The 55,434-nt window shown below is 67.3% G+C and carries 53 protein-coding genes, 3 tRNA genes and 1 pseudogene (1 of these 57 only partly in view); 30 read left to right on the top strand and 27 right to left on the bottom strand.

What is annotated here, in order from left to right:
• Both G3T14_RS15710 and G3T14_RS15705 read right to left on the bottom strand, forming a co-directional pair.
• On the bottom strand, nt 1-368 hold the 5' portion of the coding sequence (locus G3T14_RS15710; RefSeq protein ID WP_163643478.1) for a hypothetical protein. Its footprint begins 61 nt before the window's first position; only the first 368 of its 429 coding nucleotides appear in the window; its start codon is at nt 366-368; the stop codon falls past the left edge of the window.
• Nucleotides 369-528: 160 nt separating this feature from the next.
• Complete coding sequence (locus tag G3T14_RS15705; protein ID WP_163643477.1) at nt 529-753, bottom strand: hypothetical protein; 225 nt, start codon at nt 751-753, stop codon at nt 529-531.
• On the opposite strand from G3T14_RS15705, the gene G3T14_RS15700 reads away from it, so the two are divergent.
• Both G3T14_RS15700 and G3T14_RS15695 read left to right on the top strand, forming a co-directional pair.
• The gene (locus tag G3T14_RS15700) at nt 752-988 is read left to right on the top strand and encodes a hypothetical protein (protein WP_163643431.1); all 237 of its coding nucleotides are present in this window, start codon (nt 752-754) and stop codon (nt 986-988) included. The two genes, G3T14_RS15705 and G3T14_RS15700, sit on opposite strands and share 2 nt — an antisense overlap.
• Nucleotides 989-1,042: 54 nt before the next feature.
• Complete coding sequence (locus G3T14_RS15695; RefSeq protein ID WP_163643476.1) at nt 1,043-1,297, top strand: hypothetical protein; 255 nt, start codon at nt 1,043-1,045, stop codon at nt 1,295-1,297.
• 428 nt (nt 1,298-1,725) lie between these two features.
• Here the strand turns inward: G3T14_RS15695 and G3T14_RS15685 are convergent, their stop codons facing one another.
• Nucleotides 1,726-1,965: a YdaS family helix-turn-helix protein gene (locus tag G3T14_RS15685; protein ID WP_163643474.1), complete on the bottom strand. Its 240-nt coding sequence runs from the start codon at nt 1,963-1,965 to the stop codon at nt 1,726-1,728.
• A gap of 85 nt (nt 1,966-2,050) precedes the next feature.
• Between G3T14_RS15685 and G3T14_RS15680 the strand changes: the two genes are divergently transcribed.
• From G3T14_RS15680 to G3T14_RS15645, 8 genes are all read left to right on the top strand, one after another.
• Nucleotides 2,051-2,803: a helix-turn-helix transcriptional regulator gene (locus tag G3T14_RS15680; RefSeq protein WP_163643473.1), complete on the top strand. Its 753-nt coding sequence runs from the start codon at nt 2,051-2,053 to the stop codon at nt 2,801-2,803.
• Nucleotides 2,804-2,973: 170 nt separating this feature from the next.
• Nucleotides 2,974-3,330 carry a hypothetical protein gene (locus G3T14_RS15675; protein ID WP_163643472.1) on the top strand — a complete coding sequence of 119 codons (357 nt, stop codon included), beginning with the start codon at nt 2,974-2,976 and terminating at the stop codon, nt 3,328-3,330.
• Between the two features lie 99 nt (nt 3,331-3,429).
• A complete protein-coding gene (locus tag G3T14_RS15670) occupies nt 3,430-5,787 on the top strand; it encodes a hypothetical protein (RefSeq protein ID WP_163643471.1) in 2,358 nt (785 codons plus the stop codon).
• A gap of 3 nt (nt 5,788-5,790) precedes the next feature.
• Nucleotides 5,791-6,264, top strand: coding sequence for a hypothetical protein (locus G3T14_RS15665; protein WP_163643470.1), 474 nt, complete (start codon nt 5,791-5,793; stop codon nt 6,262-6,264).
• Nucleotides 6,261-6,791 (top strand): hypothetical protein, encoded by a 531-nt coding sequence (locus tag G3T14_RS15660; RefSeq protein ID WP_163643469.1) that lies wholly within the window; start codon nt 6,261-6,263, stop codon nt 6,789-6,791. The genes G3T14_RS15665 and G3T14_RS15660 overlap by 4 nt, the downstream gene beginning before the upstream one ends.
• Complete coding sequence (locus G3T14_RS15655) at nt 6,788-7,078, top strand: hypothetical protein (protein WP_163643468.1); 291 nt, start codon at nt 6,788-6,790, stop codon at nt 7,076-7,078. Before G3T14_RS15660 ends, G3T14_RS15655 begins: the two co-directional genes overlap by 4 nt.
• A 67-nt stretch (nt 7,079-7,145) precedes the next feature.
• On the top strand, nt 7,146-7,538 hold the full coding sequence (locus tag G3T14_RS15650) for a helix-turn-helix transcriptional regulator (protein ID WP_163643467.1): 393 nt from the start codon (nt 7,146-7,148) through the stop codon (nt 7,536-7,538).
• A 231-nt stretch (nt 7,539-7,769) separates the two neighbouring features.
• Nucleotides 7,770-8,834 (top strand): tyrosine-type recombinase/integrase, encoded by a 1,065-nt coding sequence (locus G3T14_RS15645; RefSeq protein ID WP_246733368.1) that lies wholly within the window; start codon nt 7,770-7,772, stop codon nt 8,832-8,834.
• 22 nt (nt 8,835-8,856) lie between these two features.
• Here the strand turns inward: G3T14_RS15645 and G3T14_RS15640 are convergent.
• From G3T14_RS15640 to G3T14_RS15630, 3 genes are all read right to left on the bottom strand, one after another.
• Nucleotides 8,857-8,932 (bottom strand) — tRNA-Phe (locus G3T14_RS15640).
• Nucleotides 8,933-9,035: 103 nt separating this feature from the next.
• The gene (gene yacG, locus G3T14_RS15635) at nt 9,036-9,266 is read right to left on the bottom strand and encodes a DNA gyrase inhibitor YacG (RefSeq protein ID WP_163643466.1); all 231 of its coding nucleotides are present in this window, start codon (nt 9,264-9,266) and stop codon (nt 9,036-9,038) included.
• Complete coding sequence (locus G3T14_RS15630; protein WP_163643465.1) at nt 9,263-9,970, bottom strand: Maf-like protein; 708 nt, start codon at nt 9,968-9,970, stop codon at nt 9,263-9,265. The genes yacG and G3T14_RS15630 overlap by 4 nt, the downstream gene beginning before the upstream one ends.
• 174 nt (nt 9,971-10,144) lie before the next feature.
• Here G3T14_RS15630 and G3T14_RS15625 point away from each other — a divergent pair.
• From G3T14_RS15625 to G3T14_RS15610, 4 genes are all read left to right on the top strand, one after another.
• Nucleotides 10,145-10,218 (top strand) — tRNA-Gly (locus G3T14_RS15625).
• 340 nt (nt 10,219-10,558) lie between these two features.
• Entirely contained in the window at nt 10,559-11,638 is a 1,080-nt protein-coding gene (locus G3T14_RS15620; protein WP_163643464.1) for a hypothetical protein, read from the top strand.
• A gap of 224 nt (nt 11,639-11,862) precedes the next feature.
• Nucleotides 11,863-13,191, top strand: coding sequence for an MFS transporter (locus G3T14_RS15615; RefSeq protein ID WP_163643463.1), 1,329 nt, complete (start codon nt 11,863-11,865; stop codon nt 13,189-13,191).
• 65 nt (nt 13,192-13,256) lie between these two features.
• Complete coding sequence (locus G3T14_RS15610) at nt 13,257-13,412, top strand: hypothetical protein (RefSeq protein ID WP_163643462.1); 156 nt, start codon at nt 13,257-13,259, stop codon at nt 13,410-13,412.
• Between the two features lie 107 nt (nt 13,413-13,519).
• Here G3T14_RS15610 and G3T14_RS15605 read toward each other — a convergent pair whose 3' ends face one another.
• Nucleotides 13,520-13,777, bottom strand: a complete 258-nt coding sequence (locus G3T14_RS15605) for a hypothetical protein (RefSeq protein WP_348645281.1) — start codon at nt 13,775-13,777, stop codon at nt 13,520-13,522.
• Between the two features lie 207 nt (nt 13,778-13,984).
• On the opposite strand from G3T14_RS15605, the gene htpG reads away from it, so the two are divergent.
• From htpG to G3T14_RS15590, 3 genes are all read left to right on the top strand, one after another.
• Complete coding sequence (gene htpG, locus G3T14_RS15600; RefSeq protein ID WP_163643460.1) at nt 13,985-15,820, top strand: molecular chaperone HtpG; 1,836 nt, start codon at nt 13,985-13,987, stop codon at nt 15,818-15,820.
• Nucleotides 15,821-16,003: 183 nt separating this feature from the next.
• Nucleotides 16,004-16,315 (top strand): hypothetical protein, encoded by a 312-nt coding sequence (locus G3T14_RS15595; protein WP_163643459.1) that lies wholly within the window; start codon nt 16,004-16,006, stop codon nt 16,313-16,315.
• Nucleotides 16,316-16,445: 130 nt separating this feature from the next.
• The gene (locus G3T14_RS15590) at nt 16,446-18,083 is read left to right on the top strand and encodes a DEAD/DEAH box helicase (RefSeq protein WP_163643458.1); all 1,638 of its coding nucleotides are present in this window, start codon (nt 16,446-16,448) and stop codon (nt 18,081-18,083) included.
• Nucleotides 18,084-18,119: 36 nt separating this feature from the next.
• Here G3T14_RS15590 and putA read toward each other — a convergent pair whose 3' ends face one another.
• The 3 genes from putA to G3T14_RS15575 all read right to left on the bottom strand — a co-directional run bounded on the left by putA (nt 18,120) and on the right by G3T14_RS15575 (nt 26,507).
• Nucleotides 18,120-21,785 carry a bifunctional proline dehydrogenase/L-glutamate gamma-semialdehyde dehydrogenase PutA gene (putA, locus tag G3T14_RS15585; RefSeq protein WP_348645280.1) on the bottom strand — a complete coding sequence of 1,222 codons (3,666 nt, stop codon included), beginning with the start codon at nt 21,783-21,785 and terminating at the stop codon, nt 18,120-18,122.
• Between the two features lie 335 nt (nt 21,786-22,120).
• Nucleotides 22,121-25,579, bottom strand: coding sequence for an SbcC/MukB-like Walker B domain-containing protein (locus G3T14_RS15580; RefSeq protein WP_163643491.1), 3,459 nt, complete (start codon nt 25,577-25,579; stop codon nt 22,121-22,123).
• A 133-nt stretch (nt 25,580-25,712) separates the two neighbouring features.
• Nucleotides 25,713-26,507: an SDR family oxidoreductase gene (locus G3T14_RS15575; RefSeq protein ID WP_163643456.1), complete on the bottom strand. Its 795-nt coding sequence runs from the start codon at nt 26,505-26,507 to the stop codon at nt 25,713-25,715.
• 137 nt (nt 26,508-26,644) lie between these two features.
• Here G3T14_RS15575 and G3T14_RS15570 point away from each other — a divergent pair, with 137 nt between their 5' ends.
• Nucleotides 26,645-27,541, top strand: coding sequence for a LysR family transcriptional regulator (locus tag G3T14_RS15570; RefSeq protein ID WP_163643455.1), 897 nt, complete (start codon nt 26,645-26,647; stop codon nt 27,539-27,541).
• Between the two features lie 33 nt (nt 27,542-27,574).
• On the opposite strand, the gene G3T14_RS15565 is transcribed toward G3T14_RS15570, so the two are convergent.
• The 3 genes from G3T14_RS15565 to G3T14_RS15555 form a co-directional block, all read right to left on the bottom strand.
• Nucleotides 27,575-28,237, bottom strand: a complete 663-nt coding sequence (locus G3T14_RS15565; protein WP_163643454.1) for a DUF4194 domain-containing protein — start codon at nt 28,235-28,237, stop codon at nt 27,575-27,577.
• A 99-nt stretch (nt 28,238-28,336) separates the two neighbouring features.
• Nucleotides 28,337-28,603 carry a hypothetical protein gene (locus G3T14_RS15560; RefSeq protein ID WP_163643453.1) on the bottom strand — a complete coding sequence of 89 codons (267 nt, stop codon included), beginning with the start codon at nt 28,601-28,603 and terminating at the stop codon, nt 28,337-28,339.
• Nucleotides 28,604-28,710: 107 nt separating this feature from the next.
• A complete protein-coding gene (locus tag G3T14_RS15555) occupies nt 28,711-30,102 on the bottom strand; it encodes a Wadjet anti-phage system protein JetA family protein (protein ID WP_163643452.1) in 1,392 nt (463 codons plus the stop codon).
• A 273-nt stretch (nt 30,103-30,375) separates the two neighbouring features.
• On the opposite strand from G3T14_RS15555, the gene G3T14_RS15550 reads away from it, so the two are divergent.
• Complete coding sequence (locus G3T14_RS15550; RefSeq protein WP_163643451.1) at nt 30,376-31,419, top strand: low specificity L-threonine aldolase; 1,044 nt, start codon at nt 30,376-30,378, stop codon at nt 31,417-31,419.
• On the opposite strand, the gene G3T14_RS15545 is transcribed toward G3T14_RS15550, so the two are convergent.
• From G3T14_RS15545 to rnhA, 4 genes are all read right to left on the bottom strand, one after another.
• Nucleotides 31,420-32,898: a PAS domain-containing methyl-accepting chemotaxis protein gene (locus G3T14_RS15545; RefSeq protein ID WP_163643450.1), complete on the bottom strand. Its 1,479-nt coding sequence runs from the start codon at nt 32,896-32,898 to the stop codon at nt 31,420-31,422.
• A gap of 196 nt (nt 32,899-33,094) precedes the next feature.
• The gene (locus G3T14_RS15540) at nt 33,095-35,119 is read right to left on the bottom strand and encodes an EAL domain-containing protein (RefSeq protein WP_163643449.1); all 2,025 of its coding nucleotides are present in this window, start codon (nt 35,117-35,119) and stop codon (nt 33,095-33,097) included.
• Between the two features lie 285 nt (nt 35,120-35,404).
• Complete coding sequence (locus G3T14_RS15535) at nt 35,405-35,971, bottom strand: DNA-3-methyladenine glycosylase (protein WP_163643448.1); 567 nt, start codon at nt 35,969-35,971, stop codon at nt 35,405-35,407.
• Nucleotides 35,968-36,684: a ribonuclease HI gene (gene rnhA, locus G3T14_RS15530; protein ID WP_163643447.1), complete on the bottom strand. Its 717-nt coding sequence runs from the start codon at nt 36,682-36,684 to the stop codon at nt 35,968-35,970. The genes G3T14_RS15535 and rnhA overlap by 4 nt, the downstream gene beginning before the upstream one ends.
• Before the next feature lie 279 nt (nt 36,685-36,963).
• On the opposite strand from rnhA, the gene G3T14_RS15525 reads away from it, so the two are divergent.
• Nucleotides 36,964-37,683, top strand: a complete 720-nt coding sequence (locus tag G3T14_RS15525) for a DUF4142 domain-containing protein (RefSeq protein WP_163643446.1) — start codon at nt 36,964-36,966, stop codon at nt 37,681-37,683.
• 113 nt (nt 37,684-37,796) lie between these two features.
• Here G3T14_RS15525 and G3T14_RS15520 read toward each other — a convergent pair whose 3' ends face one another.
• From G3T14_RS15520 to G3T14_RS15505, 4 genes are all read right to left on the bottom strand, one after another.
• Nucleotides 37,797-38,564, bottom strand: a complete 768-nt coding sequence (locus tag G3T14_RS15520) for a TetR/AcrR family transcriptional regulator (protein ID WP_204262883.1) — start codon at nt 38,562-38,564, stop codon at nt 37,797-37,799.
• 67 nt (nt 38,565-38,631) lie between these two features.
• Nucleotides 38,632-39,474, bottom strand: a complete 843-nt coding sequence (gene proC, locus G3T14_RS15515; protein ID WP_348645279.1) for a pyrroline-5-carboxylate reductase — start codon at nt 39,472-39,474, stop codon at nt 38,632-38,634.
• Nucleotides 39,471-39,974, bottom strand: coding sequence for a YbjN domain-containing protein (locus tag G3T14_RS15510; RefSeq protein ID WP_163643445.1), 504 nt, complete (start codon nt 39,972-39,974; stop codon nt 39,471-39,473). The genes proC and G3T14_RS15510 overlap by 4 nt, the downstream gene beginning before the upstream one ends.
• A gap of 292 nt (nt 39,975-40,266) precedes the next feature.
• The gene (locus G3T14_RS15505; RefSeq protein ID WP_163643488.1) at nt 40,267-40,545 is read right to left on the bottom strand and encodes an accessory factor UbiK family protein; all 279 of its coding nucleotides are present in this window, start codon (nt 40,543-40,545) and stop codon (nt 40,267-40,269) included.
• Between the two features lie 266 nt (nt 40,546-40,811).
• On the opposite strand from G3T14_RS15505, the gene G3T14_RS15500 reads away from it, so the two are divergent.
• From G3T14_RS15500 to G3T14_RS15490, 3 genes are all read left to right on the top strand, one after another.
• The gene (locus G3T14_RS15500) at nt 40,812-41,531 is read left to right on the top strand and encodes a response regulator (RefSeq protein WP_163643444.1); all 720 of its coding nucleotides are present in this window, start codon (nt 40,812-40,814) and stop codon (nt 41,529-41,531) included.
• Between the two features lie 31 nt (nt 41,532-41,562).
• The gene (locus G3T14_RS15495) at nt 41,563-42,978 is read left to right on the top strand and encodes an ATP-binding protein (RefSeq protein ID WP_163643443.1); all 1,416 of its coding nucleotides are present in this window, start codon (nt 41,563-41,565) and stop codon (nt 42,976-42,978) included.
• 213 nt (nt 42,979-43,191) lie between these two features.
• Nucleotides 43,192-43,821 (top strand): hypothetical protein, encoded by a 630-nt coding sequence (locus G3T14_RS15490; protein WP_163643442.1) that lies wholly within the window; start codon nt 43,192-43,194, stop codon nt 43,819-43,821.
• 18 nt (nt 43,822-43,839) lie between these two features.
• Here the strand turns inward: G3T14_RS15490 and G3T14_RS15485 are convergent, their stop codons facing one another.
• A complete protein-coding gene (locus tag G3T14_RS15485) occupies nt 43,840-44,496 on the bottom strand; it encodes a glutathione S-transferase family protein (RefSeq protein ID WP_163643441.1) in 657 nt (218 codons plus the stop codon).
• 378 nt (nt 44,497-44,874) lie between these two features.
• Here G3T14_RS15485 and phaZ point away from each other — a divergent pair, with 378 nt between their 5' ends.
• Together phaZ and rpsU are read left to right on the top strand one after the other, a co-directional pair.
• Complete coding sequence (gene phaZ / locus G3T14_RS15480; protein WP_163643440.1) at nt 44,875-46,089, top strand: polyhydroxyalkanoate depolymerase; 1,215 nt, start codon at nt 44,875-44,877, stop codon at nt 46,087-46,089.
• A 236-nt stretch (nt 46,090-46,325) separates the two neighbouring features.
• Entirely contained in the window at nt 46,326-46,643 is a 318-nt protein-coding gene (gene rpsU / locus G3T14_RS15475; RefSeq protein WP_163643439.1) for a 30S ribosomal protein S21, read from the top strand.
• 107 nt (nt 46,644-46,750) lie between these two features.
• Here rpsU and G3T14_RS15470 read toward each other — a convergent pair whose 3' ends face one another.
• The gene (locus G3T14_RS15470; RefSeq protein ID WP_163643438.1) at nt 46,751-47,143 is read right to left on the bottom strand and encodes a response regulator; all 393 of its coding nucleotides are present in this window, start codon (nt 47,141-47,143) and stop codon (nt 46,751-46,753) included.
• 385 nt (nt 47,144-47,528) lie between these two features.
• On the opposite strand from G3T14_RS15470, the gene G3T14_RS15465 reads away from it, so the two are divergent.
• Together G3T14_RS15465 and G3T14_RS15460 are read left to right on the top strand one after the other, a co-directional pair.
• The gene (locus G3T14_RS15465; protein ID WP_163643437.1) at nt 47,529-48,320 is read left to right on the top strand and encodes a class II glutamine amidotransferase; all 792 of its coding nucleotides are present in this window, start codon (nt 47,529-47,531) and stop codon (nt 48,318-48,320) included.
• A 108-nt stretch (nt 48,321-48,428) separates the two neighbouring features.
• Nucleotides 48,429-49,871: an NAD-dependent succinate-semialdehyde dehydrogenase gene (locus tag G3T14_RS15460; RefSeq protein WP_163643436.1), complete on the top strand. Its 1,443-nt coding sequence runs from the start codon at nt 48,429-48,431 to the stop codon at nt 49,869-49,871.
• 7 nt (nt 49,872-49,878) lie between these two features.
• Here the strand turns inward: G3T14_RS15460 and G3T14_RS15455 are convergent, their stop codons facing one another.
• The 4 genes from G3T14_RS15455 to G3T14_RS15440 are packed head-to-tail and all read right to left on the bottom strand — an operon-like array spanning nt 49,879 to nt 52,702.
• The gene (locus G3T14_RS15455; protein ID WP_163643435.1) at nt 49,879-50,097 is read right to left on the bottom strand and encodes a SlyX family protein; all 219 of its coding nucleotides are present in this window, start codon (nt 50,095-50,097) and stop codon (nt 49,879-49,881) included.
• Nucleotides 50,094-50,858 (bottom strand): rhodanese-like domain-containing protein, encoded by a 765-nt coding sequence (locus G3T14_RS15450; RefSeq protein WP_163643434.1) that lies wholly within the window; start codon nt 50,856-50,858, stop codon nt 50,094-50,096. The genes G3T14_RS15455 and G3T14_RS15450 overlap by 4 nt, the downstream gene beginning before the upstream one ends.
• A 42-nt stretch (nt 50,859-50,900) precedes the next feature.
• Nucleotides 50,901-51,722 carry an AprI/Inh family metalloprotease inhibitor gene (locus G3T14_RS15445; RefSeq protein WP_163643433.1) on the bottom strand — a complete coding sequence of 274 codons (822 nt, stop codon included), beginning with the start codon at nt 51,720-51,722 and terminating at the stop codon, nt 50,901-50,903.
• Nucleotides 51,723-51,736: 14 nt separating this feature from the next.
• Nucleotides 51,737-52,702: a 2-hydroxyacid dehydrogenase gene (locus G3T14_RS15440; RefSeq protein ID WP_163643487.1), complete on the bottom strand. Its 966-nt coding sequence runs from the start codon at nt 52,700-52,702 to the stop codon at nt 51,737-51,739.
• Nucleotides 52,703-52,968: 266 nt separating this feature from the next.
• Between G3T14_RS15440 and leuC the strand changes: the two genes are divergently transcribed.
• The 3 genes and pseudogenes from leuC to G3T14_RS15425 all read left to right on the top strand — a co-directional run.
• The gene (gene leuC, locus G3T14_RS15435) at nt 52,969-54,381 is read left to right on the top strand and encodes a 3-isopropylmalate dehydratase large subunit (RefSeq protein WP_163643432.1); all 1,413 of its coding nucleotides are present in this window, start codon (nt 52,969-52,971) and stop codon (nt 54,379-54,381) included.
• Between the two features lie 93 nt (nt 54,382-54,474).
• Nucleotides 54,475-54,559, top strand: a tRNA-Leu gene (locus G3T14_RS15430).
• Between the two features lie 210 nt (nt 54,560-54,769).
• Nucleotides 54,770-55,434 (top strand): annotated as a pseudogene (locus tag G3T14_RS15425) (hypothetical protein); the annotation flags it as partial.

Genomic DNA, 55,434 nt, shown 5'->3' with positions numbered 1-55,434 from the left:
ACCGAGCGATCCAGGTCCGGGCCCTGAAGGCCCAGGGCCGCGTCGCAGGCGGTGAGTTGCGAGATGACGGCCCTGAACTCATCGCGTGCTTGCTCCGTGGCGCGAGCGTCGCGCGCTGCTCTTCTGAGGCGATCCATCTCGTCCGAGCGGATCGACCGGGCTTCGCTGTGCCAGATGCCCCGCACGCGGCGATCGTTGAGGCCGGTCGCCCGCGCGACACGCGAGAGCGCCCCCTTCACGTTCTCACCGAGCCGCAACGGGCCGGCGATCGTTTCGACGAGGGTGCGCGCTTCGGCTCTTGCGGTCATCACGACGGCCTCACGGCCCTTGGGTGATTTACCCACGGGCTCGGGTGACTTGCCCAACATCTCGGGTGCCTCCTGTGGTCGATTGCAATCGCCACCAGAGAGGAGACCGACAGGTGCGGGTTACAGGCAGGAACAGCGACATCGATCGGACCGGCCGCAACGTCTTGGCGGGCGAGAGCGAACGGACGGTCGATGGCGCTGGGGAAAGTATGGGCGGAGGTCACAGGCAGGCCTCCGCGGAGGAAGCGCGGGCCTTCGCCGGCTCCATGTCGGAGGCGCGGACCATCCCGCCGGAGATCTCTTCGATACGAGCCGCGACCCGGATGGATGGGCCGCGCGCACGAAACCGTAGCTTGCGGACGCCGAACACGGAGATGTCGCCGATGCGCTCGGCCATCTCGGAATCGGTGAGCGCTTCACGGCGCATCCAGTCCTTGAGCAGCATGGCGGGGCTACCTCCGTCCGGGGGCGGTGGCGAGCGGGGCGCCGTGCCCACCCTGGGCGATGCCCTGGCAGTGCTGTGCGTCGACCTGATCGCGGTGCTGCCGGCGGTGGATCGACCCGCCGTGCGGGAGAGGCTGGCGAACCGCCTCGACGATCAGGCCCGCACGCCGGGCGCCGGGCCGGCGGCGGCGCTGCTGGGCGCTATCGCCATCGCGCTGATGCGGATGGAGCACTGAGACGGGCCGGCCATGCCCATCCGACGAATCCACCCCACATGCGAGGAGATCGCCATGACCACCGAGGAAGATCTGTTCGACGTCGAACTGGACGGCATCGAGCGCACGCTTGGGCCCGCCCTCGGCGACACCGCCTACGACGTCATGTTCGACTGCATGAGAGCGAGCACCATCGTGCACATCACCGTCAGCCTGAATGCCGAGGCGGTGACGACCACGGAGATCGTGCCGCTCGCCATGAGCGAACTGCATCGGGCGTTCGCCGCCCTTGCGGATCAGACGAAGGCGTGGCGGATCGATCCGGGATAGACCGGGCGCGCCGCTGGACAGTGCCGGCCTCGTCGCCCCACCATCAAGGGTACGAACCGAACCAAGGAAGCCGGGAATGGACGAAGCGAGGTTTCGAGCGCTGGAAGCGCGCATCGAGGCTTTGGAGAGCGAGATCAAAAGCGCGCGGAACGATATCCACTGGGCGATCGGCTTGATGTTCGTCGTCCCGGTTGGGCTGTTGATCGTGCTTCGGGTTTGGTCCTGATGGACGATCGTTTTGGTGCTGGGAGCGATCTTGGGTGAACACTCCCCGGTGTAGATCTGGCTGTCAGCGCCCGGCGCGGCGTGCTTCAGGGGTTGACCAATCGGCTCGACGACCAGGCCCGCACACCGGGCGGCGGTCAGGCCGTTGCGATGCTGGGCGCGATCGGTGGGTCGCTGATGCGAATGGGAATGTGAGGCGCGCATTAAAGGCGCGCCTCCACAAGCGTTTCGGATGGTGTTGATTGAGCAGGTGTTGCGCTATCGAAGATATCGGGCCGCAGGATGTGACGAGAAATTCCGCTCGCGGCCTCGACTTTCAAGACGCGTTCAGCGGGTATCCTTCGCCATTGTTCTATTGCTTGGCGAGTGACGCCAATAGCGGCAGCAAGCGCCCTGCGGCCACCGGCTCTCTCGCAAGCCAACTGAAGCGGATCGTCAATCATGCAAGTTTTTCTAGCGCGTCTTGCGCGGTAATGCAAGCTACTCTTGCGTAGCGACACATCCCCATCCGATGGCACTTTGCATCCCATGGAAAGCTCACGTGGAGATGCGCTCAGAAGCGCACGCAAGGCCTTGCGGCTCACCCAGCAGCAAGTAGCCGAAAAAATTGGGGTCACTCGGGCTGCGGTCGGTCTATGGGAGAACGACGAACCAATTTCATTCACTAATTTGAAAGCCGTGTGTACTGCGTTAGGAATTGATCTTCTAGCTGCGACAGAAGGCAAGCTTGTAACTCTTTCTTTTGTCAGTGAAGAAAAGCCACAGAAAATGGAGCAGTTTGGCTCAAAAGCCGACATAGTATCAGGCGGTGAGCCAAACTTATATAGTAAGGATTATTTTATAAAAAAAGGTATTATACCAGTTTATATGATGGTAGAAAAAACTGAATTTCAAAAAGAAGGTAACGTGCAGATTTCTGAAGTTCCTTTGCTTAATGCGGAGAGAACTGATCGTACGCCTAATGATAATAGTTTGTATTTAGTCGCTCAAATAACAAAAGTAATGGAACCTGTATTTTCCAGTGGCACGGCATTCTCGGTAAGTTCCGAGGGTGTTGCGTCTGTTGGTGATTATGTAGTTATAAATACACTATTTAACAGAGCGTATGAACCTGGGAAGCGTCCATCCGGTGCCCTTCTGCTGCCGTGTTATTTTGGTATACTGGAGTCGTACTCAGGTTCTTCGGTGGTCTTAAGGCAGCTTAACCCTGAAGAACGTTTTGCTATCCCACTCAATACGGTTGCATCTATTCATAAGGCATGGCCTGCCGACCCGAGATAAATTCCGCAAGGAACGCTTGCGTTATGACGCAAGCATATCTAGCATTGCCTCATCGCCTCTAGCGATGGAGCCCGCCCGTGTTGCTCAACGCCTTGCCCTTCCTCCCGCTCATCACCCTTGCTGGCATCTGGCTCGTCGGCCATCTCGCTCTCCGTGTGGAGGGCTGAGCAATGCCGCCGTACGGAACCGTCTCGCTGAGCCACGCCGACATCGGCCAGCCCGATTGGCGCAGCGCCCTCCTGGCTGAAGCGATCCGGCACACGGCGCATGTCGCCGGGCCTATCTGTCCCTTCGCCCTCTTCCGTCATCTTCAGGGTTGGCTCGACCTGCCCGAGGAGGCTTGCGGGGCTGAGATCAACACCACCCTGTTCCTGATGGTCCGCAGCGGCCTCTACACGTCGAATACCCACGACGTGGAGACCGGGACTATCACCCTGGCAGCGGAAACGCGCCTGACCGCCTCGCGGACCATGACGGTCTGCCTTCACGGCGAACCCTGCGGCGATCCCGAAGACGACGACATCTGAGAGGTTTCGGGTGCGCGCGGAGCGCCACCCGACACAAGCGGCCCCCGCCGGTGCTGAAACAGCAGCGAGGGCCTTTCCCGAACCGAAGGAACTGAAACCATGGAGCAGGGCACCCGCCTTGATAGCGCCCCCGTGTCTGCAGCGCAGAACGTGCGTGACGATGATGCCGAGGGCCGTAAGCTGGATGCGGCCGTCACCAGTCTCCTCACCCGGCCGGCTCCCGAAGCGCCCGAGCGACACGCGCTGATCGCCTATGCGTCCTGGCTCTACATGGAGCGCCAGTTCGTCTGCAAGGAGCTGTACCCGCACCTCGGTTGGAGGGCGGCGACCTTCATTGCCGGCGACAATTCCGGGTTCGACTACCATCGTAAGGACGCACCTGCCGCTTCATCGCGTGCGGTGGCCGTCCTTGAACTTATTGGTTGCGACTGGTCGAAGGATCGCGACCTCGGCGTAGGTGATGGCGGCGAATCCTTTCCGGAAGCCAAAGCCTTTCCGCATCCCGACGGGCGTCTCATCGACCTGGAGCAGGAATATCTGGCCGCACACGCGACGTACGTGAGCGCCTACGCCAGAGAAACCGCGGCGAGGGCCGAGTTCGCCCGACGTGAAGCGCCCTATGACGAGGCCGAACAGCATCTCCTGCTGCGTCCGGCGCCGAATGGGATCTACTGGCATGGGACCTATCTCCGGAGCGTTCTCTCAAATCGTTTTGCGGCCGTTTCGGCGTCCGACGCTGCCGTGATCGACAACCTGCGGCAGGATCAACTCGAGGCACTTATGAAGCCTGTCGAGGCCCGCGATGCGAGGCGTGAGGCCCTCGCCGAGGAACTCGCCCTGGATGATCTGGAGGCTGCAAGCGAGGTCGCATTAGATGCGCGCGAAGTTCTCGCCAAGAAGGTCTACCGGGCGTCGGCCAGCACGCTGGATGGGATCGCCCTCAAAGTTCGCGTCCTCAAGATCAACGAACCCGATCTATGGAAGCGTCCGACGTGGCGGGGTGGTATTTCCCCTGAAAGCCACGAAATCGCGCTCACAGAGATCGCCGACAGCGTCGAGTTTCTCATTTCATCGAAGGGGCTAAGCGCGGCCGAAGCCATTCCTTTCGAGATGGAGAGTGCTGCGACGACGAAAGCGATCACAGAGGAGATCGATTGGAACGCTGCTCCTGACGGCTTCATGGCCTATCCGGCGATCAATCCGACCGGCTTCATCAACATTCGAGAAGGCCTGCGATTGGAAGCCGAGCGATTGCACGGAATCGCGTTGGGTGAGGTCGCCCGCAGGGCGTCGATGAGCGGGGTGCCCGAGCATGCCCCGGCCGGCTGGTTGGACCAACTGCGGCGCTGGCATCGGGTCGCTGAGTTGGAGCGCGCTGCGAACCCTGAAATTGCGATTCCGACCGAAACACTCATGAAGGACGGCACGGTCTATTACGAGGACGCAGCCGGCAAGGCTCATCGGGCCCCAGTGGCCCACTGGATTGCGTCCATGGCGCAGCGCATGAACAGCATAGCACGCGGGGAAGTCGCGCGGCTGTTCAACGCCGGTGCCGTTGCAGATCAGGACGCAAACGGCGCGTTGTACGACGAGTTGCGCCGAGCCCATCGAATCGATGCCCTCCACGACTTGGCATTTCGCCCCGATCGGGTGTTCGAAGCTGCGAGGGACAATACCGTTGGTAGTGGGCCCGTTTCGCCGCGTGTGGCTGGCGATACGCTGCCGGATCCGATCCTGGCCCTAATCGAAAGGCATCGCCAAGCCCATGCCGAATGGCTTCCGTACATGGAGGTCGCAAGCGAAGCGCGAGGTGGCACGCCCGAGTACGCTCGCGCGCAGGCTGATGAGAGGGGCCCGCTAGAGCGCGATCAAGATGCGTATGGCTCGCTCTTTGCGGCTCGCCCAACGACCCTTGCCGGGCTCATTGCCTGGGCTGGGTACATGCCCCGGGCCGTGATCGACAATGCCGTCGATGATGAAACCGCCGAGGGCGTCCGAGCCCTCGGCGCGATATGCGACGCCGTCCTGTCCCTCATGCCAATCGTGCCACCAGCGCAGTCCGCGGATCATATCGAGTTACTGGCAGCGGAAGCGACGTCTGATCGAGGGCTACTTGTCGGTCTTGATCTGACAGCCATGCCAATTCGGACGCTGGATGCGCTTTGCAATAGCTTCGAGATACTGACAAGCGTTTGCTACGGATTTGCGGCTCAGCCTCGTTCGCAACAACCGGACGGTGACGCCAGCGAATCTGGAGCCGTCCTAATCCGTCTTGCAGAGGGGCCGCTGGCAGACGTCATCGGCGCCTGCCAGCGCGAAGCAAGGCAGCGAGTTGATACGATGGGCGATGACCGCGAGGTGCGCGCTCAGATGCTCGCGCGAGCGATCGTTGAGAACGACGACCCCGACGAGATGAGAGCGTTCGCCCGCGAGCTCGTTGCTATGGCGGAGGCTTGAGTCATGAGCCTCACCCCTATTGTTCATTTGCGTGACGCCTTCACCATCAACGTGATCCGGTTCCGGGACGGAACCGAGATCTCGATCGACGATATCAAAACGGCCGAGCAGGGCCGACAGATCCTGGCCGGCGTCGACGCCTCCATCCTCGCCATCGAGGACCAGATCGACCACGCCGACCTCTCGACCGAACATGGCCGGGAATGGAAGAAGCGGGCCGAGCGCGCCCTGAAGGTGAAGCGTCGATCTAGGCCGAACCTGCAGGCACGGATTGGCGAGCTTGCGCGGGCCGAGAGAGGGACTGCGGGCCGTCTTGCGCACGAAGCTGCGCTTCGCGAGGCCGACGGCAAGCGTCGGTCTTTCGTCCACGCCGCCTACCAGATGCTCGGCCATGAGACCTGTACCGAGATATGGGCGCGCGCGGCCGAGTTGCAGCCGGCTGCGTTCCCCGACGGCAGCCAAGGTGGGCGGCCATGATCCCGTGTGCAATCCTTCCAAAGCTGGCCAAGCTGTTGCCGCTGCTCGCCAGCGACAACGACGGGGAGGTGGTCGCGACCGCCCGCGCGATCCAGCGGACGCTTTCCGCCGCCGGGAGCGACTTCCACGCCCTCGCCAAAGCCTTGACCGAGGACACACCGACCGTCGTGGCCCACCGCAACTTCGGGGAAGACTTCAACTTCGCCGACGCGTTCCGGAAGTCGGGGCCGACCTCGCGCGATCCCGACAATCCGGATGCCCGCACGCGCAAGCTCGGTCTACCGATCTGGGGCGTTCAGAAGCTCGAGTCCTGGGCGAGCGTCTCGACCTTCTGCCTCTCGCAGAACTGGGACACGCCTAAGCGGTTCGGCGGCAAGTTCTTGACCAGGCCCGAGATCAACCGGCTCCGAGAGATCGAAAGGGGCCGAGGCTGGCCGACCAACGCGGAGGCGGCCTGGATCGAGACGGTGATCGCTCGCCTCCACCAGGCTCGCGATGCCATGCGCACGGAAGGACGGCGGTCATGAAAGTGCCCGGTCCCGTCGAACTCAGCGCCGCCTGGAGCCATCTGCCGGTCCCGTTGCGTGACTCCATCGGCTTCATCGCACTGGACATGGTGTTCCAGGGCTTCTTGCACGGCGATGCATACGCCCCGGACGATCGCGTTCTGCAGTCCGACGAGGCCAGAGGGGAGGCTGGCGTCCGGTCAGACAACCTCCTGAGCGAGCTGTTCCGCACCATCGAGAATGCGCTGCCGGACCTGTTCGGCCCCGAGGGAGAGAACCCGGCGTGGTCTCGACAGCAAGACTCATGAGGTCCCGGGGCTCGACGCTGACCCGCCGAGCCCCGTTCTCCACGCCATCCCTTCGAGGATCCTGCTCATGACCCAGAAATCCACCACCGATACCGATCGGGACGTCGGCGTGCGCATCATGGCGCTCCGCAAAGCCAAAGGCCTGTCGCAGTCCGCGCTCGGCGAAGCCCTCGGCGTGACATTCCAGCAGATCCAAAAGTACGAGAAGGGCATCAACCGCGTTGGCGCAAGCCGATTGCAGGAGATCGCGCGGCTCCTCGATGTGCCGGTGTCCACGCTATTCGGAGATCAGAGCGAAGAGGGACAGGGCGAGGTGCTCGGCCTCCTCGCCGAGAACGGAGCTGTCGATCTCCTTCGCGCCTACATCGCGATCGAAGATCCGGAGATGCGCCGGAATATCCTCAGCATCGCTCGAACGGCCGTGCGGCTCGCTGCCGGGCCTGTCGCAGGGAGAGCGTAGTGCCCGACGCCTCTAAGCTCGCAGGGACGGATTGATGCCACGCCGGGCCGCCACGGTCACACAGGCTGACATTGCGCGCGCGATTCGCGCGATCCAAGCGGCTGGGCTGCCCGTCATGCGCGTGATCGTTCGGTCCGACGGGGTCTCGGTAGAGACGATCCCTTCGGATGACCGGACAAACGAGGCAGAGAAAGCCTCCGTGGTTGCCATCGAGGATCGAGTGCCGTTCCTATGACCCTCGATATGCCTCGCCCCCGCCCGCCTCACCTCGTCCGAGAGAAGACCCGCCACGGCCGCGTGGTCTGGTACGTCCGTCAGGGCCAGGGCAAGCGCGTGCGCATGAACGAGCCGTACGGCACGGAAGCATTCTGGCGAGACTATCGCTGGGCGCTCGAGGGAACGCCCGTTGAGCCCAAGGGACCGGTGACGGGCTCCCTGTCCTGGCTCATCGCGAGATACGTGGTCAGCGCGGAATGGTCGGATCTCGGAGCGGCCACGCGCAAGCAGCGCCACACCATCTATCGCGCCATTGAGGAAACAGCCGGCACCGAATCCCTGACGATCTTCGATCGCCGCGCCATCCTGGCCGGTCGAGACAGGCGCCGGGAGAAGCCGCACGCGGCCAACGATTTCCTGAAGGCCATGCGCGGCCTGTTCGGATGGGCCACTGACCGAGAATACGTGAAGACCAATCCGACCATAGGCGTGAAGCTTCTCACCGGCGAGAACGACGCCATCGGCTTCCATAGCTGGACCGAGGAGGAGCTCGAGCGCTTCGAGGCACAGTGGCCTCTCGGCACCCGCCAGCGCCTCGCATTCGATCTCCTGCTCTACACCGGCCTTCGCCGAGGCGACGCCGTGAAACTCGGGCGGCAGCACGTTCGAAATGGCGAGCTATCGATTCGTACCGAAAAGACCGGCGCAGTCGTGACGCGGCCGATCCTTCCACCGCTGGCCGAGTCGATAGCTGCAACGCCAACGGGGGATCTCGCCTTCATCGTCAGCGAGCACGGGCGGCCCTTCACCAAAGAATCGTTCGGAAATTGGTTCGGAAAGATGTGTCGGGATGCCGGCGTGCCCGGATCCGCACATGGATTGCGCAAGGCCGGCGCTCGCCGAGCGGCCGAAGCGGGAGCTACAGAGGCCCAGCTAAACGCGCTGTACGGATGGACGCCGGGAAGCCGAGAAAGCGCGGTCTATACGCGGACCGTCAACAACGCCCATCTCGCTCGCCAAGCGCCAATTTATCCCGCACCGGTCGCCCAGGTGCGGGACGTATTTCAGAAAATCAAATGATCTCTGGAGCTTAAGAAATGGATGGTGCCCAGGGACGGAGTCGAACCGCCGACACTGCGATTTTCAGTCGCATGCTCTACCAACTGAGCTACCTGGGCAGCAGCCGGTTCGCGTGAGCGGCACCGGCTGGAGCGGGGGTATAGTGACGGACAAACGACCTGTCCAGCCTCGATCTGCAGACATTTTTTCGGGGCGCCGTTCTCAACCGTCCCGATCGGCCGAAACCGCCGGAGGGGCCTCGGCATCCTCGTCCTCGTCGGCTGCGGTGGGGATGGCGTAGCGGTCGGTGAGCCAGCGTCCGAGGTCGATGTCGGCGCAGCGGGCCGAGCAGAACGGCTGGAAGGCGGCCTCGGCTGGCTTGCGGCAGATCGGGCAGGGCTCGGGTTTCGGCGGCCGCTTGGCCGCTGTACGGGGCGGGAGCGACTCGGTCATGCCACGGCACCCCAACTCTGACGGACCGGGAAACCCTCGCCTTCGAGGAGGCTGAGGGTCTCGTACAGCGGCAGGCCGACCACGGCGCTGTACGAGCCGACGAGCTTGACCACGAAGGCGCCCGCCAGGCCCTGGATGGCGTAGCCGCCGGCCTTGCCGCGCCATTCGTCGGAGGCGAGATAACTTTCGATCTCGCGCGACGACAGGCGTTTGAAGCGCACGCGGGTTTCCACCACGCGTTCGCGGCGCGTGCCCTTCGGCGAGAGGATGCAGACCGCGGTGTAGACCCGGTGCTGGCGCCCGGAGAGCAGGCGCAGGCAATCGGCGGCCTCGTCGGGCAGTTCGGCCTTGGGCAGGACGCGGCGGCCCACAGCCACCACCGTGTCGGCGGAAATGACGAACGCCTCGCGCATGTCGTCCCGTCGCCGCGCCGCGTCCCCCGCCACTGCCAGCTTGTCGCGCGCGAGCCGGCGCGCCAGCTCGCGGGGCGTCTCCGACTTATGCGGAGTCTCATCGATATCCGCCGGCAGAAGGGCATCGGGCTCGATGCCCGCCTGCTGCAGCAGGGCGAGGCGCCTGGGCGAGGCGGACGCGAGGACGAGGCGGGCGCCCCGGTCCGTTGCGCCGGAAGGGTAAGTTTCGGGCGTCGTCACGTACGTGCTGTCATGCGCGGGATGGTACTCGGTGGAGGGTTCGGGGAGCATGCGCCGCTTGGCACGACATCCGTGCCGGCCGCGACCGGCGCGCGACCGGAAACTATCCGAATCCCCGGCCGATGGAAACGTCGCCGTGAAGGGCCGTGGACAATGCCGGCCGCTCTGGTATGGTCTCCTCCAACGGCCTCGCTTGGCCGTTCTGTCGATGCTTGGAATCGACGCGCGGGCGTAGTTCAGTGGTAGAACGTCAGCTTCCCAAGCTGAATATGCGGGTTCGATTCCCGCCGCCCGCTCCACGCTTTTTCAATGACTTTGTCGGTTGTCTGTAGGGTTCTGCCGGTCATGACCCGGCCGAGGACGCGCTTGCGGTCGTCCTTCACGAATGGCGTGAACCGCTGCGGATGAAGCGTGCCGCACTGGCAGGCGCCACTGGGTATGGATCGTTCATCAAGGCCGTCCAGCGTGCCGCTTCGCTTCAGCGCGCGCAGGATCGTACAGGTCCTCGCTGCACCGATGAGCGCTGTCGGGCCCGCGGCAGACGTCTTATGGATCGGGATGTCAGGCACGCGCCGCGTCGAGTGCCGCTTCCGATGGCGGGCGAACGTGTCATCCGCCATCGAGCATCAAGGATGGGGAATGACGGCGATTTACTCTGCCCGCGGCGACGGGCTGGGGACGCGGATGCTGGCTGCGATCTATGGACGGATCCTGGCGGAGCTTCTCGAACTTCCCCTGACGGTGATCTGGCCGCCTTTGGGCGGAGCGGACCTGTATGCCGGCTATGCCCTGATGCATCCCGACCACCTGTCCGAAATCTTCGCGGATCGCAGCCTGTTCACCGACTCGAAGGCCGGGCTGAACGGCGCCATCCTGTTGAACGCGGAACTCGGCGATGTCCGATTGCAGAGCGCCTACCATTCACAGGCCGAGATTTCCGGGCTGAGCCGGGGTGAACTTCTGGCGCGCCTCAGCGACGTCGACGGCCTCCTCTACGATTTCCCCGGCCCGCTCATCGCCTTCATGTCGACGGAGGTCGATCTCAAGCGGGCCTGCATCGCTGCCTGGTCAAAGGTGAACTGGAGCGATTCGGTTCGTGAGGCGGTCGAGGCCGTCGATGCGCGCATCGATCTCTCCACCTGCATCGCCGCCCATGTCCGGCGGGGGGACATCCTCGACGTGGTCAATCGCGGCGACCTGGAGCATCTCGTCAATGACGGCATGATGCAGATCCTTCAGCGCTATACGCCGATCAACGCGTTCTTCCGGCAGATCGACACATCGGGTGCCACCGGCGGGATCCTCGTCTGCACCGAGGACGAGGGCGTGATCCGTCGTTTTTGCGACCGGTACGGCAAAGCGCGCATCGCTTCCAGCATGGCCCTCGACCTCACGGAGAACCAGCGCGCGGCCACCGATCTCCTCCTGCTGTCGCGGGCCAAGCGGATCGTGGCGCCGGTGGTGAGCTACTTCTCCACCTGCGCCGCCGCCGTGAGCGAGGCCGAGTTGACGAACACCACCTGGCACCTGGAGGCCAGTATCGACGAGATCACGTCCTTGATCGATCGGACGGACCCGGAGCGCGTGCGGAAGGTTTCCGCGATCATGAACGCTGCGGCCTGTCGGTTGGTGATCGGTCACGAGCCCGACCGCGCCGCACGCTTCCGTGCCCGGGCCATCGCATTCGACGAAGGCCTGTATCGGCGCGTCATGCCGTAGGCGGGCGCGACACTTCCATTTCGATCGCGTCGAGAGAGCCTTCAATCGTCGCGGGACCGCCAGTTGTCCCACCAGGCTCCCTACTCCCTCGCCTGAAAGACCGGTGATAGTGTGCCGCCCGGACCTTGCGCAGAAGGTCGGACTGGCCGCACGCACGTCCCGATATCGGGACATCACATCGGCTCGGACCCATTCAGCGCCGGTAACATCGGAGAGAGCCGAGCATGAGTTCAGTGGCCGCTGCGACACCGGACCCGACGCCCTTCTGGTCGGCGCTGTTCACTGATCGACGGATTGCTCCGGCCCTTGGCCTCGGTTTCACCTCCGGCATCCCGTTCTTGCTGGTCTACTCGACGCAATCGGCCTGGTTGTCCGATATCGGGATCTCGATCGCCACCATCGGGCTCCTCAGCGAACTGACCCTCGCCTACAAGTTCAAGTTCCTGTGGGCGCCATTCCTCGACCGGTACGATGCGCCCGTACTCGGGCGCTTCCTCGGTCGAAGGCGAGGCTGGATCGTCGCAGCGCAGCTGTGCGTCATGGCGGCGGTCGCCGGTGTCGCATTCGGCGATCCGGCGCATCAACTCAGCTGGACGATCGCGTTCTCGCTGGCGTTGGGGTTCGCCGGCGCGACGCTCGACCTCGTGATCGACGGCTGGCGCATCACCAGCGTGCGCCCTCCCGAAAAGCAGGCGGTGCTGTCGTCCTGGACGGAGATCGGCTGGCGGATCGGCAACCTTGCGGCCGGGGCAGGCGCCCTGTTTCTGGCGGACAGGATCGGCTGGCGCGGCGCCTATCTCTGCATGGGCGCGCTGATGATCCCGGGCATGGTCGCAGCCGTACTCGCCCCCGAGCCGGCCTCGGACAAGCTCCCCCATCTTGCCAGGGCCGGCCTCGTCCAAACGGTCTGGGAGCCGATCCGGGAACTGTTGACCCGGCTCGGCCCGATGGCGCCCGTCATCCTGCTGCTCGTCGCCGGCTTCCGCATGCCGGGCTATGTCGCGAGCGCGATGGCCGTCCCGTTGTTCAAGCACCAGGGCTTTTCGAACACCGACATCGCCACCGTCACCAAGCTCATCGGCTTCTGGATCGCGCTCGGCGGCACCTTCCTGGCCGGCGCCCTCATCCCGCGGATCGGCATGCTGCCGAGCCTTCTCATCGGCACCGTGGCGGGCTCGGCCTCGCACCTGAGCCTCGCCTACCTTGCGGCGCATGGTGGCGATGGCGGCAATGCTTTCTGGACCTTCGCGGTCGCCGTGGGGGTCGAGAACTTCGCCTACGCCTTCGCGTCGGTGGTGCTGATCACCTACATGTCGACCCTCGCATCCGCAGATCATGCAGCGAGCCAGTTCGGGCTTCTGACATCGTTGTGCGCCTTCCCCGGCAGCATCCTCGCAGGCTTCTCGGGCTTTGCGATCGAGCGGACGGGCTTCACCTGGTTTTTTGTCGGCACGTCTTTGATCGGGCTGCCGGTGGCGCTGCTCGCCATTTACGTCTGGGCTAAGGTCGGAATTTCCGACGAGGCGACGCCGCGGCCGGCTGTGGGGCATTAGACCGGCGCGGATCCCGGCAGAAGCCCGCTTCGGCCAACCGTGGGTCGCGCTTGGCGGGATTCAGGTTGCTGATCGGCGAGGGACCCGGACTGCCCGACCCGGTGATCGAGCATTCGATCTTCGCCTTGGGCGTGTCCGACATCGGCACGATTTTAATTGATCCCGGTGATCGGGACCTCGGAGCGTGGTCGCTCGATCGGATTTGCGAGGATCACTCGTGATTGCTGGACCGCGACTGGGCTCCCGCCCTTGAAACGCGACGGGAGCCCGAGCCGACGCTTCTGCAATGACCTGTGGGATCAGTTGAAAGCGTCAGCGAAAACCAGAATCAGCTCACGGTCTTCAGGTCGGCCACGTTCACGTCGCCGTTCTGGCTCGAGAAGGTCGGCGCGCTGCCGTTGGATTGCGAGACGCCACTGATCTTGTGGTCGCCGGTGTCGTAAGTCGTGCTCTTGCCGTCGGCCTCGACGATCAGGCGCTGCTTGTCCGGAAAGAACGCGTAGCGCATGTCGTTCTGGCCACCGCTGGTGGAGGGCTGGCCGAGCTCCTGCGGCCACCAGGCGTCGCCGCCCGACATCGGTTTCATGGGCTTCATCGGAGCCATGGGTTTCATCGGCTTCATCGGTTCCATGTCGGTGCCTTACGCTCCTGGCCTGCGTGTCGTTCGGACATTTTACGTGTGAGCGACGCCAAGGTTGCCTCCGGTGCCGCATGCCGGGCCTGCGTCGGCATTGAATTCGGGCCGCTGCGACGGCATATCGCGCCTGCATTGGAACCTTTGGGAGATGGCATCTTGAGCGAGACTGTGGAGCGGCACGAATTCGGTGCCGAGGTCGGGCGCCTGTTGGACCTCGTGGTCCACGCCCTCTATTCCGACCGCGAAATCTTCCTGCGCGAGTTGGTGGCCAACTCCGCCGACGCCATGGACCGGCGCCGCTTCGAGGCGCTGACCCAAGAGGCCTACGCGCTGCCGGCGGACGCCAAGGTCCGCATCGCGCCCGACAAGGCGGCGCGTACGCTCACCCTTTCGGATGCCGGCATCGGCATGACTAAGGCCGAACTGGCGCAGAACCTTGGTACCATCGCGCGCTCGGGCACCCGCGCTTTCAGCCAGTCCCTGGGTGATGCGAAACCGGAAGACAAGCCGAGCCTCATCGGCCAGTTCGGCGTCGGCTTCTACTCCGCCTTCATGGTGGCCGACCGCGTCACCGTCACCTCGCGCCGGGCCGGCTCGGACGAGGCCTGGACCTGGGCGTCCGAGGGACAGGGCAGCTACACCCTGGAGCCCGCGACGCGCTCCGAGCCCGGAACCGACATCGTCCTTCACCTGAAGGAAGATGCCGACGAGTATCTCGAGAGCTACCGGCTCGACCACGTCGTGCGCAAATGGGCCGACCACATCACCGTGCCGATCGCCATCGTCGGCGAGGAGGGCAAGGAAGAGAACGCCAATCAGGGCACGGCCTTGTGGCGCAAATCCAAATCCGAGGTCACGGAAGAGCAGTATACGGAGTTCTACCGCCACGTCGGCATGAACTTCGACAAGCCTTATGCGACCCTGCACTGGCGGGCGGAGGGCGCGCTCGAATTCACCGCTCTACTGTTCGTGCCGGGCATGAAGCCGTTCCAGGCGGTGGAGGGCGAGCGTGGCAGCAAGGTGCGCCTGCACGTGCGGCGCATGTTCATCACTGACGAGGCGGAGTTGCTCCCCACCTGGCTGCGCTTCGTCCAGGGCGTGGTCGACACCGAGGACCTGCCGCTCAACGTGTCGCGCGAGATGCTGCAGGCGACCCCGGTGCTCACCAAGATCCGCCGTGCCGTCACCGGCCGCGTCCTCAGCGAGCTGACCAACCGGGCCAAGGACGCAGAGGGATACACCCCGTTCTGGGAGAATTTCGGGTCCGTCCTCAAGGAGGGCATCTACGAGGATCATGAGCGCCGGGCCGAGATCGCACCGTTGCTGCGCTTCCACTCCTCGGCCATCGACGGCTGGACTTCGCTGCCCGGCTACATGTCGCGGATGAAGGATGGTCAGGAGGCGATCTACTATCTCGTTGCCGACGACGCCGATGCCCTGAAGAAGTCGCCCCAGCTCGAAGGCTTTCGCGCCCGCGGGGTCGAGGTGCTGCTGCTCTCCGACCATGTCGACGCGTTCTGGCCCGAGGCGCTCGGCCGCTTCGACGACAAGCCCCTGCGCTCGGTGACCCAAGGCTCGGTCGATCTCTCGAAGTTCGCCGCCGAGGGCGAGAGCGGCGAGGCGCCGGTTGCGTCGGATGCGCTCGTCGCCGCGCTCAAGGCGGCGTTGTCGGCGGATGTGTCGGATGTGCGCACCACCGACCGCCTCGTCGACAGCGCCGTGGTGTTGTCGGCCTCCGGCAGCGGTCCGGATCTGCAGATGCAGCGCCTCCTGCGGCGAGCCGGACGCGGTGGCGGCAGCCTGCCGGTGCTGGAGATCAACCTGCGCCATCCGCTCATCCGTGCTCTCAGCACCCGCGCGGACTCGCAGGGCGACATCGCCGACGAGGCGGGCACCCTCCTCGATCTGGCTCGGGTCCAGGACGGCGATACGCCGCGCGATCCGGTGGCCTTCGCCCAGAAGGTGGCCGCAGCGCTTGCGGCCGGCGCCTGACCCGGCCCGATCGGTGAAAATCTTCGGCGCGATGGGATGATCGTCCCACCGCGACCGAAGGCGGCGCGCGTCACACGCCTGTTCCGGCGAAGGCCTGTCTCCTGCGCCTTCCAGACGCATGGGGGGAACGACGGTTGTATCGTCGGGTTGATCATCTGAATCCTCGATTGATGGAGACGATTTTTGACCCTGACCCGTACGCTTGCCACCACCGCTGCCGCTCTGTTGCTGACCGCCGGCACCGCCCTCGCCGCGCCTTGCGCCACCGGCACCACCACCAATGCCCATGGCATGGGCGCGCATGACAAGTCCGCCGACAAGAGCTCGATGGTGGACGGCAAGTCCGACACGAAGGTGAGCCCCGGCGCTAAGGCCGAGTCGCCCGGCACCGTGGGAGCCCTCGACAACGTCGGCGCCAACACCCAGCCGAAGGCCGGCGAGAAGAAGCCCCCGGAGGGCAAGGTCATCACCGGACAGAACGCCGACGATTGCTGATCTGCTAATTTTGGTAATTTGAACGATCGCTCCGCGTCCCTCACTGGGCCGCGGGGCTTTTTCGTTTGAAGGCCCGGCGCGGCTCTTCGATCACGGACGGAGGCCGAGCCTTGCGCTAAAGCCTCTGCCGATGGACCTCAGACCCTATCAGCGCGCGAGCCTTGATGCCCTCTACGCCTCGTGGGAGGCTGCGGCCGGCGATGGGCTGATCGTCCTGCCGACCGGTGCCGGCAAGGCTTTCGTGATCGCCGCGCTGGTGCGTGAAGTGCTCGCCCGGACGGCGGATTGTCGTGTCATCGTCGTCACCCACACCCGCGAGTTGATCGCGCAGAATTATCGCGAACTCGTCGCGACCTGGCCCGAGGCCCCGGCGGGCATCTACTCGGCCGGCATCGGCCGCCGGGATGCCAGCGCGCAGGTTCTGTTCTGCGGCATCCAGTCGGTCTGGAACCGGACGCAGGAGATCGGCGCCTTCGATCTCGTGGTGGTTGACGAAGCGCATCTGATCCCGCGGTCTGCGGAGACCCGCTACGGCCGTTTCCTCGCGGCTCTGCGCGAAACCCGGCCGGCCTTGCGCGTCGTCGGCCTGACCGCCACCCCCTACCGTCTCGACAGTGGCCGCCTCGACGAGGGCAAGGGGCGGCTCTTCGAGCGAATCGTCTACGAGGCCAATGTCGGCGACCTGATCCACCAGGGCTATCTCGCGCCCCTCATCTCCAAGGCCACCACAACGGCGCTCGATGTGTCCGGCGTCGGCAAGCGCGGCGGCGACTATATCCCGAGCGCCCTGGAGGCCGCGGTCAATCAAGACTGGATCACCCGGGCGGCGGTGGAGGAGATGGTCGGCTATGGGCGCGAGCGCCGGGCCTGGCTCGCCTTCTGCGCCGGCCTCGCCCACGCGGTGGCGGTGCGCGATGCGGTGCGGGCTGAAGGATATCCCTGCGAAACCATTTCGGGCGAGAGCCCGAAGCGTGAGCGGGATCGCATCGTGCGGGATTTTCGCGAAGGCCGCCTGCGTTGCCTCACTTCGGTGGATGTGCTCTCCACCGGGTTCAACGTGCCGCGCGTCGACCTCATCGCCCTGCTGCGTCCGACCCAGAGCACCGGGCTCTACGTGCAGCAGGTCGGCCGGGCCTTGCGGACCGCGCCGGGTAAGCGCGACGCCCTGATTCTCGACTATGCCGGTCTCGTGCGGATGCACGGCCCGGTCGACATCGTCACGGCCCGCACTGCCGCGGCGATCCGGGGGCGCGAAGACGAGGTCAGGGCCAAGCCCTGTCCGGGCTGCGGGGCCCTCATCGCGCTGAATGCCAGCACCTGCGAAAGCTGCTGGATCGAGCCGGACGACGAGCCGGCCGGACCGAGCCACGAGGCGGCTGCCGACGACGAGAACCCGATTCTCTCCGGTGAGGCGCCGGGCTGGATCGCGATTTCGGACTGGAGCTGGCGCAGGCGTGCGCGGCGCGGGGAGGCCGATAGCCTCGATGTCACCTTCCATGCGGGCGGCGGTCTTCGGCACCGGGTCGAGATCTGCCTGGAGGATGCCGGTTACCCACGCGAACGGGCCGTGAACTGGTGGCGCCACCTCGGCGGTGCGCGCGATGCCCCGATGACGGTGGTGGAGGCCCTCGAGCAGCAGGGCGACCTCACCTGCCCGGACGCGATCCGCATCCGCGCCAACGGGCGCCTCTCGCAAAGTGTCGATTACCGCCTCGCCGACGGGCGTACGTTCGTCGATACGCGTCGCCTGTCCGAGCAGTACGCCTGAGGGCTGGGTCCCTGACGATCGCCGGCCCCTGTTGGCTCAGGCGATGAGGGTCATCAGGTCGGCGTTGCCGCCCGTCGCTGCGGTGTTGATGCTGACGCTGCGCTCGCGCATGAGCCATTCGAGGGGATAATCCGCGTCGGTCCGGTCCAGTCCGGCCGCGGAGGCGGCGAGGATTGGGATGATGGCGCCGGCAAGATCGGCCGCCATGCGCGTCGCCGCCTGGATCGCGGCGGGGTCGCCCTCGATCAGAATGGCCGCACAACCCAGCGCGTCGGCTTTGTCGGCGCTGGCGATCACCGACCGGACCGCCTCGGGCAGGGTTTTGGCGAAAGCCCGCAGGTGCGCCGGGGCGACGAGCCGGATGGTGTTTCCGGTGGCCAGCGCCGCCGCCACCTGTGCGATCAGGCCGCTCTCGGTTTCGGGCAGGCAGAGGATCGGTCCACGCGGATGCAGGCCGTAGCGGTTGCACTCGCCGACCGGGCCGGCCAGCGTGATCTCGACGTTCAGCAACGTGCGCGCGCCATAGGCCTCGCACCGCTGCGCATCCTGCTCGCGCCCGGCTGCCTTCAGCCAGGAACGCAGGTTTTCCAGGATCGTGCTGACGCGTCCTCGTTCCGGAGTGAAACCGATTGCGGGCGGACAGGAGGCCAGGAGCCGCCGCAGGTAGAGCGGTCCGCCCGCCTTCGGGCCGGTGCCCGACAGGCCTTCGCCGCCGAAGGGCTGCACGCCCACCGTCGCGCCGATAATGTTCCGGTTGACGTAGATGTTGCCGGCGCCGACCCGGTCGATCAGGTGCAGGGCGGTGGCCTCGATCCGAGTGTGGACCCCGAAGGTCAGCCCGTAGCCCGCCGCATTGATGGCGGTGATGAGGGCGTCGAGGCCGTCCTGGCGATAGCGCAGCACGTGCAGCACCGGCCCGAACACCTCGCCGTGGAGATCGTCCAGTTCTGAAATGGTGATGAGGGTCGGGGCGACGAAGTGGCCGGCGGTGCAGGCCGCCGGAAGGGGCAGGCGGTGGACGCTGTGCCCTGTTGCGCGCATCCGCGCCACATGGGCCTCGATGATCGCCTTCGCGTCGCTGCTGATCACCGGCCCGATATCGGTGGCGAGCCGGTTCGGGTTCCCGATCGCGAGTTCCGCCATCGCTCCCGTCAGCATGGAAAGGACCGTGTCGGCGATCTCCTCCTGCAGGCAGAGAACCCGCAGTGCCGAGCAGCGCTGGCCGGCGGAATCGAAGGCGGAGGCGAGAATGTCGGCCACCACCTGCTCCGGGAGGGCCGACGAATCGACCACGAGGGCGTTCTGACCGCCCGTCTCCGCGATGAAGGGAATGGGCCGTCCGTCCGGGCCGAGGCGCCGGGCCAGCACCGCCTGAATCTGCTTGGCCACCGCGGTCGAACCCGTGAAGAGAACGCCGCAGATTCGATCGTCCGCGACGAGGCGACCGCCCACATGCCCATCCCCGGGCAGCAATTGCAGGACAGCCGGCGGAATCCCGGCCTCGCGCAGGGTCCGCACCGCCAGCGCCGCGACCAGGGGCGATTCCTCGGCCGGCTTGGCGAGGACGGGATTGCCGGCCGCCAGCGCCGCCGCGATCTGTCCGGTGAAGATCGCGAGCGGGAAATTCCATGGGCTGATGCAGACGACCGGCCCCAGCGGTAGGTGGGTGGCCGCCTGGAAATCGCGCGCCTGGGCCCCGTAATACCGCAGGAAATCGACGGCCTCGCGGACCTCGCCGTCCGCGTTGGCCAGGGACTTACCGGCCTCGCGGACGAGCACGCCGAGGAAGGCGTCCCGCCGGGCCTCGATGAGGTCGGCGGCGCGGCGCAACAGGCCGGCGCGTTCGGACGCCGGGGTCGCCGCCCATGACGCGGCCGCTTCCCTCGCCTGTTCCAATGCGGACTCGATGGTGCCGTCATCGGCTTCGACCACATGGCCGACCACGTCGTGCCAATCGGCCGGGTTGGTGACGGCGCGCGCCGCTCCCGCGCCGGGCCGGTCGCCGAGGAGTGGCCGGCATTCGCGCGACGCATCGGCCTCGTCGGTGAGACTGCGGCCCAATGTTTCGAGCACGACGTCGTCGGCGAGATCGAGGCCACGGGAATTGGTGCGTTCCGCGCCGAACAGATCGCGCGGCAAGGCGATTCCGGGATGCCGCGATCCCGGCGGTGTCACCAGGGCCGCTTCGGCCAGGGGGTCGGCAATGAGCGCGTCCACCGGGATCGACGCGTCGCCGACCCGATGGACGAACGACGCGTTGGCGCCATTCTCGAGCAGGCGTCGCACCAGGTAGGCGAGCAGGGTCTCATGGGTACCCACCGGTGCGTAGATCCGGCAGGGACGGTCGAGGGCCTGGCCGCCGACCACCTCCTCGTAGAGCGGCTCGCCCATGCCGTGCAGACATTGGAATTCGTAGTCGCCCGGCCGGAAGTCAGGGCCGGCCATCGCCACGATATCGGCCAGCGTGCGCGCGTTGTGGGTGGCGAATTGCGGAAACAGCACATCCTTGGCCGCCAGCATCGTGCGGGCGCAGGCGAGAAAGGACACATCTGTGTGGACCTTCCGGGTGAAGACCGGGAAGTCGTCGAACCCCTCGACCTGGGCGTGCTTGATCTCCGAATCCCAGTAGGCCCCCTTGACGAGGCGGACCATGAGGCGGCGTCCGCTGCGGCGTGCGAGGTCGATCAGGAAATCCAGCACGGCCGGCGCGCGCTTCTGGTAGGCCTGGACCACGAAGCCGAGACCGTCCCAGCCGGCCAGGCGCGTATCCAGCGCCAGCGCCTCGATCAGATCGAGGGAGAGGTCGAGCCGGTCGGCCTCCTCGGCATCGATGTTGAGGCCGATATCGTGCCGGCGGGCGGCGTAGGCCAGCTCGACGAGCCGCGGCAGCAACTCGGTCATGACCCGATCACGCTGCGCCCGCGCATAACGCGGATGCAGGGCCGACAGCTTGATCGAGATGCCCGGCCCGTCATAGGGCCCGCGTCGTGCCGCGGCCACGCCAATGGCCGCGATGGCGCCCGCGTAGTCGCTCAGGTAGCGGGCTGCGTCCCGCGCCGTCATCGCCGCCTCGCCGAGCATGTCGTAGGAATAGGAGAAGCCCTTCGCCTCCATCCGGCGGCCATTCTCCAGCGCCTCGCCGATGCCGCGGCCGGAGACGAACTGGCTTCCGAGCATCTGCATCCCGAGGGCGACGCCTCGGCGGATCACCGGCTCGCCCGCCCGCCGGACCACGCGCCTCAGCGCCGCCGAAAGGGTCTTCGCGTCGGTGGCGCCGACGAGTCGGCCCGTCACCACGAGACTCCAGATCGCAGCGCTCGCGAACACCGAGCCGCTCTGGCCGAGATGGGACTCCCAATCGCCCCGCCCGATCTTGTCGCGGATCAGGGCATCGCGGGTCGCCGCGTCGGGGATGCGCAGGAGCGCTTCGGCCACGCACATCAGCGCGACGCCTTCGGTGCTCGATAGGCTGAACGCCTGCATCATCTCCGCCACCGGTCCGCGCTGACCCTTGGCGCGCAGGCGCTCCACCAGCCGTCGCGCCAGGACGTAGGCCGCCGCCTTCTCGTCCTCCGTCGCGGCTGCGGCTTCGACCAAATCGGGCAGGCAGTCCGGCTCCGGGCGCCGGCAGGCCGCATGGATCCGCGCGCGCAGGGGAGGCACCGGTCCAACCGGGTTCGTCGAATCCGTAAAACGCCACACGGGACCCGATCCGTCCGTTCCGGCACCCGCGCCGAACTTAACCGCCTGTGCGACGCGCCTGTCGGAACCGATCGCGTGGAGGGGCAAGGCATCGCTCATGGTCGGACGGTCCGTGGTTCGTCTTCATGAGAACGCGTGTCGCTCCGTGTTCGCCCAAGGGGTGGGATCACGGGGCGGCATTACGACGGGTCGGCATCCGGCGGAGTCGATCCGGGAGTGGCTGCGTGCACTGTCGCATTCGCACATGGACTGGGATCGAAATCCGAATCCGGATCGCGCTTCTCTCGCAGGGATTGTGCAACGACGCCCACAAACCGTCAGCCGCGTGGATCAACCTACTCGGCAGCGTCCGCCGTCAGGAAGCCCTCGATGCCCTGGCGCTCCGGATTGATGGCCGCGAGCGCCCGCTTGGCGGCCTCCAGCGGGTGCTCGGATTCGATCCGCACCGAGGTCAGGTCGGGGCTCTTGTAGACGGTGACGATGGTGTCCATCACCTCGGTGAGGGTGGTGCGCTTGTCCTCGGGCGCCGCGATCAGGAGCTGGAGGCCCCAGGCCTGGTAGAGGTCGACGAGGGCCTGTGAGTTGCGCACGTCGAGCTTGGAGAACGCCTCATCGAGGAGGCAGAGGCCCAAGCCCGGGTTCTCGTCGCCGGGGCGGTCGCCAGGATAATAGGCGGACGCAAGCGACGCGGCGATCGCCACGTAGAACGGCGCCTGGGCCTCACCGCCCGAGCCGCGTAGGGCCCGGTTCGACATGGTGGTGCGGTTGCCGGCCCGGTCGCGCATCCCGATCTCGTAGACGAAGTAGTTGCGGTAATCGGCGAGCCGCGCCGCGCTCTCGTCGCCGGCGATCAGCGCCGAAATCTCCTCGATGGCCGCCGAGAGCGGCCCCTCCGGGATCTCACCACCGGAGCCCGGCAGGATCGCCTGCGCGGCGTCGGGGGAGCGTGCCACTTCCATCGCCAGGGCATGGACGGCGGCGTAGCGCCGATCCACCGCCGCCTCGAAGGCGTAGGTCTGGCCGGTGAACGTCTGGGTCGAGAGGCGCTCGTTCAAAGCGTCGAGACGGGCGCGCACCCGCTCGAACTTGTCGGCGAGGCGCGTCAGCAGGTCCTCGATCATCAGGCGCCGCATTTCGCCCTCGGCCCGCACCGCCTGATCGCGATAGCGCCGCAGCTCGTGGCCGGCGACCTCGTCATGGGCCCGCTGTGCCCAGCCGTATCCGAACGAGGCCGGGGCGTCGCCGTTGCCGAGGGGATTGTCGATCCGCCACTGGACGCAATACTCGGCGAGGTCGCGCTCGGCGGCGCGCCCCTGGGTGCGGGCGGTCTCCAACGCCTCGCGGGCAGCGGCGCGGGCCGCATGGCCGAGGGCCGCCAGTTCCTTGGCGTCGATACCCGAGAGATCGGCCCGCGCCCGCGCCACGGCCCGGGGGTCGAACCCTTCGGGCCGCACCAGCCTGATCCGTACGGTGTCGCCGCCGATCCAGCGGGCATGGGCCGCGCGGCGGGCGGTCAGGGCGGTGCGCGCCATCTCGCGCGTGGCGGCGACCTTGGCCTTCAGCCCCGCTTCCTCGCCGAGCAGGGCGTCGCGCTTGGGCTCCAGCACCTGCACCAGTTCGGTGAGATAGGCCGAACGCTCCTTGGCCAGTTCCTTGATCTCGGCCTCGAGACCGCCGGTCTCGGCCTTCTCCACCGTCTCGCGCTCGGTGGTGAGGCTGCGCTGGCGCCCATCGAGGGTGTCTGCCTCCTGGCGCAGGGCGGCGAGATCGAAATCGGCTTCGGCCAGGCGCGCGCGCAGCAGGGCGGCGATGCGGGCGGCCTCGCGCATCACCCCGGCCTCGGCCCGCAGGCGGCGCGCCTCGGCGACCGCCTGCTCCCAGTTCTGGCGCCCCTCCGCGGTGGGGCCGCGGTTGCCCCGGGTCATCATCAACTGCACTGGGCGGACCACCGAATAGGCCATGCCGGAGGTGGAGCGACCACTCGGCGCGACGGCGCGGCTCATCTGGCTGAGCGCCGCGTCGTTGGGCGCGAGATCGAAACCGCCGAGCCGCGCGGCGAGGAACGCCTCGGCATGGGAATCCGTGGTTTCGATCATCGCCATCGGGCCGTCGTCGAAGCGTCCGCCCCGGCGCCGGGCCGTATCGGTCGTCTTCACCAGGAGGCAGCGATAGAACTGGCTCTTGCGCGCTTCGAGATGGGCGAAGGCCTCGCCGAGGCGATCGGGCTGAACCACCAGGGCCTCGCGGGCGCCGCCGAGCAGGCCCTCCAGGGCCGGCCCCCATTTCGGCTCGACGATCTCGGCGAGTTCGCAGATCGGCACCGCCGCGATGCCGAGCCGTTCGAGTTCGTCGCGAAACGCCGCCGTGTCGGAGGACAGGCGCGGCGCTCCGCCCCGGCCACCGCTCGGGGTCGCCGGAGCGAGGGATTGGGCTTCGTTCTCCTGGGAGCGGGCGCGCAGGGCGGCATCCTCGGCGGCCGTATCGAGGGGGGCGGCGATGTCGGGCATCGCCGCAAGCCCGGCGAGCAGGCCGCCGAGCGGGCCATCGGACCGCAGACTCTCGGCCGGAGGCATGTCGCGTCGGAGGCCCGAGCGGGCGCAGGCCTCGACGTGGCGCGCCGCCTCCGGATCGATCCGCCGGATATGGGCCCCGACGACCGCGAGCTTGCCCGCCTCCAGCACGATCCCGATGAGATCGGCGACGCGGGCGGCCAGGTCCTTGCGGTCGCGCGCCAGCATGGCGAGGCTGGCGCTGGAGGCGGCCAGCCGCCCTTCCGCCGCGCTGCCGGCCAGCATCGCCTTCTTGGTGGCGATCTCGCCGTCGATTTCCCGGACGAAGCCCTGGCTGGTGACGACGCTGTCGCGGGCGATGCGCAGGCGCTCGCCCACCTCGCCGAGCATCCGTCTGGCGGTGGTGTGGTCGAGTATGCGTCGGCGCAAATCGGCGCCCGCCGCCCGCAACTCGTCGAGCACCGCCGACAGGCTCGCCTCGGCCCAGGTCTCGTAGCGGTTGAGGATGCGGGCGAGGTGGGTGAGGCGGCGCTCCAGTTCCTCGATGGTCTCGAGGAGGCGGCGCCAGTTCTCCACGGATTGCCGGATGCGGGCGACATCGAGCGGTTCGGGTTCCAGCACGAACGAGCGCACGAAGGCGGAGGAATCGAAGATCGGCTTGAACGCCACGGCATTCGAGAACGTGCGCAGGAAGTGGCGCGGCTCGGGTGCCGGTGCTCCCTCGCGTAGGATCGCCAGCACCTCGGCGGTGAAGCGCTCGCCCGATGCGCGGAACTCTTCGAAATGGTCGCCGCGCTGGCGCAGGTCCTTGGCGATCTCGGCCCAGGGCGCGACGAAGCTGCCCTCGTCGGTCTCGCGGACGTAATCGGCGATCTCGAAGCGGTGGCCCACCGACACGAAGCGCGACAGGGTGGTCTCGCGGCTCTCCTCGGCGCGTGCCGCCAGGGCGAGACCCACCGAGACGACACGGCCCGAGACCTCGTTCTCGAAGACCAGCACGATCAGCGTCTCGCACGCTTCACGGGTCGGGCGTCCGCCCTCGGCGGGGTCGCTGATCCAGCCGAGGCAATAGTCGCGCACGGTGCGGGCGGAACGCCCCGAGGCCGAGGCGTTGAGCGCCAGCCGGCTGGCATTGTTGCCGGCCAGAACCGTGCCAACCGCATCGAAGATCGTCGACTTGCCCGCTCCCGTCGGCCCGACCAGGGCAGCCGCGCCCCGGATCCGGATCTGCTCGCGCCGGATCAGGTACCAGTTGGAGAGGGCGATGTCGGTGAGGCGATACACGAAGAGGCGGCCGCTCGAATCCCAGGTTGGCGATGACCCCGCTGGCATGAACGCCTCGGGCAGGGGATGCAAGCCACAGCCCCGGCCGGAAGCCGCGTCATCCCAGATGTAGATGGGGGCAACCGCGATCGGGTCACGCGATGGTGGGAACGATGCCGCCCTCGGCGCGCAGGGCCGCGCCGTTGGTGGCCGCCGCGCGCGGGCTGGCCAGATACGCCACCATCGCGCCGATCTCGTCGGGCTCGATCATGCGCTGGATCAGCGAGAGCGGCCGATGGACCCGGAAGAACTCGGCCTCCATCACGTCGGCCGGCGCGCTCGGATCGGACGCGACGCTTTTCAGGAAGTCGACGATCCCCTCCGAGCGGGTCGGGCCGGGCAGCACCGAGTTCACCGTCACGCCGGTGCCCTTGGTGAGTTGGGCGAGCCCGCGCGCGATGGTGAGCTGGGCCGATTTCGTCACCGCGTAATGCAGCATATCGGGGGGCGGCACGAGGCCGGATTCGCTCGAGATGAAGATGATCCGTCCCCAGTTCCGGTCCAGCATCGGCTGGAAGTAGGTGCGGGCGAGGCGCGCGCCGCCGACCACGTTCACGTCGAACAGGCGGCGCCAATCCGCATCCGCGATCTCGGAAAAGGGCTTCGATTCGTAGATGCCGAGGTTGTTGACCAGGATGTCGACGCGGGGGACCTCGCGGGCGAGAATCGCTGCTCCCTCCTCGGAAGCCGCATCGGCCAGCACCGCGCGGACCGTGCGGGCGCCGGGCACTGACCGAACGTCTGCAGCGGCCGCGTCGAGCTTGGCCTGGACACGGCCGGTGAGCACCAGTTCGGCGCCCTCGGCGGCCAGCGACCTGGCGATGGCGAGGCCGATGCCGGCGGTCGATCCGGTGACGAGGGCGATCTTATCGGTGAGCTGCAGGTCCATCGGTGGTCTCCTTGGCGGTATCGGGCACGCGAGGCGCCACTGTCCATGAGCCTCAAGTGACCCTGCTGGTGATTGATGAGAAGATTGCGCGTCCGCACGACGGTCGTGCATCGCAATCACGAATGGATCTCGGCGCCATGGATAACCGCCTCGGAGAGATGGAGGTGTTCGTCCAGGTGGCGCGCCGCGGGAGCTTTGCCGCCGCCGCGAAGGCGCTGCGGCAGACGCCCTCGGCGGTGAGTCGGGCCGTGGCGCGGATCGAGGCCCGCCTCGGCATGCGGTTGATCCAGCGGACCACGCGTTCGCTGCGCCTCACCGATGAGGGCGAGACCTACCTGTTGCGGGCCGGCGACGTCCTCGCCGAGGTCGAGGCCATCGAGTCTAGCCTCGATCGGGGAGCGGGCGAACCGAGCGGGCGGCTGCGTGTCAACGTGTCGGTGGCGTTCGGCCTGCACGTCCTGGTGCCGGTGCTGCCGGATTATCTCGCCGCGTTTCCGCGCATGAGCCTCGACCTGACTCTCACCGACGATGTGGTCGATCTCGTCGCGGCACGGGCCGATGTGGCGATCCGGGTCGGACCCTTGCGGGACACGCGGCTACGCGCCAAGCGCCTGGGGGCCAGTCGCATGGTGGTGGTGGCGAGCCCGGACTATCTGGGCCGGCACGGCCCGCCCCAGGATCCGGCCGAACTGGGTGCTCACGCGTGTCTCAATTTCAGCTTCCGCCGCTCGCTCGATTCCTGGCCGTTCCGGATCGACGGCAAGGTCGTGCCGCACGCCATCACCGGGCGGTTCTACGGCAATTCCGGCACGGTGGTGCGCGCCATGGCACTCCGGGGCGCGGGGCTCGCCCGGCTCGCCCGCTTCCATGTCGGTCCGGATCTGGCAGCGGGCCATCTCGTTCCGGTGCTGGAGCGGTTCAACCCCGGCGATGCCGAGGACATCCACGCGCTCTATGCCGGCAGCGAGCGGCAGTCGCCGCGGCTGCGCAGCTTCCTCGATTATCTCGGTGAACGGCTGACGTTCGCTGAGTGAGAGAGCGGACGCGGCGATGTTTCATGTGAAATCTTAACCATGCCCGGAGAGCGCCGATTCCGAGCCCTCGTCCTCGCCCCGCGCCGCGGCCCAGGCGCGGACCTGTTCCATCCAGGCGTCGGGTGAGAGCACTGTGATCCCGGGCAGAACCATCAGCGGCGTGAGCTTTTCGGTCTTGTCGCGTTCGCCGAGGCGGACCGCGCCCTTGCGAGCGAACAGGCGCAGGATTTCGGTGAGGCGGGTTTCCTCCGGCGGGTCGCTGCGCGCGGCGGTGCGGATCGAATCGGCGATGTCGTCGGTGGTGCACTCGACGACGCCCTCCGTGGTGACCCGGTGGGCGCGCAAGCCTTCCTCGTAGACCAGCCGCAGGGCGAGCAGCACCAGCGTCTCGTCCTTGCGCAGTCGCTCGGATTGCCCGTCATGGCGTACCCCGTCCACGGGTACGCGCAAAAACACCATCTGGTCGCGGTGGGAAACCTCGAAGCCATAGCCGAGGCAGGCGAAATAGGCCTGGAAGAACGGCGTGTAATGCCGGGCGATCTCGTAGGAGCGCCCAATGCCGGGGGTGCCGGCATAGACGCACTGACTCTTCAGCAAGACCTGGAGGGCGCGGGTCAGTTCGTCCTCGGACGGCGCGCGCGCACCCGGCGGCGGCGGCTCGTCGCCGTCGACGATGGCGCGAAAGGGTTCCAGCATGGCGATGCGCAGGCTCCGTCAAGCGGAACCGGTGGCCGCCTGTGGCGCACCTCTACCCGGCCCACCGACGGCGCGCCACGTGCTCTCGCGACGCCGCGCTCAGGCGGCGACGGCGGCAGTGCGGAACAGCGAAATGCAGGCGGTGTCGCGGTGCATGCTGAGGATGGAGGCCCTATCGAGGGACGGGTTGGCGGCGAGTACCCGCTGAACCTCGGCCACGATGGTCTCATAGCGGACCGGGTCGAAATTCATCTCCAGTGGACTGACCGCGATATAGGTCTCCACCACGAGGACCCGCTCCGAGCGGTCCCGGGCGACCTCGACGGCGATCCAGGCGGATTTGATCAAGCACTTTGCAGAGACCATGGGCATATCTCCCGACGACGGCGCGTCTTCGCGCGCATCTGTGCCGAGGATGAACCGTGTCGGGAGATCTGCCAAGAGCCTGATCTTCGCCGGATACAGCCGAATAGTCAGGCGGGCCGACCCAGTGCCCGTTCCACCAGAAAGTCCGGGCAGTCGAGCCAGCCGTTCGAGACCCGGCCCGCCACCCGCGACAGCCGATAGCGCGTGCTCAGCACACCGTCGAACAGCACGTCGATCTCGCGCAGGCGCTGGAACACCACGAACTCGTCGACATCGCCGATGCGGATCTGCGAGCCGCGAATGGCGCGCTCGCGTCCGAGCTTGCCCTCGACGAAGGCCACCATCCGCTCGGGCGTCACCGCCACCCGCCGGCGGAACGCGTCTTTTGCGGCGATGAAGGCCTCCACCGCCGGGTCGATGTGGAATTCCGGCAGGGGCTCTGATTCGATCGGCGGACGCCGCAGGCGCGGACTGTAGAGGTGCGGTTCACCGATGGGCCCACGAAGTAGCGAGACCTGTGCCGGCGGCATGTCGGCCAAATCCTCGTCGGCGGCGGCGGCGACGGCGCGCAGGGCCGCGGCAGTGCGCTCGATCCGGTCGGAATCGCGGTGGTCCATGTAGCGCAGGGCCGCCGCGATCCGGCGCTCCAGGCGTGCCACGATGTCGGCCACCCCATCGAGATGCCGGTCGAGGCTCTCGAAGATCGCCAGGATCTCGGTGAGGTCGGCGCGGACCGCGCGCTCGGCGGCCTCCGCGTCGGGCGCGCGCCCCTCGCGAAAGCCGGCCTCGGCCAAGGCCAGGATCGTCAGGGGATCGCGCAAGGCCCGGCCGGCCTCGCGCACGATGCCGGAGCGGAACCGGAACGGGTTGAAGCGGGTGTGCAGGGTCCTGTAGTCGCTGACGAGATGGCGGGCGACGAACTCGTCGAAATAGAGCCGGAAGGCGGCGCTCTGGTCCGCTTCGCGCAGGATGCGCTCCTCGATCTTGCGCATGGAGCCGGCGAGACTGCGCAGGTGGCTCAGGAAGGCGCGCGACGCCTTGGCGGCGTTGACCAGCGCCTCCGAGCGCTCGGCCGGATTGGCGGTGGCGCTTTCGAGGCTGCCGAGCACGTCGAGCACCGCGCCGCCATAGGAGCGTGTCTCGCCGCGGTCGAGGCGCGCCAACTCCTCGACGAGCATGCGGGCTTCGGGGTCGAACTCCACCACCGGGACGTAGCGCTCGCGCCGCTCCACCAGCCAGCCCGCATCGAGCAGGCGCCGGTAGACCGCCGAACGCCGCTCCACCGGGTCTATCGGGGTTGCCTCGTCGTCGGCGATCTCGCCTTGGGTGAAGGCGGCGGAAAAGTCGCCGATGGCGGCGAGTAGCTCGCTCTTGCGCAGGGGCTCTGCGGTGTCGCCGAACACCTTGGCGTGCAGGTGCAGCAACAGGGCTGCGTTGAAGGCCCGGCTCGGCGAGGCGAGCGGCTTGAACAGGTCGTCTGAGAGGCGGGTGAACAGCATGGGTAACCGGTGCGAGGACAGCCCGCTCGGCGCATCGCTGTCAATCCGCTTCGTGCGAACGCGGGTGGATGGGTACCGGCTGTCGCCTATTCCTCTCGGGACCGGCGACGTCACCTCGGCATCGTTCGTCCGCGCAGGTTGCGTGAACCCGAATCCGCGGCACTGACCCTCCGGCCGCCTCGTTGCACAGAGGGTCGAAGCGGACCAGGCTGGTCGCCTGGCGGGCCGACACGCCCTATCCGTCAGATTCGCAACGGTGGAGACAGAGCCGACGTGACCGAAATTCCCCAGCAATTCGCCAGCGACAACTATGCCGGGATCTGCCCCGAAGCCTTCGCTGCCATGGTTCGGGCCAATACCGGTCATGCCCCGGCCTATGGCGCCGATTCGTGGACGCAGGCCGCGGCCGACGGTTTCCGGCGCTTGTTCGAGACGGATTGCGAGGTGTTCTTCGTCTTCAACGGCACGGCCGCCAATGCGCTGGCCCTCGCGGCGCTCTGCCAAAGCTACCACAGCGTGATCTGTGCCGAGAGCGCCCATGTGGAGACCGACGAGTGCGGCGCGCCGGAATTCTTCTCCAACGGCTCGAAGCTCCTCGTGGTGCCGAGCGCCGACGGCAAGCTGACCCCCGAGGCGGTGCGGGCGATGGCGCAGAAGCGCACCGACATCCACTTCCCCCGGCCGCGCGCGGTGACGCTGACCCAGGCCACCGAGACCGGACGGGTGTATTCCCTGGCGGAACTCGCAGCGCTCTCAGCGGTCTGCCGGGACAAGGGCCTGCGCCTGCACATGGACGGCGCACGCTTTGCCAATGCGTGTGCATCGCTCGACGCGACGCCGGCCGAACTGACCTGGAAGGCCGGCATCGACGTGCTGTGCTTTGGTGGCACCAAGAACGGCATGGCGATCGGCGAAGCGGTGATCTTCTTCGATCGCAGGATGGCGGAGGATTTCGATTACCGCTGCAAGCAGGCGGGGCAACTCGCCTCGAAGATGCGCTACCTCTCCGCGCCCTGGGTCGGAATGCTGGAGGACGGGGCGTGGCTGCGCCATGCACGGCACGCCAATGCCTGCGCCCAGCGGCTCGCCACGGCGGTGGCCGACGTGGCGGGGGTGACGCTGGCGGCCCCGGTGGAGGCGAACGGGGTCTTCCTCATTCTCTCCGAACCGGTGCTTGCCGCGCTCCGCGCGCGCGGCTGGCATTTCTACACCTTCATCGGCGGGGCGGCCCGGTTCATGTTTGCGTGGGACGCCGACCTCGAGCGGGTCGACGCCCTGGCACGGGATATCCGTGCGTGTGTCGCGGACCTGGCCTGATCAGACGACGGCCTGAGAGGAGAGGCGGACCTTCTGAGTCGCCGAATCGACCTCTTCGGTGGAGCGCGCGATGTCCCCGAGGCTGCCGGTGATCAGGCCGACGCCGCTGGAGGCCGTCTGCATGCTCGCCGACATCTCGCGCGTCACCGCGCTTTGCTCTTCCACGGCCGCCGAGATGGCGCCGGCGACTTCGTTCAGCGTCATGATCGTGCGCTGGATCGAGCCGATGGCCCCCACGGCTTCCTGTGTCGCCTCCTGGGTGGCCAGGATCTGAGTGCTGATCTGCTCGGTGGCCTTCGAGGTCTGGGCCGCCAGGGCCTTCACCTCGGTGGCGACCACGGCAAAGCCCCGCCCAGCTTCGCCCGCCCGCGCCGCCTCGATGGTGGCGTTGAGGGCGAGGAGGTTGGTCTGCGCGGCGATGCCCTGGATCAGGGCGACGACCTCGCCGATCCGCGTGGCGGCGCCGCTCAGCCCGGCGATGATGGTGCTGGTCGCCTGGGCCTGCTGGACGGCCTGGCCCGAAATCTCGGACGCGTGCGTGACCTGCATGCTGATCTCCGACACGGAGGCCGCCAGTTCTTCGGCGCCCGAAGCCACCGTCTGGATGTCCGAGGAGACCCGTGCCGAGGCCTGGGCAGCCTGTCCGGCCTGGCGCGACGCCCCCGATGCCGCTCCGGCGATGGTATTGAGATCCGACGCGATGGCGACCTGAAGGGCGGCCCGGCGATTCCGGTCGGTCACCTGCGCCGTCACGTCGGTGGCGAACTTGACCACCTTGAGGGGCCGGCCGTCCCGGTCGAAGATCGGGTTGTAGCTGCCCTGGATGAAGACCGGCCGGTCGCCCTTCGCGACGCGCTTGAACTCGGCGGCCTGATACTCGCCGCGTCCGAGGCTCTCCCAGAAACGCTTGTACTCCGCGCTTGCGCGCATCTCTGGTTCGACGAAGACGCTGTGGTGGCGCCCACGGACCTCCTCCAGCCCGTAGCCCATCACCGTGAGGAAATTGGGATTGGCAGTGATGATGGTGCCGTCGAGTTCGAACTCGATCACCGCCTGCGAGCGGTGGAGCGCCTTGACCTGACCTTCGTAGTCGGCGTTGCGGCGGACCTGCTCGGTGATGTCGGTGGCGAACTTGACGACCTTGGTGGTCTGGCCGTCGGACCCGAGGATCGGATTGTAGGTCGCCTGGAGCCAGATGTCGCGGCCACCCTTGCCGACGCGCTTGAACTCGGCGGATTGATACTCCCCGCGCGCCAGGGAGGCCCAGAACGCACGGTAGGGTTCGCTTTCGCGCAGTCCTGGTGTGACGAACAGGCTATGATGCTTGCCCTGGATTTCTCCGAGCGCGTATCCGACGGCATCGAGAAAGTTCTTGTTCGCCGTGATGATGGTGCCATCGCTGGTGAATTCGATGATGGCGTTCGATCGATCCAGCGCTTCGATTTTCGACTGCGCATCGCTCTTGCTGAACAGTTTCATAGGATCGATCGGTCTCGTAAGGGGAATATTCGAGCCGCCGCGCTCGGTCTCTCCACACGGATTACTGTCACTTTTTCTATATTGAGTTAATATCAGAATAAATAGAACAGTTTTCCGGCGCCACGCGGCGAAGACGTCACGCGCAATTGTGGCGTGTATCGTCTTCGCCGCGTCGCCACATGACGGGCCGGCGCGCTCAGGCGGCAGCCAGCAAGGCTCCGAGGTCATGCAGCGGCTGCGGCCGGCCGAACAGGAAGCCTTGGACGTCCAGACAGTTTTCCTGGAGGAGCAGCGCCTGCTGTTCGGGGTTCTCGACGCCCTCCGCGGTGACGGCGATGTCCAGATTGCGCGCCAGGCTCACCACCGCGCGGACGATCGCCATCGATTGTGGGTCGACCCCCAGCCCCTTGATGAAGCTGCTGTCGATCTTGATGCGCGTCAGCGGAAAGGTATGGACGAAGCTGAGCGATGAATAGCCGGTTCCGAAATCGTCGAGCGCGATCAGCACGCCGAAGGCGCGCAATCGCTTGAGAAGCGAGAGTGCGAACGCGCGATTGGCGAGGATCGCGGTCTCGGTGATCTCGATCTCGAGACGGCAGGCCGGCAAGGAGCTCTCGGCCAGAGCTGCCTCCACGGTCGCGATCAGGTCGGTGTTGCGGAGCTGGGTCGGGGATACGTTGACGGCGACCACAAGCGGCTCCGGCCACGCCGCCGCCACGCGACAGGCCTCCCGCAGTACCCAGGTGCCGATCTCCGGCATGAGACCGAGGTCCTCGGCCACCGGGATGAAGTCGCTTGGTGAGACCGTTCGGCCATCCGGCATCCGCCACCGCAACAGGGCTTCGAAGCCTATCAGCGTTCCGGAGGAGAGCCGGAAGACCGGCTGGTAATGCAGCGTGAACTCGCGGTTTTTCAAGGCACGGCGCAGGTCGGTTTCCATCGTGCGGCGCGCGACGAGCCCGTCGCTCATTTCCGCATCGTAGAAGCAGACGCGTCCGCCGCCCTGGCGCTTGGCTTCGTAGAGGGCAAGATCGGCGTTGCCGAGCAGCGTGTCGATGGTCGTCCCGGCCTCCGGGACAATCGCGATACCGATGCTGGCGCCGATGACGATCTGGACCTCGTTGATCGCGTAGGGCTTGCGCAGAGCCTTCAGCAGGCGCCTCGCGATACCCCCGAGAGCGCGGTGGCTGTCGACCGGCACCATGATCGCGAACGCGTCGCCGCCCAGTCGGGCAACGGTGTCTTCGTCGCGAAACAGGCACTTCAGGCGTGAGGCGACCTCCGTGAGGAGCTTGTCGCCGACGGCCTGGCCGAAGGTGTCGTTGACCGGCTTGAAGCGGTCGAGATCGAGGTAGAGCACGGTGCAGCCCTGCGACCGTGTCTCCCGAAGCTGGTCGGCGAGGCGCGCTTGGAGCGTGGCGCGATTGGCGAGGCCGGTGAGCTGGTCATGATCCGCGAGATAGCGGATGCGGCTCTCGGTCCTTCGACGCTCAGACACATCCGCAAAGGTGACGACCCATCCGCCGGCTGCGACCGCCCGAATGGTGACGGCCAGGGCTTGCTGGCGGTAGGTGAGCTCCGAGACCTCCGATGTCGTCACATCCTTGATGTGGGCCAAGTGCTGCGGTGAGAAAAGATCGCCGCCCTGGCCTTCGAAGAGGCAATGAAGCACCGAGGATATCGGGAGGCTCGTCAGATCCCAGGAGGGTGGCAGATCCAGCATCTTACGGAAGCGCTCGTTTGCGAAGACGAGACGGCCTTCATCGTCCAGCAGACAGAGGCCTTGCGGCATGCTCGAGAGGGCAAGATCCAGGTTGTCCGAGGCCGCCTTGAGCTCTCGCTCCGTCCGCCTCTGCTCGGTTCGATCGCATGTGATCTTGGCGAACCCCATGAATGTGCCGTTGTCGTCGTGAATCGCGTCGATGACGACATGGGCCCAGAACCGCGTGCCGTCCTTGCGGACGCGCCAGCCCTCCGACCCGAACCGGCCATGCGCCCGCGCCGTGGCGAGGCCCTGTTCGGGCAGGCCCGCAATCCGGTCTTCGGGGAGATAGAAGCAAGAGAAATGACGCCCGACGATTTCTTCGGCGCAATATCCCTTCGCCCGCTCGGCCCCTACATTCCAGTTCTCAACCAGTCCCTCGGGCGACAGCATGTAGATCGCGTAGTCGGTCACTCCCTGGACGAGGAAGCGATACATGATGTCGTTGGTGTCGCTCATGAATAAATTCACAAAAACTGACGATAAGGTGCAGATTGCCGATATCAACTTTTGATCATCAATTGGTTTTGATTTGGTGAACCACCCCCTGCGCGGCAGGCGCCAGAAACAATAAATCAGGAGAAAATGCGAGTTCTATCAATGTTGCACGCTGTCTGTACCATAGTGTACAGAAGCGACTTCTGCCTATAATAAAAGCTAATCTATGTAATTGGCCGCGCACGCGAGTGGCCAGCGGATGTCGACTTCGCGCCACTACGAGATCAAGCCCGACCCGGGCTGTGCTTATTCCTTGGGCTTCGGCTTCGACGCAGGCCGGCTCACGAAGCGGGACCCGGCAAGAAGAAAGCGCCACGGCGTCTCCATGGCGCGCGTCAGGCCGATGCGGCGAGCGGTGACGACGTCCACCGGATGCGCCCGGCCCACGATCCCGAACGGCGCGCGATCGAGCGGCTGGCCATCCTGTGCGGCGCCGACACCGAGCGCCTGGCACAGACGGCCTGGGCCGGCGCAGAGGAGGCGGTCCGGCATCGGACCCCGGCGGTCACGCATCGCCGCGACGCCGTGGCGGGGTTCGAGGGCGCGCAGCAAGACGGCGCTGCCCGGCTCGCAGACGACGTTGAGGCACCAGTGCAGGCCGTAGGAGCGGTAGACGTAGGCGTGGCCCGGTGGCCCGAACATGCTGGCATTGCGTGGCGTCGGCCCGCGAAAGCTGTGCGAGGCCGGGTCGTCGGCATCGTAGGCCTCGGTCTCGACGATGACACCGCCGACACCCGCGACCTGAAGGTCGCACCCGAGCAGGTCGGCGGCCACCGCCGGCGCCGGACGCTTGAAGAAGGCGGCGTCGATCACACTGCCTTTCCGATCGGTTCCTTGCCGATCCGCACTTTGTCCCGCGCCTTGGCGAACCCGTCGGGCCCGAGGTCGAGGGCGATCCGAATTGCCTGTTCGACGAAGGCCTGCGGTGTCAGCCCCGCGAGTTTGGCGGCGCGTGACACGTCGAGGCCGAGGCCGAGATCGATGGGGATCGGCGTCGTCCGCGGCGGGGCGGGGGGGAGGCTCGGCGCCGCAGGCGTCACGGAGGCTGTCACTGCCGTTTCCGTCGTAGGCAGGCTGGTTGCCACGCGCGGGGCGAGGCCGAGCGCTTCGCGCCTGCCTTGTGCGGCGAGGCGGTCCGCCCGCTCGTTGCCGACCTCACCGGTATGGCCGCGGACCCAGGTCCAGCGCACGTCGCGCTTCTGAGCCAGGGCGTCGAGTTCCTGCATCAGGTCGACATTCTTGACCGGGCCGGTGCTGGTGCGCCAGCCGCGGGCTTTCCAGCCCTTCATCCACTCGGTGACCGACTTGATGACATATTGGCTGTCGCAGCGCATCTCGATGCCGGCGCCCTCCGGGAAATGCGCCAACGCGTTGATCGCCGCCGTCAACTCCATGCGGTTATTGGTGGTGGCGCGCTCGCCGCCGCACAGTTCGACCCGTCCGGTCTCCGTCTCGATGACGACCCCCCAGCCGCCCGGGCCGGGATTGGGGTCGCATCCACCGTCGGCATAGGCGATGGTTCGCATGATTCCTCGATCGGCCTTGGCACGATCGGCCGCCCGGACGGGGACCAATCGGATGTTTTCGGGCGCTGCCCATAGCACGTCGCGGGCGTGATGCGGCACCCATCCGCGGCCCGACCCGGACCGGCGCCATGGGGCACCTGGGTCACCAGAACACCCCACCCAACGCAGGGGAGCGATGCGACGCAGGCGTGGAACGGCGAGTCGCCCCAGCCGTTGCCGCAGCACGAAAGCTAGACGCTTCAACGGCGCCGAAACGGCGTCATAGGGATACCAACCGCCATGACGAAGTCCAATCTCCTCGCCGCACTCGGCCTGTCAGTCGCCGTGCTGTCGACCCCCGCCCTTGCGCAGGAGCCCCTGTCGTTCCGCGTCGCGCCGCAGTTCGACGCCAATGCGCCCGAGGCCACCGATACCTCCGCCTTCCGTTCGGCAGCGCTCCGCTCCGATGCCGTGAGCATCGAGTCGAGCCGCATCGCCCTCGAGCGTTCGCGCAACCCGCGGGTCCGCGCCTATGCCAACAATGTCCTCGTCGAGCGCAAGGCCACCACCGACGCGCTGCTGCCTGAGGGCACGTCGCTGACCGCCGGCGGCACCGTGGTGTCCGACACCCAGCCCTTCGAAACCCGCTTCGACAACCCTGTTGGCGTGGTGCTGGCCCCGGTGACGATTTCGGCGACTATCGCCCAGAAGATCGTCGGCGGCGTGCTCGGTGGTGTCGGCATCATCGACAACAGCCCGTCCGAGCCCGGCCGTCGCGTCGCCATCGGTCCGGAGGGTCAGGCCCGCATCGATCGTCTCAAGTCTGCGCCGACCGGCCGTGACTTCGACCGGACTTTTGTCGCGCAGCAGGCGCGCTCCGATGCCCGTACGTTGGGCCTCTACGCCTCTTACGCCCGTAGTGGCGACAGCGCCCAGGGTCGTGAGTTCGCCAACCAGGCGCTGCCCTACATCGCCGGCGAGCATGCCCATTCGGCCAACCTCGCCGACCGCGTGAACTGAAGTCCGCGCTATATGAACTGGGTCGGCCCATGAGGCTGACCCTCACGAACCAAAAAGGCCGCTTCCCTGGGGAAGCGGCCTTTTTGCTGGGTGGCGTGACGAAAACGAAAAAGTCAGATCGCGGCGGCCGGGTCTCCACCGAGCGGGTTGCCTTCGTCCTCGTTACGGGTGTCGCCGCTGTGGCGGCGCGCGCCGCGGTCCATCAGCGAGCGACCGAGCGCCCGGAGCGGTGCGGTGAGGCGGCGGGCATCGTCCGCGCGCTCCATGAAGCGCTCTCCGTTGCGGATTTCCTTATCGAGCCGCGCCATTGTGCGGGCCAGAGCCGGGTCGTCGTCGTGCAGCCACACCTCAACGGTGCGGGCAAAGGCGATCACCACGCCCTGGAGCTTCAGCCGCCCGAGCGGTCCCTCGGTGTTGATCCCGGCCGCGGCGAGCATGAAGCGATGCGAGTTCAGCGCGACACCGTTGAGCGCCAGCATCGAGAGCGGATCCCCGCGCACCGCAAACGAGATGCGGCGCAGGGCTTCCTTGTAGGGCGTCATCGCGTCGAGGCGGCGCATCAGCACGTCGAACAGGCGCTCGCGGGTCGGCTCGTCGGCCAGATCCGTGTTGTCGGCATCGAGCACCTTGCGATCGATCATCTTCGCAAGGCCGCCGAGGACTGCGCCCTTCGAGGGAAACAGGTCCCGGAATTCCGCCAGGGTGAGCCCGGCTTCGCGGGCGATATCTCCGACCTCGATGTCGTTCCAGGGCTGCTCGGCGGCTAGACGCATCAGCGCCTCGACGGCGGCCTCGCGCGGCGGGGTCTTTTTCGGGGCAATCGCCACATCGGTTCCCGTCTGCGGGGCACCGGCGTTCTTGGTCGCTGAAGGCTTCGCCATGGTCGTTCGATCCTCGTCCATTCCCACTCCATGTAGGGTGAAACGGCCGGGTCGGTTAGGGGCCGCGTCAGCCCGACAGTTCCCCCGCTCGGTGACGGCCCGCGTCCACCGCCTCGCGCATCAGGTCCGGTAGGGCGCCGGAGCGCATCAGCACGGCGAGCGCCGCCGCGGTCGTTCCCCCAGGAGAGGTCACATCTTCGCGCAGCAGCTCCGCCTCACGATCGGTGGCGTCGAGCAATGCGGCTGCGCCCGAGACCGTGGCGCGGGCCAGCCGTGCCGCCATGTCCGGCGGCAAACCGGCTGCGATTCCGGCCTGCGCCATCACCTCGGCGAGCAGGAAGACATAGGCCGGCCCCGAACCCGAGACGGCGGTGAGCGCGTCGATCAGCGCCTCGTCGTCGAGCCACTCGACGAGGCCGACGCTGGCGAGGAGCGCATGAGCCTGCGCGTGATGACCGGCATCGACCTCGGCGCTCGCCACCGCGCCGGTGGCGCCCCGGCCGATGCTGGCGGGAAGGTTGGGCATGGCGCGCACGATGGCGCGGGCGCCCGGCAGTCGGGCGCGCAGGTTCGCGATGGTTTTGCCGGCCAGGATCGAGACCACGAGGGTTTTTTCACCGACGAGGGACGCCAGCATGGGCGCCGCCGCATCGAGCCCCTGCGGCTTCATCGCCAGGACGAGGGCGTCGCCGGTCGGTGCGGAGGGTGGGTTCAGGGCAATGCCGCGTTCCGCACAGAGCGCCCGCATGGCGTCGGAGGTCTGCGGATCGATCACCGTGGTGCGCGCCGGGTCGAGTCCTGCGGCAAGCCAGCCGGAGAGCATCGCGCCGCCCATCTTGCCCGCGCCGACCAGGATGAGAGAGGCGGGGAGGGGGCGAGCGTCCAAGTCGCCAGCCGGAACGGCGTTCACGCCTCGCCTTCGGTCTCGAACAGCACCGCGTCGAGGGCCTCGCGGGCGGATTTTCCGGCCCAGAGCACGAACTGGAACGCTTGGTAGTAGCGCTCGCACGCATCCACCGCCGACTTCAGCATCATCGTGCACTGCCCCTGCGTCGGTGCGGCGCCCCCGGTGAGCAGCAGCGAGTGCCGGAACATCACCACGCTGTCCGTCGACCACAGGTCGAAATGCCCGACCCAGAGTTGTTCGTTGACCAGGGAGACGAGGTTGAGGATTTCGGTGCGGCGGCGGTCCGGAACCTTGAGGTCGAACGCCGAGGCCACGTGCAGGGCCTCCACGTCCTCGATCCAGGTGAAGGCCACGTGATAGTCGGTCCAGCGCCCGGATACCGACACCGACATCTCGTCGGTCTCGGCCCGATCGAAGATCCAGTCGCGCAGCGACGCGAGGCGCTCGACGATGTCGAGGGGGTGCTCGTGCCGGTCGTGATCTTCGATGTGGAGTTGGGTCATGGCGGTCCAGCTTGGCGATCCGGCGCGGATCGTCGACGTGTTGTGGGCATCTGCCGAACGGGCCCGTGCGCGCTGGCCGAAACCTCGCTCAAGCTCATGGGGCCCGTCTCCGAGCTTGGTGTGAGTTGAGGTGGTCCCAGAGCGGTTCGGGTCGAAGGCGAATCAGGTCATAGCCCACTATAGACCGTGCCGGACTCTGGTTTCAAAGTGCGCTTTCCGAGCGGTGAACAGGAAAGCGACCATCCACCGTTCCTTCCTGTGCACAAGCGAAGCGCCGGTTTTCCGGCGCGAATCACACCGCTTCGCTGGCGCCCGCCACCGGTTCGGTGCCGAGCCTGGCTTCGAGGGCGGCGACCCGCAGGGCGAGGGCGTCGTTCTGGCTGCGCAGGCCGGCCACGAGGTCGCGCAGCACGTCGAGTTCCTCGCGCGAGGCGATGTCCATGTCGCGGATCAGGCGCTCGACCTGCGCCTTGAACACCGTCTCCGCCTCACGGCGCACCCCCTGGGCGGCACCGGCGGCGCCGGTCATCAGGCGGGCGACGTCGTCGAACAGCCGGTTGGACCCTTGCATCATCGTCTCCCGATAGCGGGGCCGCCATCCGTCCGTGACCGCCACCGGACCGGCACCCGGTCCCGACATAGGAATCGGCGCGAGTCTCGGCAATCCATCACGTGGCGGGAGCATTCGAATTGTCGGATTGTGTCCTGAGCCCATTCGCGAAACAGGATGTTACAAATCAGGCGCACGACAGGTCTTCCGCACCGGCGCCCGCAGGCGGCATAACGCTCGGTATGTTGCACGCGATCACGCCGGCCGGAGCCGAGACCCGGAACACCATGACGCAGACGACCCCGCACATCCTCGTCGTCGAGGACGACCGCGAGATCAGCGCCCTCGTGGCGCGCTACCTGCGAGCCAACGAGTGCCGGGTCAGCCTCGCCGGCGACGGCCGCGCCATGGACCGGGCACTGGCCGATTCCCGCGTCGACCTCGTCGTGCTCGATCTGATGCTGCCGGGAGAGGACGGTCTCAGCCTGTGCCGGCGCCTGCGCGCCACCTCGAGCGTGCCGATCCTGATGCTCACCGCCAAGACGGAGGAGATCGACCGGATCATCGGCCTCGAGATCGGTGCCGACGACTACCTCGGCAAGCCGTTCAATCCGCGCGAACTCCTCGCCCGGATCCGCGCGATCCTACGGCGCGGAACGACCTCCGAAGGCGAGGCGGAGGAGGGCGTTCGTCGCCTCGCCTTCCTCGGCTGGACCCTCGACGTCTCGCTGCGGCAACTCCTCAGCCCGGAGGCGGCGCGCATCGCCATTACGGGGGCGGAGTTCGACCTCCTCCACGCCCTTTGTCTGCGGCCCGGGCGGGTGCTGTCGCGCGATCAACTTCTCGACCTGACCCAGGGCCGCGCCGCCGGCCCGTTCGAGCGCAGCATCGACGTCCTGATCAGCCGCATCCGCCAGAAGATCGAGCGCGATCCGCGCAGTCCCGAGATCATCCGCACCATCCGCTCGGGCGGATACCTGTTCACGCCCGAAGTGACGCGCACATGAGAAGCGACGCGCGCAGGAGAGGAGACGCCCGATGAGCGAGGACCGCCGCCGTCCGCGCCTCGCCGCGCTGATTCCCGGCAGCGTCGCCGGGCAGATCGCCTTGCTGATCGTGGCGGCGATCGTCGTCACCCACGCCCTCGCCACCCTGGCCTTCTTCACCCTGCGCGAGCCGTGGCGGCCGGACGAGCATCCCGGGGTCGCCGCCACGCGGCTGTCCACCCTGGCGCGCCTGCTCGACGGGGCGGCTCCGGCCGAGCGCGACGCGCTCCTGGCCAATGCCAGCCGGATGCTCCCGACCCTGCACCTCGAGCCCTGGGCCGGCGCCGGTGCGCACGAGACCGCGCCCGTCGATCACACGATCGTCCAGCGCGTGCGCGACGGGTTCGCGCGACCGCTCGCCATTACCGACCTGTCGAGCAGCGATGGCGCGGGCGAGACGCAAGGCGGCATTCACATCGGTATCGTCACGCCGAATGGCGCTCGGCTCTCCGCACATCTGCCCGATGACGACCGGCCGCCGATCCGCCAGGGCGCGATCGTCGTCACCTTTTTGTTCCTCGCGGTCGCCCTGTCGCTGATCTCGCTGTGGGCGACCCGTGCGCTCACAGCGCCGCTGGCACGCCTCGCCGAGGCTGCCGAGGCATTCGGCACCCGCATGAACCTGGTGGCGCTGCCCGAGAATGGGCCGCAGGAAGTGATCGCGGTCTCGCGCGCCCTCGACCGGATGCGCGCACGAGTGCGACGCCTGATCGACGACCGCACCCAGATGCTCGCCGCGATCAGCCACGACTTGCGCACACCGATCACCCGCCTGCGCCTGCGCGCCGAGTTCATCGAGGACGATCACGCCCGGACGATGACCCTCCGCGATCTCGACCAGATGAACGGCTTGGTGGAAGCCGCCCTGTCCTTCGTGCGCGACGGACGGCAGGGGGAGGGCGCGGCCGCCACCCTCATCGATCTCGGCTCGGTGGTCCAGACGGTGTGCGACGGGTTCGCCGATGTCGGCGCCGACGTGCGCGTCGAGGACACCCGCCACGTCCTGGTTCAGGGCCGGCCCGAGGAACTCCAGCGTGCGCTGATGAACCTGGTCGACAACGCGGTGAAGTACGGTGGTGCCGCCAGGGTCACCATGTCGGCGTCGGAGCGCGGCATCGCCGTGGAGGTCTGTGACGACGGGCCGGGCATCCCGGAGGGCGAATGCGATGCCATGCTGCAGCCCTTCGTGCGCGGCGACCGGGCCCGCAACCTCGACACCGCGAGCGGTTTCGGGCTCGGATTGTCCATTGTCCTGGCCGTCGTCGAGGCGCATGAGGGCCGGTTCGTCCTGAGCAACCGGACCCCGCACGGCCTGTGCGCCCGGATCGACCTGCCGCTGGCCGCCGCGCGGTTGGCGAGCCCGCGCGCCGCGCCACCGACAGCGCGGATACCGTCTGCGGCGGCGTGAGGCCGGTGTTCGTCCAAAGTTGGGTGGGCGATGTGCTTGCCGGACCTTGGGCGGATCTTAGACGGGCCTTGGCGCGTCTTGCGCAGGACACATCGGCAACATGCGGAAACCAATTGCCTCGGCCAAAGCAAGGGCGCGTTAACCCTGTCGGGCGCTTGATCGAGTCGGGGCGGCATTGAGCCGCTCCGCCAGCCGAGCCCGATAGGCCGTTCGATGACCACCACCGCCAGCCTCAGTTCATCGCAATCTCCGTTCGCTCCGCAGCGGCCGGCCCACGGGCACAATCGCGTCGCCAAGGCGATCAGCGGCGAGGTTTCCGCCGGGACGATCAGCGCCTCCGATGGGACGGCGCTCACCTCCGCACTCAAGTCGATCGATTCCAGCCTCTCGGCCGATCGCAGCGCGGCCTCCAGCACCAGCGCCACCGCCTCCACCGCGGATCAGGCCCAGCGCCTCGATCCGACCCAGCTCAAGACCAAGGTCGACGGGCTGATCGACGCTCAGGTCTCCGGCGGCACGCTCACGAGCGCTCAAGCCGATACGCTCAAGCAGATTTTCGCCAGCGGCGGGACCGAGGCGAGCCAGGGGGTCGGCGGTGCGCAGAAGGCGCATGGCGGCCACCATCACGGCGGCGGCGCCCCGCCCACCACCTTGGACACGCCCACCACCGGCAGCGCGGCCACCGACGCGACCGCGTCGACCACCGACAGCGCCAGCCTCCTCGACAGCTTCATCAAGCAGCTACAGTCCACGCAATCCACCGCGTCGGGCTATGCGTCGTCCGGGAGTGCGGCCTCGCGCAGCACGACCTCCGCCGCGCTGCTCCTCGACTTCCAGGCCTGATCGCCCGGACGCGGCCGCTCAGAACTCCATGTCGAGCTCTTCGATCTCGTCGGGCTCACGCAGGGCTTCCTCGGTCCATTCCTGCATGAACGGCCAGGCGATGATGGTGTCGCGGTACGACGCCATCTTGCGCGAGACCGGCACGTCGTAGGTGACGAAGCGCGAGCAGACCGGTGCGAACATCGCATCGGCGAGGCTGGGGCGGTCCCCGAACAGGAACGGACCATCGTAGCGCGAGAGGCATTCGTCGACGATGGTGACGACGCGGTCGATGTCGCCCCGCGCCCCGTTGAAGATCTTGAAGTTGGTGTGGCGGCCCTTGATGTTCATCGGCAGAGCCGAGCGCAGGTTGATGAACCCGCCATGCATCTCGCCCGAGATCGAGCGGCAATGGGCGCGCGCCACCGGGTCCCTGGGCAGGAAGCCGGCATCCGGATAGGTCTCGTTGAGATACTGCGCGATCGCCAGGGTGTCCCAGACGATGATGTCGCCGTGGCACAGCCGCGGCACCAGGAACGACGGCGACAGGTGGAGCAATTCGGCGCGGGTTGAGGCGTCGTTGCCCGAGAGCAGTTCGGTCTCGAAGTCGAGCCCCGCCATCCGGCAGACGAGCCAGCCGCGCAGGGACCACGACGAATAGTTCCGGCTCGAAATCGTGAGCGTCGCCGCTGGCATGTCCGTCCCCTCGTGTTTTTGGTCGCGAGTGCGATCCAAGACTCGTGCCGTGATCGGATTCTGCCGTGATCCGGCATGTTCCGTGACTCGCGGCTTCGAGACTCGGGCTGTCCGGACGCGGATGCAAGAGGGGTTCGTGCCGACCGCACGCTGCGTCAGGCGCAGCGTTTGCATGGGCGCGTGGGGGGCTCACCCGCCGGAATGATGTATTTTAGTGTGATGCATACGCACAACAGCCCGTTGAGATCGTACGCCGCACCTGTTGCGTCGGGTGGCCGGCTGGATCAGCCTAGCGGCGCACCGATGGCGGCGCCGAGCGTTCGCCCGTCCACGGCGAACGTTGCACGCTTCGATCGTTCGCGCAGGAATCCGGGCGTCATGCTGTATCGTGCCTTCGACCTTCAATCTGACCTCGCCGAACAGACGCGGGCGTGGGGCCGGCTCGTGCACGATGCCGTCTCGCCGTGGACCGGAGCCGGCTACAAGGAACCGGTGACGTGGTGGTCCGCTGGCGCGCGGATGATGATGCGCGCCGGGCTCACCTTTAAGCGGCCGCCTTACGGCATCGAATCGGTGAGCGTCGGCAATCGCGACGTGCCGGTGATCGAGGAGGCGGTCTACGCCACGCCGTTCGGCACGCTGCTACGGTTCAAGAAGGACATCGACACCGAGCAGCCCCGCGTCCTCGTGGTGGCGCCTCTGTCCGGCCATTTCGCCACGCTCCTGCGCGGCACCATCCGCACATTGCTGCCCGACCACGACGTGTATGTCACCGATTGGCACAATGCCCGCGACGTGCCCCTGTCCGACGGCGCCTTCGGGTTCGACGATTACGTCGACCACCTCGTGCAATTCCTCGGGGTCATGGGCGAGGGCTCCCACCTCGTCGCCGTGTGCCAACCCGCCGTGCAGGCGCTGGCCGCCGCCGCCGTGATGGCCGAATCGAAGGATGTGGCGCACCCACGCAGCATGACCCTGATGGCCGGGCCGGTGGATTGTCGCATCAGCCCCACCTCGGTGAACAAGCTCGCCACCTCGAAGCCGATCGCGTGGTTCGAGAAGAATCTCCTCGCCACCGTGCCCCAGCGCCATGCGGGGGCGGGCCGCCGGGTCTATCCCGGTTTCATGCAGGTCTCGGCCTTCGTCTCGATGAACGCCAAGCGCCATGCCCAGAGCCATGCCGACCTGTTCTGGCATCTGGCCAATGGCGAGACAGAGAAGTCCGATCAGATCGAGACCTTCTACGACGAGTATTTCGCCGTCCTCGACCTCGCCGCGGAATTCTACATCGAGACGGTCAAGACGGTGTTCCAGGATTACACCCTGGCCAAGAACGAGCTCACCTACCGGGGCAACCCCATCGACATGCGCTCGATCCGGCGTACCGCGCTGATGACCGTCGAGGGCGAGCGCGACGACATCTGCGCCGTCGGCCAGACCATGGCCGCCCACGACCTCTGTACCGGTCTGGCGCCCCACATGAAAAGCCACCACCTCCAGGCCGGTGTCGGCCATTACGGGGTGTTCACCGGCCGCAAGTGGGAAAGCCAGACCTACCCGCTGGTGCGCAACTTCATCCAGTCGCACACCTGAAAACCAGCAGCCGCGGAATGCGATAGTCCGCATCTCGCGGTTGGAAGTCGGCGGCGCATCGTGTATGAGCCTGCCCCAAGTGCAGTTTCTGCGCCGATTCGAGGCCGTCTGACGGACGTCCCGCCCGGGAGAGAATCCCGGGTCAGGGGCGTTTTGCAGTTACCGATCGCGGTGATCGCGAGGAGGACTCGGTTCGGCGCCGCCCAACAAACATACGTGTCAGAGGATCTAGACCGTTGCAGGTACTCGTTCGCGACAACAACGTCGATCAGGCGCTCCGCGTCCTCAAGAAGAAGATGCAGCGCGAAGGCATCTTCCGTGAGATGAAGCAGCGCAAGGCCTACGAGAAGCCCTCCGTGCGCAAGGCGCGCGAGAAGGCAGAGGCCGTGCGCCGTGCGCGCAAGCAGGCGCGCAAGACCGCCATCCGCGAGGGCCTGATCGCCGCTCCGAAGCCGAAGCCCCGTTTCGGTGCCGGTGCGCCGCGTCGTCCCGGCGGTTCGCCGTTCGCTCCCACGGCCCCGACCGTGCTGCCCCCCGCCGGCGGCGCCGCTTAAGTCGATCGAGCCCTGCCAGGGCGGTGCGGATGCGCCGTCCTGGAAGCGGACATGCCAGGACTGCAGAAAAGCCCGGCCGCACTGCGGCGCGGGCTTTTTTGGTGCGCTCAGGCGGCGCGGGCCGCCACCGTTGCGTGCTCGGCCTGGACCAGCACGTCGAGCGCCCGCCACGGCTTCTGCATGAAGAATGCCTCGGCCGGAATGGCGCCGGCGCTACGCGCATCGTAGCCGGAGGTCAGGACCACCCGCACGTCCGGCCAGCGCCGGCCCACGGCGGTGGCGAGCGCGATGCCATCCATGGCGCCGTTGAGGCGGACGTCGGCAAACAGCAGAGCCACGTGGTCGCCGGATCGCTCGAGGACCGAGATCGCGGCCTCGGCACTGTCACAGGCGATGACGTCGAGGTCGGTTTCCTCCAGCACGGCGGTGGCCAGATGCCGGACTGCCGCATCGTCCTCGACCACGAGGGCGATCGGACAATCGAGCTGAGGTTGATGCATAAAATCTCCTTTGCCGCTTGGGCGCACGGGCGGCCGCCCTGTGGCCATGATGTCCGTGCATTGATTCTCGTGAGGTGATGCTGCGCTGCCACGTGACGGTGGACAAGAGTCGGAATCGTTCATCCGGCTATGCAGTTCCCGCAATCGCAACTCCGATCGCTTCGGGAGTACGGTCGCGCGCGGTCCGGTCATGGTTTTCGCGGTGCACGTCTTGCATGGCTTAGGTCTGGGGGCGCGTCGCGGCGCGTAGGCCTTAACCATCCGTTCACCGTGGCTCCGCGACAGTCGCGGGTCTGCGATGGGTGGCAGGATCATCGGGCGAGGACGTTCTATTCTTGCGGATGCCGCCGCGGGACGACACGACAAAAGGGGGTGTTTGCCTGTCATGTGCCGCTTTCTGGCCTATTCCGGTGATCCGGTCTTCCTGACCGACCTCGTCTGCGCACCGACGCACTCGCTGGTCCATCAGTCGCTCCACGCAACGGAGGCGAAGACCGAGACCAACGGCGATGGCTTCGGCATCGGCTGGTACGGCGAGCGCACCGAGCCCGGCCTCTACCGCGACGTCTGTCCGGCTTGGTCCGACGAGAATCTGGTCAACCTCTGCCAGCAGGTCCGCGCGCGGATGTTCTTCGCCCATGTGCGCGCGTCCACCGGCACAGCGACGACCCGGGCCAATTGCCATCCCTTCGCCCAGGGGAAGCACCTGTTCATGCACAACGGCCAGATCGGCGGCTACCACAAGATCAAGCGCCGTCTCGAAGCGCTGATTCCCGACGCGCTCTACGATGTCCGGCGCGGGACCACCGATTCCGAGGCGATCTTCCTGCTGGCGCTGGCCAACGGTCTCGCCGAGGACCCGATCGGCGCGATGGCGCAGACCCTCGCCACGGTCCGCGAATTGATGCGGGCGGCCGGTGCCGACGAGCCGCTGCGCTTCACCGCCGTCGTCACCGACGGTGAGACCCTGACGGCGTATCGCTGGGCCTGCGATGGCCGCCCGCCGAGCCTGTACTACCGGCAGACCGAGACCGGCCTCGTCGTGGTCTCCGAGCCCATCGACGGCTGCCGCGACGGCTGGAACGTGATCCCGAAGGGCGGCACGCTCCAGGCGACCCGCGGTGGCACCGTTACCGTCACCACCCCCGACGCGACGGCCGCCCGCATCGCCGCATGAGTCTTTGTCGTCGTCTCTCGTGAGCGGGACGAGGGGCCGCAGGGTTGCGGCGTGAGCCCGAAGGGCGGACAACCCGCGCTCCTCACAGGATGAGCGCGGGAGCCGCCGATGACCTACCCGAACGTGACGCTGCACATCGCAGGCGCCTGGACAGACGGTGGAGACGGCGAGACGCTCGCGGTCCTCAACCCCGCCACCGGCGAGACCATCGGCACCTGCGCGGTGGCGACCCGTTCCGACCTCGATCAAGCACTCGCGGCTGCCGCACGCGGGTTTGCCGCGTGGCGCCAGGTCTCGGCATTCGAGCGCGGCAAGGTGATGCGTCGCGCCGCCGACCTCCTGCGTCAGCGCGCCGACGCCATCGCCCGCATCATGACCAGCGAGCAGGGCAAGCCGCTCGCCGAATCGCGGATGGAGACCCTGGCCGCCGCAGACGTCATCGACTGGTTCGCGGAGGAAGGCCGGCGCGCCTATGGCCGCATCATTCCGGCGCGCGCCGACGGCGTGATGCAGATGGTGCTGCGCGAGCCGGTGGGCCCGGTGGCGGCCTTCACGCCCTGGAACTTCCCGATCAACCAGGCGGTGCGCAAGGTCTCGGCCGCGCTCTGCACCGGCTGCTCGGTGATCCTGAAGGGGCCGGAGGACACCCCGGCGAGTTGCGCCGCCCTGGTGCGGGCCTTCCTCGATGCCGGCGTGCCCGGCGACGTGCTGTCCCTGGTCTACGGCGATCCGGCGATGATCTCCGGATACCTCATCCCGCACCCGGTCATCGCCAAGATGTCGTTCACCGGCTCGACTCCGGTGGGCAAGGAGCTCGCCGCTCTGGCCGGGCGCCACATGAAGCGGGCGACCATGGAACTCGGCGGCCATGCGCCGGCCCTCGTCTTCGAGGATGCCGATATCGAGACCGCCATCGCCGTGCTCGGCGCCAACAAATTTCGCAATGCCGGCCAGGTCTGCGTCGCTCCGACCCGCTTCCTCGTCCACGAGGCAGTCTACGCGCGTTTTCGCGATGGTTTCGTGGCCTTCGCCGAGAGCCGCATCGTGGGCGATGGGCTCGACCCCGCGACGACCATGGGGCCGCTGATCCACGCGCGCCGGCTGGAAGCGATGGAATCCCTGTGCGCAGATGCCGTCGCCAAGGGGGCGGAGCTGCGCACTGGCGGCAAGCGCATCGGCAACCGCGGCAACTTCTTCGAGCCCACCGTGCTCTGCGACGTGCCGCAGGACGCGCGCATCATGAACGAGGAGCCGTTCGGCCCCGTGGCGCTGATCCAGCGCTTCTCCGACGACGAGGCGGCCTTCGCAGAGGCCAACCGGCTGCCCTACGGTCTGGCGGCCTATGCCTATACCCGCTCGGCGGCGCGGGCGACGCGTATCGCCGCGCGGGTGCAGAGCGGGATGGTCGGCATCAACCATCACGGCCTGGCCCTTCCCGAAACCCCGTTCGGCGGCGTCAGGGATTCGGGCTACGGCAGCGAGGGCGGCTCGGAGGCGATCGAGGCCTATCTCACCACCAAGTTCGTCAGCCAAGCGAGCGCGGGCCTGTAGGCGCGTCTCAATAATGCGGAGGCGGCGGCTCCGGCGCGTTTGAGCCCGGACGGTGGCCGGCCTCCTCCACGTCCTCGACGAGCTTGGCGACCTTGCGGGTCAGAACGTCGATCTGGCGCCATTGCGCCGTGATGGTGGCGTTGAGGTCGTCGATGACGACGTCCTGCTCGGTCAGCCGCATCTCGAGCGCGTCGATACGGGCCGAGAGGTCATGGGAATCGCTCATCGCAGGGTTTCCGGGTCGTGGTCGGGCCGCTCGACCAAGGCGGGTCCGAGCGCGATGCGGCCGTCGAAGACGAAGCAGTCGCCGACCCAGCGGTTATCGGCCTCCGGCACCGTTTCGAGATAGCGCAGGATCCCGCCTTCGAGCGTGTGGACCGCGGCAAAGCCACGGGACAGCATGTAGGCGCCGGCTTTCTCGCAGCGGATGCCGCCGGTGCAGAACATCGCGACCTGCGGATGCTCCGCCGGATCGAGCCCCTCCACGTAAGCGCGAAAGTCGCTGAACCGCTTCGAACCCGGATCGACCGCACCGGGAAAGCTCCCGAGTGCCACCTCGAAGGCGTTGCGGGTGTCGATGAGGAGGAGGCCCGGCGTATCGAGCAGCGCGTTCCAGGCCTGCGCCGCCACCGGGCTTGCCGCCCCGCGCGCCGGATCGGTCGCCCCGCCGTCGAAGGTCACGATCTCGCGCTTGACGCGGACCTTCATCTGCCGAAACGGCGGCGCGGCGGCGAGGGATAGCTTGACGTCGAGGTCGCGCAGGCGGCCCGAGAATACCGGTCCGTCCCGCAGGGCCGCCAGCAACGCGTCGATCGCGGTGGCGCTGCCGGCCACCGTGCCGTTGATGCCCTCCGCCGCGAGGAGCAGCGTGCCGGTGATCGCGAGCTCGGCGCAGAGCTGGGCGAGCGGCGCCCGGAGGTCCTCCGCATCGGGAAGCGGCGCGAACCGGTAGAGGGCGGCGACGGTCTGGATTGTCGGAGGCGTCATCGTCCGCGGGCATAATCGCGCGGACGGCTCAGGGCAAACGCCTCACGGGGCGCCCGGCTCGACCCGATGCAGTAGGAAGGTGGTGCCGACCTCCGGATCGCGCCGCCAGCGGCCGTCGCCGGCGGGCACCAGGGTGACCACGTGGCCGCGCCGGGCGTTCAGCGTCAAACGCCCATTGGCGAAGCGCCAGGAGACCGGATCGAACACCGAGAGCCCGCTGTCGCGGCAGCCGTCGAGGATTCGCACTGGCGCCGGCACGGCGCCTCCCGCCGTGAGTTCGATGCGGCAGACGTCCTGCTCACGGTAGCGGTCGAGGGCGTAGGTTCCCGCCTGCGGAGGGCCACCCGGCAGGGACGCCTCCGGTGCGTCGGCCTGGGGCGCTCCGGGCAACGCGACAGTCGCGGGCGTCGCCGCATCCGCGCCCACCGGCGGGACCATGGCGACGATCTGAAGGGGCACGAGGCTGTAGCTCTCGCCCGCCTCGCTCTGCGCCACGAGGCTGCGGGCATCGGCCCGCCGGGTGAAGGGCAGCACCGGCCGCACGTTCTTGTCCACCAGCCGCACCGTGCCGTCGGTGAACAGCCACCCGGCAACGCCGTTGAGCACCGGTAGGGCCCGGCGGCATCCGGCCGGGAACGTCAGCCGCCGCCCGGCCTCGCCGCTCTCGCCCGACAGGGTCATCATGCAGCGCCGGTTGGTGCCGTCGCGCGACAGGTCCCAGGTGCCGGGCACTCCGGCGAGATCGTGGGGCAGGCTCTCGACGAAGGGGAGCGTCGGCGGGGCGTCGGGAGCCGGTTCCTGCGCGTGCGCAGAAGCCGACAGGCCAACGAGGAGCGCGAGGCTGTGGGCTACAGGCGGGATCATCACCGGTATCCGTCTCACGCTTGCCCGGCCCAGGGCGTTTCCGGCACCGGCGTCAGCGGGCCGTTGCCGCCGAACCAGTGCGAGAGGTTGTCGACCACGAGGCGGCCCATGGTCTCGCGGGTATGGACCGAGGCCGAGCCCACATGCGGCAGCAGCACCACGTGATCGAGGGCGGCGAGGTCCGCCGGCACGTGCGGCTCGCGGGCGAACACGTCGAGCCCGGCGCTGTGGATGGTGCCGGCTTGGAGCGCGGCCACCAAGGCCGGTTCGTCGATGACGCTGCCGCGCGCCACGTTGATCAGGATGCCGTCCGGCCCGAGCGCCGCGAGCACTTCGGCGCCGACGAGGCCGTTGGTCTCCGGCCCGCCCGGGGCCACCACCATCAGCACGTCGGCCGCATGCGCAAGACCGAGGAGGCTGGAGTGATAGGCATAGCCCACGTCGTCCTGTGGACGGCGCCCATGATACGCGATGCTAACGCCGAAGCCTTCCAGGCGCCGGGCGATCGCGCGGCCGATCCGCCCGAGGCCGAGGATGCCGACGGTCCGTCCGCGTAAGGTCGCGGTCAGCTGGTAGGGGCTTTTGGGCCAATGGCCGGCCCGCAGGTAGCGGTCGGCCTGCGGGATCTGCCGTACGGTGGCGAGCAGCAGGCCGAGCGCCAGGTCCGCCACCTCGTCGGTGAGCACGTCGGGTGTGTTGGTGACCACGATCCCGCGGGCGGCGGCGGCCTTGGTATCGATGGTGTCATAGCCGACGCCGAAGCTCGCCACGATCTCGAGGTTGGGCAGGCGCGCGATCAGGTCGGCATCGACGGGCGCTTGAGCGCCGGTGGCCATTCCGCGGATGCGCGGCCCGATCTCGGCGTAGAACCGGTCGCGGTCGGGGGCCGTGTCCGCCCGGTGCAGGGTGAAGGAGCGGGCCAATGCGTCCATGACGCTTGGCTGCATCGGTTTCAGCAGCAGAAGGTCGACGGGCTGCATGTCCGGATCGGCTCCCGAAAGGCGGGCTGGCGGCACGCCCGACTCCGTGGCGGTCCTGCGGGCAAACGCCCTGTTCCAGCTTTAGGTTGCCGGCTCGAACCGGTCCAGTCGATGTGACGGGTTCGGGGTGCGGCCCATGCGGCGGGCTCGGCGCAGCCATCTCTCCGGTATGGACCGTGCCCCACTTCCGCCGGGCGCCTTGGAACACTACTAAAGGGACACCGACCCTTCCCGTGTCACGACGAGACAACGCAGACAGCCTGACCATGACCGCGCCGCGCACCCTCTACGACAAGATCTGGGACGACCACGTCGTCGATGTCGAGCCGGATGGCACCAGCCTCCTCTACATCGATCGGCACTTGGTCCACGAGGTCACGAGCCCACAGGCCTTCGAGGGGCTGCGCGTGGCCGGGCGCCGCGTGCGCCACCCCGAGAAGACGCTGGCGGTGGTGGACCACAACGTCCAGACCTCCGACCGCAGCTTCGGCATCGAGGATCCGGAGAGCCGCATCCAGCTCGAAGCGCTGGCCGAGAACGTGCGCGAGTTCGGCATCGAGTTCTACGACGCACTCGATCGGCGCCAGGGCATCGTCCACGTGATCGGACCGGAGCAGGGCTTCACCCTGCCGGGCCAGACCATCGTGTGCGGCGACAGCCATACCTCGACGCATGGCGCCTTCGGGGCGCTCGCCCACGGCATCGGCACCTCGGAGGTCGAGCACGTGCTCGCCACCCAGACGCTGCTGCAGAAGAAGGCCAAGAACATGCGGGTGACCGTGGACGGCACCCTGCCACCCGGCGTCACCGCCAAGGACATCGTGCTGGCGATCATCGGCGAGATCGGCACCGCCGGCGGCACCGGCTACGTCATCGAATATGCGGGCGAGGCGATCCGCGCGCTGTCGATGGAAGGCCGGATGACGATCTGCAACATGTCGATCGAGGGCGGCGCCCGGGCCGGTCTGGTGGCGCCCGACGCCACCACCTTCGCGTATGTGGAGAACCGGCCGAAGGCCCCGAAAGGCGAGGCGTTCGTACGGGCCAAGGCCTATTGGGAGAGCCTGGTCTCGGACGAGGGCGCGCATTTCGACCGCGAGGTCCGTCTCGATGCCGCCAGCCTTCCGCCGATCGTGAGCTGGGGCACCAGCCCCGAGGACGTGGTGTCGATCCTCGGGAGCGTGCCCGATCCGGCTGCGATCCCCGACGAGAACAAGCGCCAGTCGAAGGAGAAGGCCCTCGACTACATGGGCCTGACGCCGGGGACCCGGATCACCGACATCGCCGTCGACCGGGTGTTCATCGGCTCCTGCACCAACGGCCGCATCGAGGACCTGCGCGCCGTGGCCAAGATGGTCGAGGGCCGCAAGGTCCACGCGAGCGTCTCGGCGATGGTGGTGCCGGGCTCGGGGCTCGTGAAGCTGCAGGCCGAGGCCGAGGGCATCGACCGCATCCTCAAGGAGGCCGGCTTCGATTGGCGTGAGCCGGGCTGCTCCATGTGCCTCGGCATGAATGCCGACCGGCTCAACCCGCTGGAGCGCTGCGCCTCCACCTCCAACCGCAACTTCGAGGGCCGCCAGGGCCATCGCGGGCGCACTCACCTGGTCTCCCCCGCCATGGCGGCGGCAGCGGCGGTCGCCGGGCATTTCGTCGACATCCGCGACTGGCCCGCCGCCTGACGCGAATACGGGCGGGCCGCAAAAATCCAGATTGACGCCCCGCCCCAGCCCGCCTAAACGAAACCCGCGTCGGCGCTCCACGAGCCCCGACGAGCCCAGGTGGCGGAATTGGTAGACGCGCTGGTTTCAGGTACCAGTCTTGCAAGAGGTGAAGGTTCGAGTCCTTTCCTGGGCACCAATATTCTGAGAAGCGTCTACGCCTCAGAAAGTTAAGCTAGCTGAGGTAGTGGCGATAGGCGGACCGTGCCACAACCGTTTCCCACATGCTCTTCCGGCTCCCCCGTCCAATGAAACGGTCAGACTCCTCTCTCCCGCAGTTTAAGCAGCGCATTCCCGCTGATGTTCGGCCCCTCGCGGTAGGCTGTACCCTGTCGGTCTCGGTGCCTTCGTGCTTGCCCTCCGGGACGCCTTCGCGGCTCGGCAGCGGAACGCGGACGGCGACTACAGCCCCGATCCAAAGGCTGCCCGCTTCCGGGGCTTCGAGGCGGCCCGGTCTCAGTCGCAGCCTATGTCAGCCCCTCCGCCGAAGACCTCCCTCACCAAGCTGGTCGAGGATTGGTGGACCGAGCAGAAAGCCGTGGGTCGAAAGCCCAGCACCCATGAGAGCTACCGGAACACGGTGGCCAACCTCGTGGCCTTCCTGAAACACGACGCGGCCGGCCGGGTGACCTCGGAGGATGTCGTCCGGTTCAAGAGCTACCGACTCGCCGCCATCAATCCGCGAACTGGCAAGGCCATCTCACCCAAGACCGTGAAAGACAGCGACCTCGCGGGCCTGAAGACCATTTTCGGCTGGGCCGTGGCGAACCGCAGGATGACGGCTAATCCGGCGACGGGGCTGACCATCCAACTTGGCAAACCGCAGAAGCTCCGGTCCAAAGGGTTTACGGACGAGGAGGCGAGGGCGATCCTTAAGGCTGCCTTAGGCGGTGTGGACTCTTGCGATTCCCGAGGCCGGTCGAACGTGATTCAAGGCTGTCTTTTGGAAGCAACCTTGAGTGTCTTGGATCGTCTGGTTCTCAACGAAGCGTCATGGGAGCGGATGGCTCCGCT

The organism is Methylobacterium sp. BTF04 (genome assembly GCF_010692745.1).
Taxonomy (GTDB): Bacteria; Pseudomonadota; Alphaproteobacteria; order Rhizobiales; family Beijerinckiaceae; genus Methylobacterium.
The sequence above is the reverse complement of the archived record's forward strand: the minus strand, read 5'-3'. Positions and strand labels throughout refer to the sequence as shown.

Excerpts from the sequence above, each read along its gene's own strand:
- G3T14_RS15630 (WP_163643465.1), bottom strand. The coding sequence starts at position 9,970 with ATGCTCCCCGAACCCTCCACCGAGTACCATCCCGCGCATGACAGCACG.
- G3T14_RS15505 (WP_163643488.1), bottom strand. The coding sequence starts at position 40,545 with ATGCAAGGGTCCAACCGGCTGTTCGACGACGTCGCCCGCCTGATGACC.
- G3T14_RS15685 (WP_163643474.1), bottom strand. The coding sequence starts at position 1,965 with ATGATTGACGATCCGCTTCAGTTGGCTTGCGAGAGAGCCGGTGGCCGC.
- G3T14_RS15655 (WP_163643468.1), top strand. The coding sequence starts at position 6,788 with ATGAAAGTGCCCGGTCCCGTCGAACTCAGCGCCGCCTGGAGCCATCTG.
- G3T14_RS15545 (WP_163643450.1), bottom strand. The coding sequence starts at position 32,898 with ATGAAACTGTTCAGCAAGAGCGATGCGCAGTCGAAAATCGAAGCGCTG.
- G3T14_RS15500 (WP_163643444.1), top strand. The coding sequence starts at position 40,812 with ATGACGCAGACGACCCCGCACATCCTCGTCGTCGAGGACGACCGCGAG.
- G3T14_RS15440 (WP_163643487.1), bottom strand. The coding sequence starts at position 52,702 with ATGCAGCCCGTCGACCTTCTGCTGCTGAAACCGATGCAGCCAAGCGTC.
- G3T14_RS15700 (WP_163643431.1), top strand. The coding sequence starts at position 752 with ATGGCGGGGCTACCTCCGTCCGGGGGCGGTGGCGAGCGGGGCGCCGTG.
- G3T14_RS15455 (WP_163643435.1), bottom strand. The coding sequence starts at position 50,097 with ATGAGCGATTCCCATGACCTCTCGGCCCGTATCGACGCGCTCGAGATG.
- G3T14_RS15665 (WP_163643470.1), top strand. The coding sequence starts at position 5,791 with ATGAGCCTCACCCCTATTGTTCATTTGCGTGACGCCTTCACCATCAAC.
- G3T14_RS15520 (WP_204262883.1), bottom strand. The coding sequence starts at position 38,564 with ATGGCGAAGCCTTCAGCGACCAAGAACGCCGGTGCCCCGCAGACGGGA.
- G3T14_RS15465 (WP_163643437.1), top strand. The coding sequence starts at position 47,529 with ATGTGCCGCTTTCTGGCCTATTCCGGTGATCCGGTCTTCCTGACCGAC.
- G3T14_RS15485 (WP_163643441.1), bottom strand. The coding sequence starts at position 44,496 with ATGCCAGCGGCGACGCTCACGATTTCGAGCCGGAACTATTCGTCGTGG.
- leuC (WP_163643432.1), top strand. The coding sequence starts at position 52,969 with ATGACCGCGCCGCGCACCCTCTACGACAAGATCTGGGACGACCACGTC.
- G3T14_RS15560 (WP_163643453.1), bottom strand. The coding sequence starts at position 28,603 with ATGGTCTCTGCAAAGTGCTTGATCAAATCCGCCTGGATCGCCGTCGAG.
- G3T14_RS15695 (WP_163643476.1), top strand. The coding sequence starts at position 1,043 with ATGACCACCGAGGAAGATCTGTTCGACGTCGAACTGGACGGCATCGAG.
- G3T14_RS15650 (WP_163643467.1), top strand. The coding sequence starts at position 7,146 with ATGACCCAGAAATCCACCACCGATACCGATCGGGACGTCGGCGTGCGC.
- phaZ (WP_163643440.1), top strand. The coding sequence starts at position 44,875 with ATGCTGTATCGTGCCTTCGACCTTCAATCTGACCTCGCCGAACAGACG.
- G3T14_RS15670 (WP_163643471.1), top strand. The coding sequence starts at position 3,430 with ATGGAGCAGGGCACCCGCCTTGATAGCGCCCCCGTGTCTGCAGCGCAG.
- G3T14_RS15575 (WP_163643456.1), bottom strand. The coding sequence starts at position 26,507 with ATGGACCTGCAGCTCACCGATAAGATCGCCCTCGTCACCGGATCGACC.
- G3T14_RS15470 (WP_163643438.1), bottom strand. The coding sequence starts at position 47,143 with ATGCATCAACCTCAGCTCGATTGTCCGATCGCCCTCGTGGTCGAGGAC.
- G3T14_RS15605 (WP_348645281.1), bottom strand. The coding sequence starts at position 13,777 with ATGAAACCGATGTCGGGCGGCGACGCCTGGTGGCCGCAGGAGCTCGGC.
- G3T14_RS15555 (WP_163643452.1), bottom strand. The coding sequence starts at position 30,102 with ATGCTGTTCACCCGCCTCTCAGACGACCTGTTCAAGCCGCTCGCCTCG.
- G3T14_RS15460 (WP_163643436.1), top strand. The coding sequence starts at position 48,429 with ATGACCTACCCGAACGTGACGCTGCACATCGCAGGCGCCTGGACAGAC.
- G3T14_RS15705 (WP_163643477.1), bottom strand. The coding sequence starts at position 753 with ATGCTGCTCAAGGACTGGATGCGCCGTGAAGCGCTCACCGATTCCGAG.
- G3T14_RS15540 (WP_163643449.1), bottom strand. The coding sequence starts at position 35,119 with ATGAGCGACACCAACGACATCATGTATCGCTTCCTCGTCCAGGGAGTG.
- G3T14_RS15495 (WP_163643443.1), top strand. The coding sequence starts at position 41,563 with ATGAGCGAGGACCGCCGCCGTCCGCGCCTCGCCGCGCTGATTCCCGGC.
- G3T14_RS15620 (WP_163643464.1), top strand. The coding sequence starts at position 10,559 with ATGACGGCGATTTACTCTGCCCGCGGCGACGGGCTGGGGACGCGGATG.
- G3T14_RS15510 (WP_163643445.1), bottom strand. The coding sequence starts at position 39,974 with ATGACCCAACTCCACATCGAAGATCACGACCGGCACGAGCACCCCCTC.
- G3T14_RS15660 (WP_163643469.1), top strand. The coding sequence starts at position 6,261 with ATGATCCCGTGTGCAATCCTTCCAAAGCTGGCCAAGCTGTTGCCGCTG.
- rnhA (WP_163643447.1), bottom strand. The coding sequence starts at position 36,684 with ATGCGAACCATCGCCTATGCCGACGGTGGATGCGACCCCAATCCCGGC.
- yacG (WP_163643466.1), bottom strand. The coding sequence starts at position 9,266 with ATGACCGAGTCGCTCCCGCCCCGTACAGCGGCCAAGCGGCCGCCGAAA.
- G3T14_RS15490 (WP_163643442.1), top strand. The coding sequence starts at position 43,192 with ATGACCACCACCGCCAGCCTCAGTTCATCGCAATCTCCGTTCGCTCCG.
- G3T14_RS15675 (WP_163643472.1), top strand. The coding sequence starts at position 2,974 with ATGCCGCCGTACGGAACCGTCTCGCTGAGCCACGCCGACATCGGCCAG.
- G3T14_RS15450 (WP_163643434.1), bottom strand. The coding sequence starts at position 50,858 with ATGACGCCTCCGACAATCCAGACCGTCGCCGCCCTCTACCGGTTCGCG.
- G3T14_RS15445 (WP_163643433.1), bottom strand. The coding sequence starts at position 51,722 with ATGATCCCGCCTGTAGCCCACAGCCTCGCGCTCCTCGTTGGCCTGTCG.
- G3T14_RS15565 (WP_163643454.1), bottom strand. The coding sequence starts at position 28,237 with ATGCTGGAACCCTTTCGCGCCATCGTCGACGGCGACGAGCCGCCGCCG.
- G3T14_RS15525 (WP_163643446.1), top strand. The coding sequence starts at position 36,964 with ATGACGAAGTCCAATCTCCTCGCCGCACTCGGCCTGTCAGTCGCCGTG.
- G3T14_RS15590 (WP_163643458.1), top strand. The coding sequence starts at position 16,446 with ATGGACCTCAGACCCTATCAGCGCGCGAGCCTTGATGCCCTCTACGCC.
- G3T14_RS15645 (WP_246733368.1), top strand. The coding sequence starts at position 7,770 with ATGACCCTCGATATGCCTCGCCCCCGCCCGCCTCACCTCGTCCGAGAG.
- G3T14_RS15570 (WP_163643455.1), top strand. The coding sequence starts at position 26,645 with ATGGATAACCGCCTCGGAGAGATGGAGGTGTTCGTCCAGGTGGCGCGC.
- G3T14_RS15615 (WP_163643463.1), top strand. The coding sequence starts at position 11,863 with ATGAGTTCAGTGGCCGCTGCGACACCGGACCCGACGCCCTTCTGGTCG.
- G3T14_RS15680 (WP_163643473.1), top strand. The coding sequence starts at position 2,051 with ATGGAAAGCTCACGTGGAGATGCGCTCAGAAGCGCACGCAAGGCCTTG.